Origin of the sequence: Pyxidicoccus trucidator, assembly GCF_010894435.1 — a bacterium.
GTDB classification, from domain to species: domain Bacteria; phylum Myxococcota; class Myxococcia; order Myxococcales; family Myxococcaceae; genus Myxococcus; species Myxococcus trucidator.
Genome location: NZ_JAAIXZ010000001.1, coordinates 55,922 through 103,905 on the forward strand (window position 1 = coordinate 55,922; position 47,984 = coordinate 103,905).

General features: G+C 70.7%; 44 protein-coding genes and 1 pseudogene (1 of these 45 cut by a window edge). 21 read left to right on the top strand and 24 right to left on the bottom strand.

Annotation, left to right across the window (positions count from 1 at the left end; all coding sequences use genetic code 11):
• Both G4D85_RS00270 and G4D85_RS00275 read right to left on the bottom strand, forming a co-directional pair.
• On the bottom strand, positions 1–389 hold the 5' portion of the coding sequence (locus G4D85_RS00270) for an outer membrane protein assembly factor BamD (protein ID WP_205525366.1). Its footprint begins 388 nt before the window's first position; only the first 389 of its 777 coding nucleotides appear in the window; its start codon is at positions 387–389; the stop codon falls past the left edge of the window.
• 10 nt (positions 390–399) lie between these two features.
• Positions 400–906: a regulatory protein RecX gene (locus G4D85_RS00275; protein ID WP_164006762.1), complete on the bottom strand. Its 507-nt coding sequence runs from the start codon at positions 904–906 to the stop codon at positions 400–402.
• A gap of 35 nt (positions 907–941) precedes the next feature.
• Here G4D85_RS00275 and G4D85_RS00280 point away from each other — a divergent pair, with 35 nt between their 5' ends.
• A complete protein-coding gene (locus tag G4D85_RS00280; protein WP_205525367.1) occupies positions 942–1,679 on the top strand; it encodes a hypothetical protein in 738 nt (245 codons plus the stop codon).
• A gap of 39 nt (positions 1,680–1,718) precedes the next feature.
• Here the strand turns inward: G4D85_RS00280 and G4D85_RS00285 are convergent, their stop codons facing one another.
• The 4 genes from G4D85_RS00285 to G4D85_RS00300 all read right to left on the bottom strand — a co-directional run bounded on the left by G4D85_RS00285 (position 1,719) and on the right by G4D85_RS00300 (position 6,418).
• Positions 1,719–3,107, bottom strand: coding sequence for a type IV pilus twitching motility protein PilT (locus tag G4D85_RS00285; protein WP_164006766.1), 1,389 nt, complete (start codon positions 3,105–3,107; stop codon positions 1,719–1,721).
• A 125-nt stretch (positions 3,108–3,232) separates the two neighbouring features.
• Entirely contained in the window at positions 3,233–3,634 is a 402-nt protein-coding gene (gene rpsI / locus G4D85_RS00290; RefSeq protein ID WP_164006768.1) for a 30S ribosomal protein S9, read from the bottom strand.
• 14 nt (positions 3,635–3,648) lie between these two features.
• Complete coding sequence (rplM, locus tag G4D85_RS00295) at positions 3,649–4,095, bottom strand: 50S ribosomal protein L13 (RefSeq protein WP_164006770.1); 447 nt, start codon at positions 4,093–4,095, stop codon at positions 3,649–3,651.
• Positions 4,096–4,357: 262 nt separating this feature from the next.
• Entirely contained in the window at positions 4,358–6,418 is a 2,061-nt protein-coding gene (locus G4D85_RS00300; RefSeq protein WP_164006772.1) for an ATP-dependent helicase, read from the bottom strand.
• Positions 6,419–6,542: 124 nt separating this feature from the next.
• Here G4D85_RS00300 and G4D85_RS00305 point away from each other — a divergent pair, with 124 nt between their 5' ends.
• Together G4D85_RS00305 and G4D85_RS00310 are read left to right on the top strand one after the other, a co-directional pair.
• Positions 6,543–7,013: a hypothetical protein gene (locus tag G4D85_RS00305; protein WP_164008976.1), complete on the top strand. Its 471-nt coding sequence runs from the start codon at positions 6,543–6,545 to the stop codon at positions 7,011–7,013.
• A gap of 30 nt (positions 7,014–7,043) precedes the next feature.
• Positions 7,044–7,541: a caib/baif family protein gene (locus G4D85_RS00310; RefSeq protein ID WP_205525368.1), complete on the top strand. Its 498-nt coding sequence runs from the start codon at positions 7,044–7,046 to the stop codon at positions 7,539–7,541.
• A 28-nt stretch (positions 7,542–7,569) separates the two neighbouring features.
• On the opposite strand, the gene G4D85_RS00315 is transcribed toward G4D85_RS00310, so the two are convergent.
• The 3 genes from G4D85_RS00315 to G4D85_RS00325 form a co-directional block, all read right to left on the bottom strand.
• Positions 7,570–8,757 carry a class I SAM-dependent rRNA methyltransferase gene (locus G4D85_RS00315; RefSeq protein ID WP_164006774.1) on the bottom strand — a complete coding sequence of 396 codons (1,188 nt, stop codon included), beginning with the start codon at positions 8,755–8,757 and terminating at the stop codon, positions 7,570–7,572.
• An 8-nt stretch (positions 8,758–8,765) separates the two neighbouring features.
• Positions 8,766–9,998, bottom strand: coding sequence for a metallopeptidase family protein (locus G4D85_RS00320; protein WP_164006776.1), 1,233 nt, complete (start codon positions 9,996–9,998; stop codon positions 8,766–8,768).
• Between the two features lie 134 nt (positions 9,999–10,132).
• On the bottom strand, positions 10,133–11,095 hold the full coding sequence (locus G4D85_RS00325; protein WP_164006778.1) for a DHH family phosphoesterase: 963 nt from the start codon (positions 11,093–11,095) through the stop codon (positions 10,133–10,135).
• Positions 11,096–11,484: 389 nt separating this feature from the next.
• Between G4D85_RS00325 and G4D85_RS00330 the strand changes: the two genes are divergently transcribed.
• Complete coding sequence (locus G4D85_RS00330; RefSeq protein WP_205525369.1) at positions 11,485–11,727, top strand: hypothetical protein; 243 nt, start codon at positions 11,485–11,487, stop codon at positions 11,725–11,727.
• Between the two features lie 74 nt (positions 11,728–11,801).
• Here the strand turns inward: G4D85_RS00330 and G4D85_RS00335 are convergent, their stop codons facing one another.
• Both G4D85_RS00335 and G4D85_RS00340 read right to left on the bottom strand, forming a co-directional pair.
• A complete protein-coding gene (locus tag G4D85_RS00335; protein WP_164006779.1) occupies positions 11,802–12,053 on the bottom strand; it encodes a hypothetical protein in 252 nt (83 codons plus the stop codon).
• Positions 12,054–12,220: 167 nt separating this feature from the next.
• The gene (locus G4D85_RS00340; protein WP_164006781.1) at positions 12,221–13,726 is read right to left on the bottom strand and encodes a TolB family protein; all 1,506 of its coding nucleotides are present in this window, start codon (positions 13,724–13,726) and stop codon (positions 12,221–12,223) included.
• Between the two features lie 121 nt (positions 13,727–13,847).
• Here G4D85_RS00340 and G4D85_RS00345 point away from each other — a divergent pair, with 121 nt between their 5' ends.
• Positions 13,848–14,645 (top strand): TatD family hydrolase, encoded by a 798-nt coding sequence (locus G4D85_RS00345; RefSeq protein ID WP_164006783.1) that lies wholly within the window; start codon positions 13,848–13,850, stop codon positions 14,643–14,645.
• Between the two features lie 27 nt (positions 14,646–14,672).
• The gene (locus G4D85_RS00350) at positions 14,673–15,566 is read left to right on the top strand and encodes a tRNA threonylcarbamoyladenosine dehydratase (RefSeq protein WP_164006784.1); all 894 of its coding nucleotides are present in this window, start codon (positions 14,673–14,675) and stop codon (positions 15,564–15,566) included.
• 69 nt (positions 15,567–15,635) lie between these two features.
• Here G4D85_RS00350 and G4D85_RS00355 read toward each other — a convergent pair whose 3' ends face one another.
• Complete coding sequence (locus G4D85_RS00355) at positions 15,636–16,607, bottom strand: PD-(D/E)XK nuclease family protein (protein ID WP_164006786.1); 972 nt, start codon at positions 16,605–16,607, stop codon at positions 15,636–15,638.
• Positions 16,608–16,730: 123 nt separating this feature from the next.
• Here G4D85_RS00355 and G4D85_RS00360 point away from each other — a divergent pair, with 123 nt between their 5' ends.
• The 3 genes from G4D85_RS00360 (at position 16,731) to G4D85_RS00370 (ending at position 19,147) form a co-directional block, all read left to right on the top strand.
• The gene (locus G4D85_RS00360; RefSeq protein WP_164006788.1) at positions 16,731–17,543 is read left to right on the top strand and encodes an SDR family oxidoreductase; all 813 of its coding nucleotides are present in this window, start codon (positions 16,731–16,733) and stop codon (positions 17,541–17,543) included.
• Positions 17,540–18,775, top strand: a complete 1,236-nt coding sequence (gene mutY / locus G4D85_RS00365) for an A/G-specific adenine glycosylase (protein ID WP_164006791.1) — start codon at positions 17,540–17,542, stop codon at positions 18,773–18,775. The genes G4D85_RS00360 and mutY overlap by 4 nt, the downstream gene beginning before the upstream one ends.
• A 147-nt stretch (positions 18,776–18,922) precedes the next feature.
• The gene (locus G4D85_RS00370) at positions 18,923–19,147 is read left to right on the top strand and encodes a DUF2934 domain-containing protein (protein ID WP_164006793.1); all 225 of its coding nucleotides are present in this window, start codon (positions 18,923–18,925) and stop codon (positions 19,145–19,147) included.
• Between the two features lie 8 nt (positions 19,148–19,155).
• Here the strand turns inward: G4D85_RS00370 and G4D85_RS00375 are convergent, their stop codons facing one another.
• Positions 19,156–20,250 carry a uroporphyrinogen decarboxylase/cobalamine-independent methonine synthase family protein gene (locus G4D85_RS00375; protein WP_164006795.1) on the bottom strand — a complete coding sequence of 365 codons (1,095 nt, stop codon included), beginning with the start codon at positions 20,248–20,250 and terminating at the stop codon, positions 19,156–19,158.
• Positions 20,251–20,391: 141 nt separating this feature from the next.
• Between G4D85_RS00375 and G4D85_RS00380 the strand changes: the two genes are divergently transcribed.
• Positions 20,392–20,946, top strand: a complete 555-nt coding sequence (locus G4D85_RS00380; RefSeq protein WP_164006797.1) for an outer membrane protein — start codon at positions 20,392–20,394, stop codon at positions 20,944–20,946.
• Positions 20,947–20,952: 6 nt separating this feature from the next.
• Here the strand turns inward: G4D85_RS00380 and G4D85_RS00385 are convergent, their stop codons facing one another.
• The 3 genes from G4D85_RS00385 to G4D85_RS00395 form a co-directional block, all read right to left on the bottom strand.
• Complete coding sequence (locus tag G4D85_RS00385; protein ID WP_164006799.1) at positions 20,953–21,645, bottom strand: hypothetical protein; 693 nt, start codon at positions 21,643–21,645, stop codon at positions 20,953–20,955.
• Between the two features lie 86 nt (positions 21,646–21,731).
• Complete coding sequence (gene metH, locus G4D85_RS00390) at positions 21,732–25,247, bottom strand: methionine synthase (protein WP_164006801.1); 3,516 nt, start codon at positions 25,245–25,247, stop codon at positions 21,732–21,734.
• Positions 25,244–26,140 carry an ArsR/SmtB family transcription factor gene (locus G4D85_RS00395; RefSeq protein WP_164006803.1) on the bottom strand — a complete coding sequence of 299 codons (897 nt, stop codon included), beginning with the start codon at positions 26,138–26,140 and terminating at the stop codon, positions 25,244–25,246. Before G4D85_RS00395 ends, metH begins: the two co-directional genes overlap by 4 nt.
• A 98-nt stretch (positions 26,141–26,238) precedes the next feature.
• Here G4D85_RS00395 and G4D85_RS00400 point away from each other — a divergent pair, with 98 nt between their 5' ends.
• Both G4D85_RS00400 and G4D85_RS00405 read left to right on the top strand, forming a co-directional pair.
• Positions 26,239–27,117, top strand: coding sequence for a patatin-like phospholipase family protein (locus tag G4D85_RS00400; protein ID WP_164006805.1), 879 nt, complete (start codon positions 26,239–26,241; stop codon positions 27,115–27,117).
• A gap of 208 nt (positions 27,118–27,325) precedes the next feature.
• Positions 27,326–28,933, top strand: coding sequence for a S8 family peptidase (locus tag G4D85_RS00405; RefSeq protein ID WP_164006807.1), 1,608 nt, complete (start codon positions 27,326–27,328; stop codon positions 28,931–28,933).
• 70 nt (positions 28,934–29,003) lie between these two features.
• On the opposite strand, the gene G4D85_RS00410 is transcribed toward G4D85_RS00405, so the two are convergent.
• The 5 genes from G4D85_RS00410 to G4D85_RS00430 all read right to left on the bottom strand — a co-directional run bounded on the left by G4D85_RS00410 (position 29,004) and on the right by G4D85_RS00430 (position 36,395).
• The gene (locus G4D85_RS00410; protein ID WP_164006809.1) at positions 29,004–29,732 is read right to left on the bottom strand and encodes a hypothetical protein; all 729 of its coding nucleotides are present in this window, start codon (positions 29,730–29,732) and stop codon (positions 29,004–29,006) included.
• A gap of 8 nt (positions 29,733–29,740) precedes the next feature.
• Complete coding sequence (locus G4D85_RS00415) at positions 29,741–34,465, bottom strand: hypothetical protein (RefSeq protein WP_164006811.1); 4,725 nt, start codon at positions 34,463–34,465, stop codon at positions 29,741–29,743.
• Positions 34,466–34,562: 97 nt separating this feature from the next.
• Positions 34,563–35,006: a CoA-binding protein gene (locus G4D85_RS00420; protein WP_164006813.1), complete on the bottom strand. Its 444-nt coding sequence runs from the start codon at positions 35,004–35,006 to the stop codon at positions 34,563–34,565.
• On the bottom strand, positions 35,003–36,010 hold the full coding sequence (locus G4D85_RS00425; RefSeq protein ID WP_164006815.1) for a hypothetical protein: 1,008 nt from the start codon (positions 36,008–36,010) through the stop codon (positions 35,003–35,005). The genes G4D85_RS00420 and G4D85_RS00425 overlap by 4 nt, the downstream gene beginning before the upstream one ends.
• 67 nt (positions 36,011–36,077) lie before the next feature.
• Positions 36,078–36,395 carry a DUF2795 domain-containing protein gene (locus G4D85_RS00430; RefSeq protein ID WP_164006817.1) on the bottom strand — a complete coding sequence of 106 codons (318 nt, stop codon included), beginning with the start codon at positions 36,393–36,395 and terminating at the stop codon, positions 36,078–36,080.
• 198 nt (positions 36,396–36,593) lie between these two features.
• On the opposite strand from G4D85_RS00430, the gene G4D85_RS00435 reads away from it, so the two are divergent.
• The 5 genes from G4D85_RS00435 (at position 36,594) to G4D85_RS00455 (ending at position 40,786) form a co-directional block, all read left to right on the top strand.
• Positions 36,594–38,189 carry a YiiX/YebB-like N1pC/P60 family cysteine hydrolase gene (locus G4D85_RS00435; protein ID WP_164006819.1) on the top strand — a complete coding sequence of 532 codons (1,596 nt, stop codon included), beginning with the start codon at positions 36,594–36,596 and terminating at the stop codon, positions 38,187–38,189.
• Positions 38,190–38,197: 8 nt separating this feature from the next.
• Positions 38,198–38,473 (top strand): hypothetical protein, encoded by a 276-nt coding sequence (locus G4D85_RS00440; RefSeq protein WP_164006822.1) that lies wholly within the window; start codon positions 38,198–38,200, stop codon positions 38,471–38,473.
• A gap of 84 nt (positions 38,474–38,557) precedes the next feature.
• Complete coding sequence (locus G4D85_RS00445; RefSeq protein WP_164008982.1) at positions 38,558–39,382, top strand: SirB1 family protein; 825 nt, start codon at positions 38,558–38,560, stop codon at positions 39,380–39,382.
• Positions 39,383–39,432: 50 nt separating this feature from the next.
• Positions 39,433–39,996, top strand: coding sequence for an NUDIX hydrolase (locus G4D85_RS00450; protein ID WP_164006824.1), 564 nt, complete (start codon positions 39,433–39,435; stop codon positions 39,994–39,996).
• A gap of 202 nt (positions 39,997–40,198) precedes the next feature.
• Complete coding sequence (locus tag G4D85_RS00455) at positions 40,199–40,786, top strand: DUF2378 family protein (RefSeq protein WP_164006826.1); 588 nt, start codon at positions 40,199–40,201, stop codon at positions 40,784–40,786.
• 436 nt (positions 40,787–41,222) lie between these two features.
• Here G4D85_RS00455 and moaC read toward each other — a convergent pair.
• The 3 genes and pseudogenes from moaC to trxB all read right to left on the bottom strand — a co-directional run.
• Positions 41,223–41,702, bottom strand: a pseudogene (gene moaC / locus G4D85_RS00460) (cyclic pyranopterin monophosphate synthase MoaC); the annotation flags it as partial.
• Positions 41,699–42,883, bottom strand: a complete 1,185-nt coding sequence (locus G4D85_RS00465) for a trans-sulfuration enzyme family protein (RefSeq protein WP_164006828.1) — start codon at positions 42,881–42,883, stop codon at positions 41,699–41,701. The gene G4D85_RS00465 and the pseudogene moaC, both read right to left, overlap by 4 nt.
• Positions 42,884–42,972: 89 nt before the next feature.
• Positions 42,973–43,935 carry a thioredoxin-disulfide reductase gene (gene trxB / locus G4D85_RS00470; protein ID WP_164006830.1) on the bottom strand — a complete coding sequence of 321 codons (963 nt, stop codon included), beginning with the start codon at positions 43,933–43,935 and terminating at the stop codon, positions 42,973–42,975.
• 72 nt (positions 43,936–44,007) lie between these two features.
• Here trxB and G4D85_RS00475 point away from each other — a divergent pair, with 72 nt between their 5' ends.
• The 4 genes from G4D85_RS00475 to G4D85_RS00490 all read left to right on the top strand — a co-directional run bounded on the left by G4D85_RS00475 (position 44,008) and on the right by G4D85_RS00490 (position 47,797).
• Positions 44,008–44,466: a Crp/Fnr family transcriptional regulator gene (locus G4D85_RS00475; RefSeq protein ID WP_164006832.1), complete on the top strand. Its 459-nt coding sequence runs from the start codon at positions 44,008–44,010 to the stop codon at positions 44,464–44,466.
• A 163-nt stretch (positions 44,467–44,629) separates the two neighbouring features.
• On the top strand, positions 44,630–45,409 hold the full coding sequence (gene radC, locus G4D85_RS00480; protein WP_164006834.1) for a RadC family protein: 780 nt from the start codon (positions 44,630–44,632) through the stop codon (positions 45,407–45,409).
• 2 nt (positions 45,410–45,411) lie between these two features.
• Positions 45,412–45,663: a DUF3006 domain-containing protein gene (locus G4D85_RS00485; protein WP_164008984.1), complete on the top strand. Its 252-nt coding sequence runs from the start codon at positions 45,412–45,414 to the stop codon at positions 45,661–45,663.
• 46 nt (positions 45,664–45,709) lie between these two features.
• Positions 45,710–47,797: a RecQ family ATP-dependent DNA helicase gene (locus tag G4D85_RS00490; RefSeq protein WP_164006836.1), complete on the top strand. Its 2,088-nt coding sequence runs from the start codon at positions 45,710–45,712 to the stop codon at positions 47,795–47,797.
• The last annotated feature ends 187 nt before the right edge of the window (positions 47,798–47,984 follow it).

Genomic DNA, 47,984 nt, shown 5'->3' on the forward strand with positions numbered 1-47,984 from the left:
AGGGCGAAGAAGTCCGAGGGGTAGTCCTCCACGTGCGTGAGGGCGGAGCGGTAGGCGGCGTAGTCCACCTTGGCGTGCGTGGGGTGGAGCTTGATGAAGGACTCGTACAGGTCGCGCGCCTCGGGCCAGGCCTCGCGGGCGAAGTCCACGTCGGCCAGCTTCAGCTCCGCCTCGCGGGCGGCCTCCTGGTAGGGGAACTTCGCGCGGACGTACTCGAAGTACTTCTGGGCGCGGAGGAAGTCCTTGTTGTCCAGGGCCTCCACACCGAGCCGGAGGTTCTCCTCGGCGGCGTTGGCGTACTCGGGCTCACCGGCCTGTCCCGAGGTGAGGGACGCACAGCCGGAGGCAAGCAACAGGACGGCGGTCAGGAAGGCGACGGCGGAACGCATCTCCACCACGCTATTCGTCCGGACCGGAGGGGTCCAGCGAAGGTTCACCCAGTAGCCGGTGGATGACGTCTTCGGAGAAGCCCCGGCTGTCGAGAAGCCTGCCCGCGCGCGCCCGCTCCTTCGCGTCGAGCGGCCGGCCAAGCAACCCCCGCCCCTCCAGCACCGCGCGGGCCGTGGCCAGCGCGTCGAACTCCTCCGCGCCGCTCGCCTGGGCCAGGGCCCGCCGGGCTGTCTCCTCCGGCAGCCCATGGGACTCCAGCCGCTGGAGCACGGCGCGCGGGCCCAGCCGGCCCTTGCGCAGCAGCGCGGCGGCGCGCTCCTGGGCGAAGCGCGCGTCGTCGAGGTAGCCCCAGCCCTGGACCCGCGCGAGCGCCTCCTCGCGCACCTTCTCCGAGAAGCCCTTGCGCTCCAGGGCGGCCTCCAATTCGTGGCGGCTGCGGGCGCGAACGGAGAGGAGCTTCACACAGGCGTCCGTGGCACGCCGGACAGCGTCGGGGCCTTCGTCCTCCGGATGCATGGCGGGATACGTAGCATGTGGTAACAGGCCCAACCATGCACCCCGTCCTCGCCCGCTTCCTTGCCGCCGATGCCGCCCGGGAGACGCTCCGCAAGCAGCAGTCCGGTGAAGCCCTGGCTCCCGACGAGCAGGCCTTCATCGACGCCGCCACCGCGCACCCCAAGCACCAGGGCGTGCTGCTCGGAGTCAGCGGCCGTGCCCTGTCCTCCGATGCCCAGGCGTCGCTGGTGCTGCTGGCCGCCCACGCCGCGGCCCGCTCCATGCGGGAGGACGCCGACCTGGCCGAGCCCACGCGCAAGGCCCGCGAGGCGCTCGCCGAGGAGGGCGCCAGCGAGGAGGAGGCGGACGCCTTCATCGCCTCCATCCTGCTGGAGGAGGCCTTCGGCTATGAGCAGGACGTGGACACCTTCGACGCCGAGTACGTGAAGGAGTCGCTGAACGAGGTGCCCGCGCTGGCCTCCCTCACCAAGGAGGCCGTGGACGCCCTCTTCCTCACCTTCGTGAAGGGCGCCGCCAACGACGCCGAGCGCAAGGTGCGCGAGGGCATGGCCCGCGCCCTCTTCGACATCGCGTGGTCGGAAGGGCCCGCCCCCATCAACCCCGAGCACATGGAAGCACTGCTCGACGCGGAGGTGGTGGACCGGCCCGAAGAGGAGCAGGAGGCCAAGGTGCACGCCACCGCGCAGCTGCTCCAGGCGCTCTCCAAGGAGGGACTGGTGGGCCCGCTGCGCCTGTCACGGCTGCGGGCGCTGCTGGGTGAGGAGGACGCGTAGCGGCGGAGCCAGCAACCCCGGCTCCACCGCGTCAGCGCCTCAGAAGCGTTCGATCTGGAAGTCGTCGTCACCACCGGCGGCCGGCGCGGGTGCCGGAGCGGGCGGAGGCGTCGGCGGACGCGCGGCGGGCGCGGGCGGACGCGCGGCCGCGGGAGGCGGGCCGGCGGGACGCGGCGCACCGGCGGGCGCCGGAGCTCCCGGGCGCATGGCCTGGGCCACCGGAGCCGGCGTGGGCGTCGCCGGGGCGGGAGCCTGAGCCGCCGCCGGGGCCCCCTTCTGCGCGAAGGACGCGGAGCCGGGGATGGGGCGGGCGTCGCCGGGCTTGGCGTCGAAGTTGTCCCACTTCGAGTCGGACGTACCGCTGATGCCGGAGAAGCGCAGCGCGAAGTCGTCCGGGTTCGTGGCCTGGCGGTGGGCCTCTTCGTAGGTGACGAGCCCCTGGCGCACCAGGCTCATCAGGGACTGGTCGAAGGTCTGCATCCCGTACGAGTCCGTGCCCTGGGCAATGGCATCGTGGATCTCCTTCGTGCGGTCCTTGTCCTCGATGAGCTCGCGCACGCGGGCGGTGACGCGCAGCACCTCCACCGCGGCCACACGGCCCTTGCCGTCCGCGCGGGGCACGAGACGCTGGCTGACCACGCCCTTGAGCACGCTCGCGAGCTGCAGGCGCACCTGCTTCTGCTGGTGCGGGGGGAAGGCGGAGACGATGCGGTTGATGGTCTCCGTGGCGTCCAGCGTGTGCAGCGTGGACATGACGAGGTGGCCCGTCTCGGCCGCGTGCAGCGCCGTCTCAATCGTCTCGTGGTCTCGCATTTCGCCCACGAGGATGACGTCCGGGTCCTGCCGCAGCGCGCTCTTGAGAGCCTGCGCGAAGCTCATCGTGTCCACGCCCACCTCGCGCTGGTTCACGATGGAGCGCTTGTCGCGAATGAGGAACTCGATGGGGTCCTCAATCGTCATGATGTGGCTGGTCTCGTTGGCGTTGATGTGGTCGATCATCGCCGCCAGCGTGGTGGACTTGCCGGAGCCCGTGGTGCCCGTCACCAGGACGAGGCCGCGCTCCTCGCCACAGATTTTCGCGAGCACCTGGGGCAGCAGCAGGTCCTGCATCGTCATCACCTTGAAGGGGATGACGCGGAGGACGGCGCCCACCGTGCCGCGCTGCTGGAAGACGTTGACGCGGAAGCGGCCCAGGCCGGGGACTCCGTAGGCCAGGTCCACCTCGTTGCTCGACTTGAACTTCTCCTTCTGGAACTCGTTCATGATGCCGAAGGCCATGCGCGCCACCTCCTCCGGAGGGAGGCGGCGACCGTCCTTGAGCGGCACCAGCGAGCCGTCCACGCGGAACATCGGCGGGAGGCCAGCCTTGAGATGAATGTCGGAGGCACCGCCGCGCAGGGCGATCTGCAGAATCTCGTTCAGTTCCATGAGCGAGGAGGATGGTAGCAGAGCCCCGCGGCCTCAGGCGATGGCCCGCCAACCCCGGAAACGACAACGGCGGAGGCCCCCGAGAGGACCTCCGCCGCGAAGACAACCAAGCAGCCGAGTTCGACTTAGCGCTTGGAGAACTGGAACCGGCGACGCGCGCCCGGCTGACCGTACTTCTTGCGCTCGACCGCGCGAGCATCGCGGGTGAGGAAGCCGGCCTTCTTCAGCGCCGGACGGAACTCCGGGTTGAAGGAGCACAGCGCACGGGCGATACCGTGACGGATGGCGCCGGCCTGGCCGGAGAGACCGCCGCCCTTCACGTTGACCGTGATGTCCAGCTTGCCCTTCTGCTCGAGGATGTCGAGGGGCTGGTTGAGCACCATCTTCGAGGTCTCACGACCGAAGTAGGCGTTGAGCTCGCGACCGTTGACGGTGACCTGGCCGGTGCCGGGACGAATCCAGACACGGGCGGTGGCCTCCTTGCGGCGGCCGGTGGCGTAGAAACCGAGTTCTTGATGGATGGCCATGGACGTTGTCTCCTTTACGCCTCAACCTCAAACGCGGACGGCTTCTGGGCCGCGTGAGGATGGGTGTCACCCACGTAGACCTTCAGCTTCGTCATCATCTGCCGACCGAGCGCGTTGCGGGGCAGCATGCGACGCACGGCGTTGATGACGATGTCCTCGGGGTGACGCTGGCGGAGCTTCTCCAGGTTGGTGATCTTCAAGCCGCCGGGAAAACCAGCACGTGAGTGCCGGTAGTACATCTTGTCCTGCTCCTTCGTCCCCGTCACCTTCACCTTTTCGGCGTTGATGACGACGACGTGGTCGCCGGTATCGATGGACGGCGTGTAGATGGCCTTGTGCTTACCCTTCAGCAGGGTGGCAATCTGGCTCGCCGCGCGGCCCAGCACCTTGTCGGACACGTCAATGACGTGCCACTGGCGCTTGATGTCCCCAGCCTTCGCGCTGTAGGTCTTCTGCGACATTTCTTTGCACTCCAGACTTCTCGCGGTCGCCGTGTGCATGCCAGGGACCGCTGCTCGTGCCAAACCAACCACGGGTCCGCCGTGAAAACTCCACGATGGCCCGGAAAGGCCGACCGTCCTAGTGGGTGCGGAGGATCAAGTCAAGGTCGCCGCGCACCTCCCGTCCGGATTACCCACCCCACGGGGCTGGCGGGCCTCTCCGGCCGGGCCTCGGGAGGGCCTCCGCGCCCCCTCCGGGGACGGCCTCGGGCGGAGCGCTCCCCTACCCGGCCGCTCCGCCTGACGGGCCGGCGCTGCCCGCCTGGGGCTTCTTGAAGCGCTCCTTCAGGTTGGCGAAGAAGTTCTTCTCCTCCGTGGTGGGAGGCCCCTGACGCGGCGCGTCCATGTCCACCACCTCCACCACCTCCGGGGGGAGGTCCTCCAGGAAGCGCGAGGGGGTGCGGGGCACCTCCTTGCCGCGCTTGGTCCGGACGTTGGAGCGGGTGAGGTACAGCAATTCCTTGGCGCGGGTGATGCCCACGTAGCAGAGGCGCCGCTCCTCCTCGAGGTTCTGCGGCTCGCCCTGCATGCCGCCGTGGGGCATCAGGTCCTCCTCCATGCCGATGAAGAAGACGAGCCGGTACTCCAGGCCCTTCGAGGCGTGCACGGTCATCAGCGTGACGCGCTTGTTGCCCCCGGGCACCTCCTCCTCTTCCTGGCGCGTGTCCAGGCTCAGGCGGTTGAGGTAGGTGAGGAGGCTGGCCTTGGGGCCCTCGCGCTTCTCGAAGTTCTCCAGCGAGTTGAGGACGCCGTCCACGCTCTTGAGCTTCTTGTCGGCGATGGTGGAGGAGGTGGCGAGCGCGCGCGTGGCCTCGCGGAAGCCAATCTCCTCCAGCAGCTTGCGCGTCGCCAGGGCCAGCTGGCCGTGCTCGTACGCGGCCCGGTAGCGCTCGATGAGGTCCACGAACTCCAGCACCTTGCCCCCGGCGCTCGGCGGCAGGTCCTCGTACGCATCGGCCTTGCGCATCGCCGTCCACAGCGTGACGCCCTCGCCCCGGGCGTGGACGTTCAGCCGCTCCATCGTCACGTCGCCGATGCCGCGCGACGGCACGTTGACGATGCGCATGAGCGAGATTTCGTCCAGCTTGTTCACGATGACCTTGAAGTACGCGATGACGTCCTTCACCTCGCGCCGGTCGAAGAACTCGCTGCCGCCCACCACCTCGTAGGGGATGCCCTTCTCGCGCAGCAGCTCCTCCACGGGGCGGGACTGGCCGTTGGTGCGGTAGAGCACGGCGATGTCGTCCGCGGGCACACCCAGGGAGATGTGCTTCTGGATTTCGTGCGCGACGAAGCGAGCCTCCTCCTCGTCGTTGGGGCAGCTGACCACCTTCACCTTCGGCCCCCCCGCGCGGTCGGTCCACATCTGCTTGGCCTTGCGCTCGGGGTTCTTCGCGATGACGGCGTTGGCCGCGTCCAGCACCGTCTGGACGGAGCGGTAGTTCTGCTCCAGCCGCACCTCCTTGCCTCCGGGGAAGAAGCGGTCGAAGTCGAGGATGTTGCGTACCTCGGCGCCGCGCCACGAGTAGATGCACTGGTCGTCGTCGCCCACCGCGCACACGTTGCGCGACTCGCCGGCCAGCAGCTTGAGCAGCTCCAGCTGGGCGGTGTTGGTGTCCTGGAACTCGTCCACCAGCAGGTAGCGGAAGCGCTTGGTGTACTTGGCGTACAGGTCCGGAAACTCGCGCAGCAGGCGCGCGGGCAGGAGCAGCAGGTCGTCGAAGTCCACCGAGCCCTGCGCCTTCAGCGCGAGCTGGTAGTCCGGGTAGACGAGGTGGGTGATGAGGTCGTAGTCGTCGCCAATGCCCTCCGGCTTGGGCTCGGGCGTCTTGCCCGAGTTCTTCGCCTTGGAGATGAGCGTGAGCACCTTGCGCGCGTCGAAGGCGCGGTCGTCGATTTTGTGCTCGCGCATGGCGCGGCGGATGTTGGCCAGCTGGTCGCCCATGTCGGCGATGGCGAACTTCTTCGGCCAGCCCAGGCGGTGGATGTCCTCGCGGAGCACCTCCGCGCCAAAGGCGTGGAAGGTGCACACCAGCACGCCCTGCGCGCGCGGCCCGGCCATGTGGACCAGGCGCTCCTTCATCTCCGTGGCCGCCTTGTTGGTGAAGGTGACGGCGAGCACGTTGCGGGCCATGAGGTGGCCCGGCCGCTCGTTCAGCAGGTGGACGATGCGGTGGGTGATGACGCGAGTCTTGCCGCTGCCAGCGCCCGCCAGCACGAGCAGCGGCCCCTGGAGGGTAACCACGGCCTCGCGCTGCGGAGGGTTGAGCTTCGAGAGGTCCATTGCGCGCGGGCCTTGGATACCCTTTGATTCGTCCGTGCGCGACTTCTTCCGCCGGCTCTCCGCCGTTTTCCTCGCGCTCGGCGCGGGCACGGGTTGCCTCGACAACGGTAGCGCCCCGTCGGAGGTGGCACCCTCCGTGCCAGCGGCGAGCGCGCCGTGCGTGTACTTCAAACAGCTGGCACCCTTCCTGCCGGAGCACCTGGACGGCTTCACCGTGGCGCGCACCGAGGGCTCCACCGGGAAGTACGGCGAGGTATCCGTCTCCGAGGCCGAGCGGCTCTTCACGCGAGGTGAGGGACGCGAGGTGAAGGTGCGCATCGTGGACACCACGATGGGGGACAAGATTGGCAAGGCCATCCGCGAGGCCGCCGACCGGGCCAAGGGCCGGGACTCGAGCGACCCCGCGGCCCCCATCCATTGGGGGGACACCGTGGGCTTCGTGAGGTACGACGCGGAGGAGTCGCTGGCCGAGGCCAACCTCCTGGTCGGGGACCGCTTCGTGGTGGCCGTCACCAGCCGGGGCTTCCCGGGTACCGTGGAGGTGCGGCGGGTGGCACGTGGCATCGACCTGGCCGGGCTCGCCCGGCTGCAGTGAGCCTGAGACAATGAGCAAGGAGCGTCCCTGGTGGTGAAGGAGAAAGGCACGCGGCCGGAACCGGTGGACCCGCTCGCGGAGGAGAAGGCCGCGCGCGCGGTGGTGGCCGTGCTGGGCAAGCGGGAGTTCCTGGAGCAGTTCCAGAAGCTGGCCAAGAGCTATGCGCAGGACCCGGGCAACCCCGGCTCCTACGCGTGCGAGGGCTGCCAGCGCTGCGCCAACTGCATGTTCTGCAAGGACTGCGACAGCTGCTTCCAGTGCACCCACTGCACCCGGTGCGAGCTGTGCAACAACTGCTCGCACTGCGTGGAGTGCAAGAGCTGCCACGCGTGCGCCTACTGCCTGCAGAGCGAGCACTGCACCAGCAGCGCGTACCTGGTGCTGTGCCGCAACCTGCAGGACTGCAACTACTGCTTCGGCTGCGTGGGCCTGGCCAAGAAGGACTTCCACATCCTCAACGTCCCCTTCCCGAGGACGGAGTACTTCAAGGTCGTGGGCCGGCTGAAGAAGGAGCTGGGGCTGCCGTAGTGCGCAGCCCCGCGTCACGCACCGGAGGCTACAGGGCCCGCACGTAGAGGGCCTTGAGGTACTCGGTCTCCAGCAGGCCCCCCAGCACCGGGTGGTCCAGGCCGGCGCCCCGGCGCTCCAGAATCTGCACCGGCCGCTTCGCGTCGATGGCGGCTCCGAGCACCATCTCCTCGAAGCCAGCGCGGTCCAGCTTGCCGGAGCAGGAGCAGGTGACCAGCAGCCCATCCGGCTTGAGGCAGCGCAGGGCGCGCAGGTTCAGCTCATGGTAGGCGCGCAGCGCGGTGGCCAGCCCCTCGCGGCGCTTGGCCAGGCCGGGCGGGTCCAGCACCACGGTGTCGAAGCGGCGCCCCTCGGTGTCGAAGCGCTTCAGCACGTCGAAGGCGTTGGCGTTCTCCACGGTGACGTTGGCGCGGCCGTTGGCCTCGGCGTTGGCCTTCGCGCGCGCGGCGGCCTTCGCGTCCTGCTCCACCGCGAGCACCGAGGTGCACTTGCGCGCGAGCGAGAGGGCGAAGCCGCCGTGGTAGCTGAAGAGGTCCAGCCCCTCGCCGCGCGCCAGCTCGCCGGCGCGCAGGTGGTTGTCCACCTGGTCCAGGAAGGCGCCCGTCTTCATGTCGCCGAGCAGGTCCACGTCGAAGCGGTTCTCACCCTCGTGGTAGGTGAAGCGCGCCTCGCCCTGGCCGTGCAGAAGGCGCGCCTCGCGCGGCAGGCCCTCGAAGTCACGGCCGGAGCCGTCGTCGCGGGCCACGACATGGGTGGCCCCGGTGAGCTCCACCAGCATGCGCGCCAGGGATTCCTTGCGCGCGTCCATGCCCTCGGAGAGCGTCTGCAGGGTGAGGCCCGCGCCGTAGCGGTCCACGAAGAGGCCGGGGAGCAGGTCCGACTCGCCATGCACCAGCCGCAGGCCGTCGCGGCCGGAGAGCGGGGCGCGGCGCGCCAGCGCGGCCTCCAGCCGGCGGCGGAAGAAGGCGTCGTCCACCGGCTCCTCGGCGGGCCCCTTGCGCGTCAGCAGGCGCAGCGCCAGCGGCGAGCGGCGGGCGTAGAGGGCCTGGCCGATGGGATTGCCCTGCGAATCCACCACCAGCACCACCGCGCCGGGGCCCTTCACGTCGGGCGGGGCGGCCAGCTCGGTGCGGTACAGCCAGGGGTTGCCGCTGCGAAGGGACTTCGCGCCCTTGGGGGTGGCGCGCGCGACGGGAAGGGCTGCATGGGGGGGCATCGGGCTTTTCACTCCAGGCCGCGGGCGGCCAGCTCTTCGTCGTCCTCGCCGCGAAGGTGCCCGATTTCGTGGAGCAGCGTCACACGAATCTGCTCGCGCAGCTCCTCGGGGGTGCGCACCGCGCGCGCGAGGTTGCGCCGGTAGAGCACCACGGAGCGGCACGGCGTCTCCGAGCCGTCACAGGGCTCTCCCAGCGGCGGCCCCCGGAAGAGGCCCAGAATCGTGGGCGACAGCGGGGGCTGGTTGGCCAGCAAATCTCCGTCCGCGGGCAGTTCCTCGGCGGTGACGGGCACGCCGGCCAGGTCTCCACGCATGTCGGCGGGCAGCGCGGCCACGGCGCGGGCCACCTCGTCGCGGAAGTCCTCCTCCGAGGGCAGGGGCGGCGCGGGGAAGTCCTCCGGCGCCAGCTTCCGGGCCTTCTCGAAGTGGGCCTGCGCCACCTTCCACTTGCCCTCGCGCTCCAGCAGCAGCCCCAGGTGCTGGTACGCGTGCGCGGCACGCTCCGAGTCGCCCACCAGCGAGGCGAAGGCCGTCCGGGCCTCCGCGAAGCGGCACAGCTCGAAGAGGGCCAGGGCGCGCTCGTAGAGGGCCTCCATGCTGCCCGGCTCGCGGGCGAGGACGATGGCGGCGCGGGCCAGGGCGTCCTCGGACTGGCCCAAATCATTGAAGGCCATGGCCGCCACCAGCGCCAGGTGGGGCACCAGCTCCGGCGGCGTGTTGGGCTGGGACAGCCCGCGCTCGGCGTAGAGGGCGCCCAGCTCGTCCCGCTCGCGCGTGGAGGACAGCTGCACGGCGTACAGGTGGGCCGAGCCCAGCAGCGCGTCCGGGTCTCCCGGGTCGATGGCGAGCGCGCGCGCGTAGGCCATCTGCGCCTCCGTCTCGCGCCCGAGGGCGGCCAGCGCCACCCCGCGCTCGGCGTGGGCGGCGGCGAGGTCCGGGTCCAGGGCCGCGGCCTGCGCGGCGCAGGACAGCGCCTCCTCGAAGCGGCCCTCGTCGAAGTAGCGACGGGCCGCGTCCAGCGGGGCCGTGCCCTCGGCGCGGCACACGGCCAGCGGCTGCACCCGGTGGGTGGCGTCGCCGGGCCTCATGACGGGAGCGTCCCCAGCGGACGGGCCCGGCGCGGCGGGAGCGCCCACCGCGGACAGGGAGGGAGCCCCCGCGTCCGGCGTCAACGAGGCCGGAGCGGTGCGCTTGCAGGAAGACAGAAGGAGGCAGAGGGCGAGCAGACCGCGCCGCGACATGGGCCGCCAGGGTACGGCATCACCCCGTGGGGCGGGAAGCGGGGACGTGCATGCCTGCCCGTCCTCCGACATCCCGCCCGGGCTTCCCTTTCTTCGAGCGCCGGTAGCGCGCGAGGGCCCGGAGCGTCCGGGCCTCAGCCGGCGGTGGACAGCTCCGCGAGGATTTCCGCGTACGCCGCGCGGGCCTTGTCGGCCTGGTCCGCCTTGAAGCTGGCGGCGGCGACGACGGGGTGCCCGCCCCCGCCGAATCGACCGGCGATGGCCGCCAGGTCGTGCTTTCGCAGCTCGGGCTTCCACGGGTTGGAGCCGAGCGACACCTTGGCGCGCGAGGCGCCCTTCCCCACCCACAGGGTGTAGCAGGCGTCCGGGTAGAGGGCGTAGGCGATGAACTTGTTGAGGCTGTCCACGCCCTCGTCCACCAGGTCGAAGAAGACGACGCCGCGCTCGTAGCGGGCCTTCGCGCGCACCAGGTCGATGTGGCCGCGGTGGCGCTCCAGCAGCGGGGTCAGCGGGGTGGCAATGAGGGGCGAGGCGGCGAGGTCCGCCAGCGACTCGGACTGCATGCGGCGGATGACCTCGGGGATGAGGGCCGGGTCCTTGGTGGTCTCCAGCACCGTCATGATGCGCAGCGCGGGCTCCTCCAGCGCGACCGCCATCTGCGGCGTGGGGAACTGGGCGCCGTCGATGATTTCCGCCCAGTGGATGAGGTCCGCCAGGGGCGAGGCGTCCCACCCGAAACGCTCGCGCGCCACGTCCGCGAGGTACTTCGTGCAGCTCTTGCGGTGCGCGTCGTGGAACTTCCTGCCGCTGGAGTCCGCGCGGAAGTGCGCCTCGTCACCGGGCTGCTGGAAGGCGGAGACGTGGTGGTCGAACCACCAGGTGAGCCGCGGGTCCTGGCTGTAGCGGAAGTCGACGATGACGTTCTCTTCGCCGGTGAAGACGGCCGGGTCGATGCCCTCCGCACCCGGCTTGTGCGCCAGCCCGAGGTACCGGAAGGCCGCGTCCGGGCGGATGCGCTCCCGATAGAAGCGGGAGAACACCGCCGCGCTGGCGGCGCCGTCGAAGCAGCTGTCGTGGAAGAGGACCTGGACGTTCATGGCGAGGCTCCCTTACCAGGGCACGACTCCGGCGTCAGGGGCCCTCGAATCCCACCTGGGAGCATGGCCCTCTGGGGCGAGACGGGCCCGCGACGCCGAGGTCACAGGGGACCTGCCCCACGACGCTTTTCGGCAGGCCACGAAACCTTGAGTGTTGAACGAAACGTCGAGATTGCGGCCCCGACTGAACGAAAAAACTCGACAGAACGGAACACCACCCCGGAGGGCATGGCCCGATTTCACGGTCCGTGTTTCGGAAACCCCCTACACGACTGGGGAAACGTGCGCCATGTCACACCGGGCAGGTAGCCGGCCCGCTGGCACCCCGCCTGCATGTGTCAGACCCTCGGTGTACTCACCCGTGCAGTGCGGCGCGGTGGGAGGAACACATGGCCAAGAGGACGACACGCAAGGGTGGCACGGTTCCGAGGCAGGGGCGGCGGGTGATGCCGTCGCTGCGGCGGACCGCCCAGCGGGCCCGGGCAGTGGCGGAGAAGGCCCACCTCACGGTGGGAGAGGTCATCGCGGCGGCCTTCGACACCTCCGGCGGAGAGCTGGGGGAGGTCCTGGCGCAGCTGACCTCGCCGCAAATGAGCCGGGCGCTGGGGCGCCGCATCATCCTGGAGGGCTGAACCCTCCCCTCCCCCTCCTGCCGCTCCCGGATGATGGGACGCGGGCGGGAGGGATGTCGCGTTCCAGACGGTCGTCAGTCGCCCGCCATCAGGATGCCGGCGCTGTAGCGCTGCTGGGTGGGCTCTCCCGCGAGCAGCTTCTCGAAATCATTGGCGTTGTTGGGGTGCACCAGGAAGGTGCCGGAGCGCGTCTCCAGGCGCACGGGCTCGGCCAGCTCGTGCGGCTCGGCGGCCACGGTGCCTCCGCTGCCCTCATCCAGGCGGCTGGCCGGGACGGTGGCGCAGCCGGAGAAGAACAAGAAGCCGAGCGCGACGTGGAGCCTCATGCGTGTCCTCCAGGGCGAGCCCCGGATGGGGCGAGCGAGGGCGCCTGAGTACGTCGCCTTTTCTGGAGAGGCAAGACTCCGCGCGTCAGTGTTGAACAGACGAAGGCCCGCGCCCTCCGGGATGGAGGGTCGCGGGCCCTGGACTTCAGGACGTCCGGTGCCCGGGACTACTTGGGCTGCCAGCGCGGGCGGTGGTCGTCGCCGGCGCCCGTCTGGACGGTGTACCCACCCTTCGGGTGGACGATGGCGGCCACGCCTGAAGCCGGCTGTCCCGTGGCCGGGTCAATCTGCTGGACGTAGACCTGCCCACCCTTGATGTAGGCCAGGAACCGGCCATCCGGGGAGTACGACGGGAGCGTGGCCCCTTCGACGAAGGAGAACTCGGGCTCCACGCCTTCCCCTGTCTCGGTGTTGATGCGACGGACGTAGAGGACGTTGCCGGACCGCGTCGGGCACAGCGTAGCCGCGGCGTTCCCACAAAGCTCCGGTGAGCCCCCGGTGGGGTTGGAGTAGTAGGCCCGCACGTAGGCGACCAGTGAGCCATCCGGCGACCAGATGGGATTGGCGACGTAGGAGTCGATTGAGCCGCCCGTCACGGACTCGGTGGTGAAGTCCGCAATCGTCTGCACGGTGCCCCCGGTGACGGGAATCAAGAAGAGCGAGGTGTCGAAGCCCTCGGGCTTCGCGTCATCCTTCCGGATGAAGAGCAGCTGGTTGTTGGCCCGGTTGTAGTGCGGCTGCTCCGCGGACTCACCGGAGCCGGCGATGGGCGAAGGCGTGCCCCCCACGGTGGAGGTCGACAGGCCCAGCGTGGCGGTGCTGAACGCGAAGGTCGTGCCGTCCGCCGACCAGTCCGGGAACGTGCCGCTCTCGGTGGCCTGCACCACCGCACCACCGTCCGTCGGAACGAGCGAGATGCCCGACGTGCTGGCGCCATTCCTCCGGACGTAGGCGAGGTGCGTGCCCGGCTCCCACTCCATGTACCGGAAGCTCTCGGTGTTGCCGGTGCCTCCGTCCGCGAGGACGGTGGCCTGCCCCTCGGCGAGCGGGATGTCGCGCAGGACCAGCTCGCCAGCGGCGCGACCGGCGGTCTCCTCCACCGCACCCTGCGCGAAGGCAATCCTGTTGCCCCCGGGCCCCCAGCGCGGATAGCGGCTGCTGGTGTCGTCTTCGGTCAGCGCGACCATGCCGGGGGTGTCGTAGCGCATGACCAGGGCCTTGAACGTCCCGCCCGTGTCCGCGGTGGCCGTGACGGCCACGTGCATGGCCTGGCACAGGGACGGCGTCCCCTCGCAGCGAAGGCCCGGCTGGCAGTCCGCCGACGAGATGCAGGCCCCATCCTTGGGCACGCTCATGCTGCCCGCGTCGGTGCCGGCGTCCGTGTCCGTGCCCGCGTCGGTGCCGGCGTCCGTGTCCGTGCCCGCGTCCACACCCGCGTCGGTGCCGGCATCCTCTTCTCCCGTGCCCGCGTCGGTCCCCGCATCCACCGGTGGAGGCGCCTCCACCGGGCGCTGCTCACACTCGTTGTTCGAGTTGCAGGTCCACTCCTGCCCCGACGCGGGCTGCCCGTTGTCGGCGCGGCAGTCGAACGCATCGGTACACTCATCCCCACACCCCGTCGTGAGCACCCACAGCGCGCAGCACATCGCGCTGACAACGACACGCTTGGTCATAAAGACCCTCCGAAGAACCGGGGTCCGCGTATAGCTTCCGGGCTCTCGGTCGGGCGTGGCTTGGCGCGCATAACCGGGGACCGTGTTCCTGATTGAACGGCGACCTACCGCTGCGTGCTCAATGATAGACACCCACTGCCACCTGGATGCGATGCGCTTCGACCCGGACCGACCCGAGGTGCTCGAGCGCGCGTGGGCCGCGGGGCTCCACGGCATCGTCATCCCCGGGGTCGGCCCCCACGACTGGGAGCCGCTGCTGGAGCTGTCCCGCCAGGACGCGCGCCTCCAGGTGGGCCTGGGCATCCACCCGCAGCTGCTGCCGGACATGCCCGCGGAAGAAGACGACGCGGTCCTCGAACACCTCGACGCGCTGCTCACGAAGGGCGGCGCGGCGGCGGTGGGCGAGTGCGGCCTGGACGGCCCTTCCCTCCCCGGTGCTCCGCTGGAGCGACAGGTGGCGGTGCTGCGGCGGCACCTGGCACTGGCGCGCAAGCACGGCCTGCCGGTGCTGATGCACTGCCACCGGCTGCACCCCGCGCTCATCGACCTGCTCAAGCAGGAGGAGATGCCCGAGGCGGGACTCCTCATGCACAGCTACAGCGGCGGAGTGGAGCTGGCGCGCTTCTACCTGCAGAAGGGCTGTCACTTCTCCTTCGCCGGCCCCGTGACATGGACGGAGGCCCGCAAGCCGCTGGATGCGCTGCGGGCCATCCCCCTGGACCGACTGATGGCGGAGACGGACGCACCGGACCAGGCGCCCACGCCCCACCGGGGACAGCGCTCGGAGCCAGGCTACCTGCCCCACATCATCGAGGGCATGGCCCGCGTCCGGGGAGAGCCCGTCGAGGTGGTCGCCCAGCAGACGACCGAGAACGCGCGTAGGCTGTTCCGGGAAGCTTTCCCCCTGCCTTCGCGGTAGGCGAGCGTCGCGTTATAGAGGACCGCCATGAACCCGCAGCCGACCCCGTCCACCACCCCTGAGTTCGAGACCCCGCCCGCCTCCCCGTCCGTACAGGTGAAGGCCGAGAACTCGCTCGCCCGCCCCTTCAAGCTCTCCCGGCGCTTCGACAGGACGGGCCGGCTGCTGGGTGACTCCGCGATGGAGCGGCTGGCCAACGCGCGCGTGGTGGTGTTCGGCCTGGGCGGCGTGGGCAGCTACGCGGCCGAGGGACTGGTGCGCAGCGGCATCGGCCACCTGACGCTGGTGGACCATGACGACGTGTGCGTCACCAACACCAACCGCCAGCTCCACGCCACGGTGAAGGCAGTAGGCAAGCCCAAGGCGGAGCTGATGGGCCAGCGCTGCCAGGAAATCAACCCGGCGGCGAAGGTGGAGGCGGTGCGCGAGTTCTACCGCGAGGAGGTGGCCGAGCAGATGCTGCAGGCCGGCCAGTACGACTTCGTGGTGGATGCCATCGACAACGTGAAGGCGAAGCTACACCTGCTGCACCGCTGCGTGACGCTGGGCATCCCGGTGGTCAGCTCCATGGGCGCCGCGGGCCGGCTGGACCCCACGGCCATCCGCGTGGAGGACCTGTCCGAGACGCACATGGACCCGTTCGCCAAGGACATCCGCAAGCTGCTCAAGCGCAAGTACGCCGTGGAGACGGACAAGCACACCGGCATCACCGCCGTGTACTCCATCGAAGCGCGGCGGATGCCGGTGACGCTCCAGTACGACGACGCCACCGACGGCTTCCTGTGTGTGTGCCCGCAGGACAACGAGTTCCATACCTGCGACCACCGCACCCAGATTGACGGCAGCGTGGCCTTCGTCACGTCCTGCTTCGGGATGAACGCGGCCGGCGTGGTGGTGCGGCGGCTGGCTTCGGCGCGATAGACGCGGCCCTCACGGGCCGCAATCGCAGACACCGCCGGCGCCGGGCCACACGCCCGAAGGCCCGGCGGCTCAGGCCACCTGCTGCTGTCGCTGCACCTCGGCCACGGCGGACTCGCGACCGCAGGGGCGCCGGAAGACGCAGCGCGCGCAGGAGGTCAGCGTCTCCGTGAGCGGGAAGGCGGACGCGTCCAGCGGCGTGTTCGTGGCGGAGTCCTTCAACAACCCCCGCATCTTCGTCACGCTGCCCTCGAAGTGCCGGCGGAAGGACTCCAGCGCCGACGGGTCCACCGTCACCTCCTGCTCCTTCCCCTCGTTGAGATACACGAGGGAGGCGCGCACCTTCTCCACCGGGACGCGGTAGCGCTGAGAGATGTAGAGCGCGTAGCCGAGCACCTGCTCGTCGTACCCGTCACGCGACTTGCCCGTCTTCCAGTCCACCACCACCGTCGTGCCGTCCGCGTCCACGAAGGCGAAGTCCGGAATGGCGAAGACCTTCACCCCGTCCAGGGTGAAGTGGGCGAAGTCGTAGCCGGCGTCCACCTCCAGCCACTGCTCGGGCTTCAGGCTCCGCGCCAATTGCGGCCAGCGCGACTCGAAGAACCACGCCAGCGCGCTGCGCACCGTCTCCCAGTTCTGCTTCCAGGCCTCGTCCGGCACCACGTCGCCGTACTCGTGCTCCACCAGCCCGGTGAACTGCTTGCGGTACTTCTGCGTCCAGTACGCCTTCCCGCGCGAGTGCCGGTAGTCGTCCTGCATCAGCTTGCGCGCCCGCGCCTCCACCGCCGCCGGGTCCACCACGCGCCCCGCACGCCAGTCCAGCAGCACGTCCTTGATGCACTCGTGCACCATGCTGCCCGCCCAACTGAAGCGGTTGGCCAGCTTCTTCAGCACGTACAGCTCCCGCACGTCCTTCGCCGCGTCCGCCTCCCACCCGCCCCAGGAGCGGTAGTAGTAGAGGTAATACGCACGAAGGCACTCGGAGAACTTCTCGTGGCGGCTCTTGGACCAGGAGAAGTCGTTGCTGAGGGTGGGGCGCCGCATGGAGGCGGCGCATCCTAGGCGTTCGCCTGCCCCGCCAGAAGGGGAACGAGCAAGGAAACGAGCGCCCGCCTCAGGTTGAAAGACACTTGGGCCACGCTACCGGGAGGGTATGGTGCGCGCCGCATGAAGACCCAACCCTACAAGGGCCGGGTGGTCCTGATCACAGGAGCTTCCGGAGGCATCGGGCGGGCGGCGGCGAAGCAGTATGCGGCGGCCGGCGCGGACGTGGTGCTCGCCGCCCGGCGGCTGGCCCAGGTGGAGGACGCGGCCCGGGAAGTGACGTCGCTCGGCGTGAGGGCACTGCCGGTGCGGTGTGATGTGACTCGCGGCGAGGACGTGGAGCACCTGATGCGCGAGACGGAGGCCGCCTTCGGAGGGCTGGACGTGCTCGTCAACAATGCCGGCCAGGGGCTCTACGGACCGCTGGAGGCGATCAGCGAGGCGCAGCTCCGGCAGGTCTTCGAGCTGAACGTGTTCGGCCTGTGGCGGGTGACGCGTGCCGCGATGCCGCTGCTGCGCAAGCGGCGGGGTGCGCAGGTGGTCAACGTCAGCTCGGTGCTGGGCCACCGGGGTCTGCCGCTGCTCGGCGGCTACTGCGCGTCCAAGGCCGCGGTCAATGCGATGACGGAGTCGCTCCGCGCGGAGCTGGCCGCCGAGGGCATCCGCGTGCTGCTCGTCTCCCCCGGCCTCACCGAGAGCGAGTTCCGCGAGAACCGCCTCCACGCGGAGGGCTGGAGGCAGGACGCCATTCCGCTCAAGGCCATGTCCGCCGAGGAGGTCGCCACCGCCATGGTGCGCGCGAGCCTTCGCGGGAGCCGCGACACCGTGCTCACCCTCCCCGGCCGCATCATGGTGCTGGCCAACCGGTGGGTGCCCGGACTGTTCGACCGCGTCGCCCGTCGCATGGCGGCCACGCCGAAGAAGAAGGACGCATGAGTCCCCGGAAGAAGCAGGACGGGTCCTCGCCGGCCCCACGCTCGAAGCGCGTCGGCGCCGCAGCAGCCGAGGCCCCACCGGACACCGTCGCTCCAGCGCGCCGCGCGAAGCGCTCCGCCTCGGCCGCACCTCCCACCGTGTCCCCGGCACCCGAACACCTGGCCGCCGTGCGCGCTCCGCTGCTGGGCTGGTACGACCGCAACAAGCGGGACCTGCCGTGGCGTCGCACCAGGGACCCGTACGCCATCTGGCTGAGCGAGGTGATGCTTCAGCAGACGCAGGTGTCGACGGTGATTCCCTACTGGGAGCGCTTCCTCGCGCGCTTCCCCACGGCGCTCGCGTTGGCCGCCGCGCCGCTCGATGACGTGCTCGCCGGGTGGAAAGGCCTGGGCTACTACACCCGCGCTCGCAACCTGCACCGCGCCGCGCAGGAGGTGGTGTCCCGCTTCGGAGGCCGGCTGCCCTCCACCGCCGCGGAGCTCCTCACCCTCCCTGGCTTCGGCCGCTACACGGCGGGCGCGGTGGCCTCCATCGCCTTCAGTGAAGAAGCGCCCCTGGTGGACGGCAACGTGGCGCGCGTGCTGTCGCGCCTCTTCGAGGTGGAGGGCCTCCCTGGAGACCGTGAACGCGAGGCCACGCTGTGGGCCCTGGCCTCCGCGCTGGTGAAGGGCGAGCGCCCCGGGGACTTCAATCAAGCCCTCATGGAGCACGGCGCCACGACGTGCCGGCCGGAGAGCCCGCTGTGCCTGCTGTGCCCCGTGCGCGGCGCCTGCGTCGCCTTCCGCAAGGGCCGCGTGGACGAGCTGCCGCCCGCCAAGGTGCGCGCCGCACCCAAGAAGCTGACGCTGGCGCTCGCGGTGTGGCCCCACGCGGGCACCCTCCTCTTCGCCCGTCGCGCGGACTCCGGCCTCTTCGGTGGCCTCTGGGAGCTGCCCGCCGCCGAGGTGGACGAGGCCCTCCCCGAAGCCGAGGCCGCCACACGACTCGCGTCCGCCCTGGGCACGGAGGTGAAGCTCGAGGCCGCGCTCGGCACGGTGAAGCGACAGCTCACCCACCGCGACCTCACGCTGCGCCTGCTCCGAGTGTCCGGCCCTCAGCGCCCCACCCGCTCCTCCGCCTTCCAGGAGCTGCGCTGGTGCACTCCCGCCGAGGCCGCCGCGCTCGGCATGAGCACCGCCATGCAGCGTGCGCTGGACGCCGCGCTCGCCTCGGATGTGCTGCTCGGGGGTTGAGCCCGACGTCACAGCGGGGCCGCCGTCCACCCGCTGACAGTGCCGCTCTCTTCCTGTTGCTCCGAGAACCCCTGACCCTGGGGGTCGCTTTCGCGCGCGCCCACCCGAGCCCCAGACTCCGCGCGTCAACCCTATGGAGGAGGCTCCATGGCACGCAACACCGCCAACAAGCAGACCCCACACACGCCGACGGGCATGTCGGCGCGGCCCACGAACACGGAGCCCGTGAATTCGGCGCCGCGCAATAGCCCCACGCACGAGCAGGTGGCCCGGCGGGCCTATGAAATCTTCCTCGCCCGGGGCAGCACACCCGGCAACTCCGAGCAGGACTGGTTCCAGGCCGAGCGCGAGCTACGGCTCGGACGCCAGTAGCCTTCCCCTCAGTGAGGATTCGGCGACTGGCGCGCTGCGGGACGCTCGGCCTCGAGCGCCCCACGGAGCCTCCGCTGCGCCGCCTTCAGCTCCTCCAGGATGCGCTCGGCGTCCACCACCGAGCGCATCGCCAGGCCGCACGCCGGCGTCAGCACCACCGTGGACACCACCTGCGGGAAGGTGAAGCCAGCGGGCAGCGCCGCCTTCAGCGACGCCTCCACCGAGTCCACCAGTTCCGTCACCTCGTAGGCGGACGCCAGGTCCGTGGGGACGATACCCAGGCTGAGCGTCGCGCCTGACGCGAGGAAGCGCTCCAGCGCCTCGCGCTCCTCCACCATCGCATCCAGTGACAACCGCACATCCAGGGACAGCAAGTCGGGCTGCACGTCCAGCAGCGCGCCCCAGTCCGTGTTGCCGCAGCAGTGCACGCCCACCAGCGCACCCTCGCGCTGCAGGGCCACCACCAGCAGCTTCAGCTCCTGCAGCGCCAGCAGGTGCTGCGGCTGCGTGCGCTGGAAGGCGTAGAGCCCCGGCTCGTCCAGGAAGAACAGCGGCGTGGTGCCCGCGCGCCGGAGCGCCTTCACCATGGCCAGCGAACGCGTCAGCACCAGCCGGAACATGGCCTGCTCCAACCCCGGTACCTCCAGCGCCGGCTGGCCCGCCGAGGTGCGCGCCACCGAGCGCACCGTGAACGGCCCCGCGAGCTGCGCCTTGGCGAAGGCCAGCTTGCGCGTCTCCACCTCCCAGAGGAAGGGGCGCCAGGCGCGGCACGCCTCCGGCGAGGGCTCGTACGCTTCCAGCGTCCCGGCGGACAGCGCCGCCTCCAGCCGCGCCTCGAAGTCGGCACGGCCCGCCTCCCAGGCCGGCAGGTCCACCGTGCACAGGCCCTCGTCGTCGAAGGCCAAGCCCGGCAGTCCCTCCAGGGCCGCGGGAATCATCAGCTCGGAGGGGTGCCCCACGGGCAGCTGCGGCAGGAAGGGAATGTCCTGGGCCAGCGCGGCCTGGAGCCCCAGCTCGACCTGTGTGTGCGGCAGGCTCCCGATTCCGGTGGTGGCGCAGGCAGGCAGCAGCTGGACGGCTCGGCGGATGTTCGGCGCGCTCATGTTCCCGAGTCTACCCGCTCCCTCCTCTCCCGGGGCGCCTCACCGACCCAGGTCCGCTGGCTACCCGACCTTCCCTCCCGCCCCCATGGTTCCCACGGGTACCCCGGGGGGCAGCCCATGGAGCAGTGGAGGAACGCATCAATGTTCCGGCAATCATGGTGTGCAGGCATCCTGGCGATGGCGCTGCTGGCCGCTCCCGCGCCAGCACAGGACCAGGAGCTGACGGTACGCAGCGGCTTGTCCGCCTTCACGGGGGACCTGGGGGGAGAAACCAACGTGGGCGCCTTCCTGGGCATCCAGGGAGAGGCCCAGCTCTTCCCGGCCATCGGCCTGGAGCTGGGCTACGAGGGCTCGGCCAACGGCTTCGAGGGGACCGGCAGCGGCACGCTCTGGCGACACAACATGGGAGCGATGGCGAAGGTGGGCCCCGTCCTGGACGACCGCTGGGTGCCCTTCGTGGGCGCGGGTCTGGGCGTCAGCTACGTCGACCCGACAGGCGCGGCCGACGCCGGCATCTACGATGAAGACATCATCATGGAGGTGCCGCTGTCGGCCGGACTCGAGTACCGCTTCAGCGGCGTGACGGCGGGCGCTCGAGCCACCTACCGCGTCCTCGCGGGAGAGGACTTCGCCCCCGGCAACGTCGACGAGGGCGACCTCTTCACCGCGGGCCTCAGCCTGGGCGGAAGCTTCTAGCCGCGCTCAGAAACGTCCCGTGAGCCCCAGCGAGCCACCGCTCGGGGACAGGCCCACGGTGGGCGTCCACCACGCGCCAGTGGCGCGCGAGGCCGCGAGCGTCTTCGCCCGTGGAGGACCCGAGGCCGCGGTCACCTCATACGTCACGATGGAGGTGACCAGCGGCAGCAGAAGCATCAGGGGCACGGTCTCATCCCCGACGGCCCTCGACATGTAGAGGGCCGCCGACGCGCCTCCCGCCAGCAACCCCAGCCCCAGCGTGGGCAGGAACCGCCCCCGCCCGCCCAGCAGCGCGCCCGAGCCATACACGCCGATGGCTGTTCCGAGCGACCAGCCGACCACCGCTCCGGCCACCATCGGGCGGCCATCGCAGGCATCCCCGGAGCAGCCCATCGCGAGGTCTCCAAGCGGGAGCATGGCCAGCAAACCCGCGAGCCCGCCCCCCACGCCCCCGAGCGTTCCGCCCAGGGACTCGAGGAGCACCCGGCCCATCACCCGCTCCGGCGGGTCCTGCTTCCACTCCACCGCCGGAGCCACCCGGGAGGGCAGCGCCTCGTCAACCGCGGGTGTCTCCGCCGCGGCTTCCGGCCCCACTTCCTCCGCATCAATAAGGGGCGGAGGCGCCAGGTCCACGGACTGGGCGAACCCGAGCCCAGGGGCCAGTGCGAGCACGAGCAACACGACACGGATGTCAGACACGGGATTCTCCAGCGGGGCGTGGGCCCTCTCGACAAGCGGGCGCACGCGGGCATGGTGCAGGTTCCGAGCCATGCCCGCCGTGCCGCTCACGTCACGGAGAAGTACGAGGCCTGCGGGTGGTGGAAGACGATGGCGGACACCGAGGCCTCCGGCTCCATCATGCAGCCGTCGGTGAGCTGCACGCCGATGTCCTCCGGCCGCAGCGCGGTGAACAGCTTCGACTGGTCCTCCAGGCGCGGGCACGCGGGGTAGCCGAAGGAGTAGCGCTTGCCCGAGTACTCCGCGCGGAAGCGCTCCAACATCGTCATGTCGGGCCGGTCCGGCGTGCCCCACATGCTGCGCAGCTGCGTGTGCAGCAGCTCCGCGTAGCCCTCCGCCGTCTCCAGCGCGAGCGCCTGCACGGCGTGCATCTTCAGGAACTCACCCTTCGCCTTCAGCTCCTCCGCCAGCTCGCGGATGCCCGAGCCGGCGGTGACGACGAACATGGCCACGTTGTCGCTCGGCTTGCCGCCCTGCAACGGACGCAGGTAGTCCGCGAGGCACAGCCCGCCGTCGCGGTCCTGGCGCGGGAAGTCGAAGGACGCGGCCTCGCGGCCCGTGCCCCCGTCGAAGAGCACCACGCGGTTGCCGTCGCTGCCCGCCTGGAAGAACTGGAAGACGGCGCGCGCCTGCATGACGCCGCCGCGAAGCGTGCCCTTCAGCTCCTCCACCGCCGCCTTCAGCGCCAGCGCCTTGCGGCCCTCCTCCGTCTTCGCGAGGTCCGCCTCGGCCGGCGTGCCCAGCGCGCGCGACGAGGAGCGCAGGCCCAGGTGCCGCCCGTACAGCATCACCGGGTTGATGAACCGCCAGATGTGGTCCAGCGGCGTGTTGGACAGCACGTGCCGCTCCCAGTCAGGCGCGGGCGGCACGGCGTCCAGCACCTTCACCTCCGCGCTGCGCGAGCGAGACACCGGCGCCGTCACGGCGGGGCGCTCCTTCACCTCCTGCGCCAGCTTCTCCCGGCGGGTGGCCAGCTCGCCGCGCAGCTTCTCGTGCGAGCCCGCGTCCACAATCTGCTTCGCCAGGTCCAGGCCGCTCATCGCGTCCTGCGCGTAGGCCACCGTGCCGCCGCCGTAGGCCGGGGCGATGTTGCGGTCCACGAAGTTGCGGCTGAGCGCCGCGCCGCCCACCAGAATCGGCACGTCCACGCCGGCCCGCTTCAGGTCCTCCGCCGTCGCCACCATCTGGTGCGCGCTCTTCACCAGCAGGCCCGACAGCCCGAGGATGTCCGGCCGGTGCTCGCGCACCGCCTTCACCAGCTGCTCGGGCGGCACCTTGATGCCCAGATTCACGACGTGGAAGCCGTTGTTGGCGAGGATGATTTCCACCAGGTTCTTCCCGATGTCGTGCACGTCGCCCTTCACCGTGGCCAGCACGATTTTGCCGCGCATCGCCGCCTGGGCCTTGCTCATGTGCGGCTCCAGGTGGTTCACTGCGGCCTTCATCGACTCGGCGCTCTGGAGCACCTCCGCCACAATCAGCTCGTTGGCGGCGAAGAGGCGGCCCACCTCGTCCATGCCCTTCATCAGCGGGCCGTTGATGATTTCCAGCGGCGCGTACTTCTTCATCGCCTCATCCAGGTCCGCGGTGAGGCCGTCGCGCGTGCCCTCGATGATGTAGCGCTGCAGCCGCTCTTCCAGGGGCAGGCTGCTCACCGCCGCCCGGGCCGGCTTGCGCTCGCGGAAGTGCGCGGCGAAGGGCGTCACCGGGTCCGTGCCCCGGTTGTAGAGCAGGTCCTCGGCCAGCTTGCGCTCCTCCTCCGGCAGCGAGGCGTAGCGCTCCAGCTTCTCGGAGTTGACCAGCGCCATGTCCAGGCCCGCCTGGACGCAGTGGTACAGGAAGACGGAGTTGAGCACCTCGCGGCCCGCGGTGGGCAGGCCGAAGGACACGTTGGAGATGCCCAGCACCGTCTTGCAGCGCGGGAAGCGCTGCTTGATGAGGCGCACGCCCTCAATCGTCTCCACGCCGCTGCCCGTGTACTGCGCGTCGCCCGAGGCGCACGGGAAGACGAGCGGGTCGAAGTACAGGTCCTCCGGCTTCATCCCGTACTTCTTCGTCAGCAGCTCGAACGAGCGCTCCGCCACCTCCAGCTTGCGCTGGCGCGGCACCGCCATGCCCACCTCGTCGATGCAGCCCACCACCAGCGCCGCGCCGAAGCGGCGCGCCAGCGGCACCACCTTCTCGAAGCGCTCCTCGCCGTCCTCCAGGTTGACCGAGTTGATGATGGCCTTGCCCTGGCTGTACGTGAGCGACATCTCGATGACGCGCTCGTCCGTGGAGTCAATCATCAGGGGCACGCGCACCTTCTTGACGACCACGTCCAGGAAGCGGCGCATGTCGTCCAGCTCGTCCCGGTCCGGGTTGGCGAGGCAGATGTCGATGACCTGCGCCCCCCGCTTCACCTGCGCGCGGGCAATCTCCGAGGCGTCGTCGAACTGGCCGGCGACGATGAGCTCCTTGAACTTCTTGCTGCCGATGACGTTGGTGCGCTCGCCGACGATGAGCGGGCGCTGCTCGTCCGTCACCTCCAGGTAGTCCACGCCGGACAGCGTGGCGCGGGGCCGGGGCGTGGCGCTCCGGGGCTTCAGCCCCTTCACCGCCTGCGCCAGCGTCTCGATGTGGCCCGCGTGCGTGCCACAACAGCCACCCACCACGTTGAGCCAGCCCTCCTCACAGAAGCGCCGCAGCGAGCGCGCAATCATGTCCGGCGTCTCGAGGTAGACGCCGTTCTCGTCCGGCAGGCCCGCGTTGGGCACGCACGACACGGGGAACGTGCTCATCGCGGACAGCGAGCGCAGGTGGTCCGTCATGAAGTCCGGGCCCGTGGCGCAGTTGAGCCCGAGGTACAGGAGGTCCGCGTGCTCCAGCGACGCGGCCAGGCTCTCCACGCTCTGGCCCGCGAGCATGGTGCCCATGGGCTCAATCGTGCCGGACACCGCCACCGGCAGCGAGTAGCCCAGCTTGCGGAAGGCCTGTTCGATTCCCAGCAGCGCCGCCTTCACGTTGCGCGTGTCCTGCGCCGTCTCCACCAGCAGGTAGTCCGAGCCGCCGCGCGCGAGCCCCTCCGCCTGCACGGCGAAGTTCTCCACCAGCTCCTCGAAGGTGATGCCGCCGGTGACGCTGATGGCCTTGGTGGTGGGGCCGATGGAGCCCGCCACCCAGCGCATGCGCCCGTCCTTCGCCTCGGCGGCGGCGGCGGCGTTGCGCGCCAGCCGCGCGGAGGCCTCGTTGATTTCGAGCGCCTTGTGCCCCAGGCCGAACTCGTTGAGCACCAGCGGCGTGCCGCCGAAGCTGTCCGTCTCCGTCACGTCCGCGCCGGCCGCGAAGTAGCGCGCGTGGACGCTCTCGATGAGCTCCGGCCGGGTGAGGACGAGGTTCTCGTTGCAGCCCTCGTACTCGGCGCCGCCGAAGTCCGCCGCCTTGAGGTCGGCCCCCTGGAGCAGCGTGCCCATGGCGCCGTCCAGCACCAGCACGCGCTCGCGCATGGCGGCGCGCAGGGCCTCCACTCGGCGGCCGTTCTCACCAGGCGGGGGCGGCAGGGCGGCGGGCAGGTGGCTCGTCATGATGGCTTGACTCCGGTCAGCAGGAAGACGCGGAAGGGACTGACCCCGTCACGCGCGTGCGTCTCGCGGGTGAGGGACGTGAAGCCGACCTCGCGCAGGGCGGCTTCGAGGGATTCGGGCGCGAAGCCCAGGTGCCGGTGGCCCAGCCGCTCCAGCACCCAACGCTCGTCGTGCGGCATCAACTCCAGCAACACCAGCCGGCCGCCCGGCTTGAGCAGACGGGCGGCCTCGGCCAGCACCGCCTGGGGGGACTCCACATGGTGGAGGCTCTGCGAAATCACCACGAGGTCCATCCGCCCCGCCTTCAGCGACAGGCGGTGCAGGTCCTCGCGGAGGAAGGTGATGTTGGAGCGCTCCTCGCGGCCAGCGCGCTCCCGGGCCTGCACCAGCGCGTCCGCGTTCTGGTCGATGGCCCACACGTGCCGCGCCCAGCGCGCAATCGCCACGCTCAGCACGCCGGTGCCACAGCCGAAGTCCGCCACGTCCAGCGGCGGCAGCAGGGACGCCAGCGCCCCGGCCCACAGGAACCAGGACTGGCCCGGCTCCAGCAGCCGCTCGTTGAGCGCCTGCCGGTCCTCGCGCGCACGCAGCAGGTCCTTCAGCCGCGCCGAGTCCCCCGCCTCGTCCTCCGCCTCCCTCGCCAGCCGGATGAGCGGCCAGCGGGCGTCACCCTGCTCCAGCGACAGCGAGTAGTAGCTGAAGCCCGCCTGCCGCTCCTCGCGCAGCAGCCCCAGGCCCTTGAGCTTGCCCAGGTGGTGGGACACCGACGACTGCGCCACGCCCACCAGGGACACCAGCTCCGTCACGTTCAACGGGGCCTCGGCCACCAGGCGGAGGATTCGCAACCGCGTCGGGTCTCCGAGAGCCCGGAATGACTGGGACAGCTCCTCCATATCGCCGCATCAACATACATCGATGCGCTGACACTGGCCAGCCCGACGTTCGACGCGTCGCGTTGCCTGTTTCCGGACAGTGACGTAGATGATGCGACATGGCCTCTCCCTCCTTGCACCAGCTCCTCGACGGAAAGCGGTTCGGCCTGGTCCTCTCCGCGGGCTACTTCGGCTTCTACGGGCACGCCGGCTTCCTCAAGGGACTGGCGACCACGGGCCTCAAGCCCCGCGCGTACGCGGGCACGTCCGCGGGCGGCATGGTGGCGGCGTACGCGGCGGCGGGGATTCCGGTGCACGCCATTGAAGAGCTGGTGCTGCGACAGACGCGCGCCAACTTCTGGGACCCGGACCCGATTGGCGCGGTGCTGAACGCGGATGCCACGGGGCACGGGCTGACGGGGCTGCTCAAGGGAGAGCGCTTCCGCCGGCTGCTGGAGGACACGCTGCCGGTGCGCACCTTCGAGGAATTGCCGCACCCGCTGCTGCTCGTGGGCTCCAACCTCACGCTGGGCCGGCACGAGGTCTTCACCTCGGGCGAGCTGGCGCCGCGCGTCCACGCCACGTGCGCGTACCCAGGCCTGTTCCGCGCGGTGCCGCTGGAGGGCAACCTCTACTGGGACGGCGGACTGGTGGACAAGGCGCCCGCGCTGTCGCTGAACGAGAGCGCGGTGGGCAAGGACCTGGACGCCATCCTCGTGCACTTCCTGCCCAGCCGGACGCGCAAGGTGGTGGGCGGGCCCATGGCGTACGCGCAGGGGCTGGCCTCGGGCTCGGCGGCGCTCCGCCGCGACCACTTCCGCCTCCAGCTCACCGTGCTGGAGCAGCGCCAGGTGCCCGTCTACGTCGTCGTCTCCAACCTGCCGCCGGTGACGCCCACCACCATGGAGCGCGGCTTCGACGCCCTGGACCAGGCGCGCCTGTCCGCCGAGCGCTCCCTGGCGCGGCCTCCGGTGCCCTTCGCGCAAGCGGAGTGGTGAGGCACCGCCGCACACGCCTCCCCCGGCGACGCCCGGCCCTTCCCGGCGGACCGCAGGACTTTGTTCAGCCCTGAACAGCGTCCCGAGAATGACCGGGATTCGATGACAGACCGGAATTGCATGCTGCCCGCGTGATTCGTGCATCTCCCGGCATGGGCCTGGAGGGGCGCGCATCACGGCCGTCCCCTTCCCGAAGTGGAGGCAGTCCATGCCGACGTCGTTCCTCCTGTCGATGCGTCCCCTGCGTGGCGCGCTGCTGTCCCTGTCCCTGTTGGCGGTGGCCCCCGCCGCCGAAGCCGCACCGAAGTCCCTGGAGCCGCGTGGCCTCGCGGCGAAGCACACCGGCCGCGAGCTCGCCGGTGACACGTACGTGGAGCGCATCGTGGTGAAGTTCCACGAGGGCAGCCGCGTGCGCCTGCGTGACAACCGCCTGATGCCGCTGGCCTCCGAGCGGGGCGAGGCGGAGCGCTCGCTGCTGACCGAGCGTCGCCTGAGCGATGAGCGCCTGAAGTCCGACACCGCCGCGGTGGAGTCCCTGCTCGCGCGCGCGCCTCGCATCGGCGTGCCCGCGCGCCTCTTCGACGAGGCCGAGCCCGTGCTGGAGGCGCGCAAGGCCACGGGTGAGGAGAAGAGCGGCCTGCAGCTGGCCGACCTCAACCTCTACTTCGAGGTGCCGCTGCTGCCGGGCACCACCGCCGGGAGCGTGGCGGACCTGGTGGGCGAGCTGAACCGCCTGGACGGCGTGGAGGTGGCCTACGCCGAGCCTCCGCCCGAGCCGGCCATGGTGAACTTCGGCATGGACGCGGCGGTGCGCAGCCTGCTGGCCGCGGCGGACATCCCCCCCACCACGCCGCAGTACCAGGGCAACCAGGGCTACCTGAACGTGGCGCCCGGTGGCGTGGACGCCAACTACGCGTGGACGGTGACGGGCGGCCGCGGCACCAACGTGAAGGTGGTGGACATCGAGGGCGGCTGGCGCACCACGCACGAGGACATGCCGGCGCTCTTCTACCAGGGCGGCACGCAGTACAACGACCTGGGCTGGCGCAACCACGGCACGGCCGTGCTGGGTGAGATTGTCGGCGTCGCCAACGCGTACGGCGTGACGGGCATCGCCAACGCGGCGCGGGCCGGCATCGAGGGCATCGGCAGCCAGAGCACCGCGAGCGCCATCTCCAGGGCGGCCACGGCCGCGGGCCTGGGCGGCATCGTCCTCATCGAGCTGCACGCGGGCGGCCCGTCGGACGGCTCGGCGTGCACGTGCAACACCAGCCAGTGCAACTACATCGCGATGGAGTACTGGACGGCGAACTACGACGCCATCCGCACGGCGACCGCCAACGGCGTCATCGTGGTGGAGGCCGCGGGCAACGGCAGCGCCAACCTGGACGCGGCGGCGTATGGCAATGCCTTCAACCGCAGCGTGCGTGACTCGGGCGCCATCGTCGTGGGCGGCAGCACCGCCACCACGCGCGCGCCCATGTGCTGGACGAACTACGGCAGCCGCGTGGACGTGCACGGCTGGGGTGAGCGCGTCTACTCCATGGGCTACGGCAACGTGTTCGGCTCCGCCAACGGCGAGGACCAGTTCTACACGTCCTCGTTCAGCGGCACGTCGAGCGCCTCGCCCATCGTCGTGGGCGCCGCCGCCAGCGCGCAGGGCGTGGCCCTGGCCAACGGCCGCCGCCTGACGAGCGTGCAGATGCGCGGCCTGCTCCGCAACAACGGCACCGCGCAGGCCGCCAGCTCGCAGCAGATTGGGCCCCTGCCTGACCTGCGCAAGGCGCTGCCCAAGGTCATCGCCGGCCAGTACTGAGTCAGCACCCGTGTGACTCCGGCCCCCACCCTGTTCTCCACGAGGGAACGGGGTGGGCGGCCTCCACGACTCACATCTGCGGGTCGCGTTCCCATCCTCGCGTCAGCAGGTGGGTGATGGCCGCATCGAGGGCCGCCTTGCCCGGAGAGCCCTCCTGCGTCCACAAGGACCAGTGAGGGTTGACGCTCACCTCGAAGCCTCCATCGGGCCGGGAGAGACTGAGCCGGATGGGAGGCTGGTCCGCGAGCCGCTCCACCGGGCCGGAGACCCACGGTCCTCGCGCGTCCCGCTCGAGTGGGACTTCCACCGGCCCCACTTCCGAACCCAACACGAGGGTGTCCCTCCCCGCGAAGCGCTCCGGCTCGAACACCCGCACCCGGGTGGCCCGGAAGGTCAGCTCGCTCCAGGCCAGGTGGTCCGCGCCGCCAACAGGCGGCTGCCGCAGGGCCTCCTCCATCCACGCCCGCAGCACGTCCCGCGTCAGTGCGGGCACCTCACGCTCCAGGTACCGGGAGGAGCCGAGAGAGACCTTCACTCCAGGCGGCAGCACGGTCCGCAGCAGCCAACCCGGAGGCTCGGGCGTGACGGAGGGATGAAGCGCATAACCCCAGTCATCGACACCCACCAGGTCCAGCGTCACGACCCGGGGTTCCAGGATGGCGGGCCAGAACGCGTCGACCACCTCCAAGGCGAGCTCCAGCATGCGGCTCTCGCGGATGGGCTGCTCGCCCTGGTCCGGCCACGTATAGAGAAGATGCTCGGTGTGCCCTGGGTAGAAATGGATGACGGCGTCTTCCATGCACTCCCTCAACGGATGCGAGCCCATGCCCCGGCTGACGTCTTCTGGAACTCGGCGACGATACTGCCGGTCTTGTCCACATAGCGGATGATGTCGAGCGTGGCCGTGTTCGGCCACTTCCCACTGTTGAGCTCCGTCAGCAGGTCATCGAGGAGATTGGTCTTCACCTCCGGCTTGTTCGCCTTCAACGGGAACGTCCTCGTGGAGTTGCCCAGCGCATCAATCTGGACGGAACCGCCTCCACCCAGCTGCTTGGAGTTCCGGAACTCGAACCGGACCGTGGCCTGCAGCTTGCCCGGAATGGGAAGTCCCTCGGCGGTCCTGCCCAGGACCTTGTCGATGGCATGGTCCAGGCCCTTCCTCAAATCGACGACGGTGGAAACCGGCTCGTCGATGGTACCCACCTCCACGCTGCGCTCGACCATGGGCCTTCCTCCGGGAGTGGGCCGCTCCACGGTGATGTCGAACGACTGCGCCGTCTCGGTCGGCTTGCTTGGACGCAGCGGCGCATTCGCATCCCCTCCCACGCGGATGACCTTCCCGGGGTTCTCGGCCACGAGATGCTTCGCCTCGCGCAGCTCGCCCAGGGTGCGTCCGATGTCGTCGGACGCGCGGCCGGCCTGGGTGGGGAGCCCCGTGGAGAAGTTGACCCAGTCCCCCAGGTCCACCACGCGGCCCTGGGCTTGAAGCTCCAGTGCCTCGTGGAGGAGGTTGACGCCTTCGGTCCCCACCGGCTTGCTGGCCACCTGCGCCCTGAAGATTCGGACGAGCTGGACGGGCTGCGCCACCCTCGCCGCCACCAGCTCGCCCAGCTTCTTGCTGCCCACGTCCCGCAGGACCTCCAGCAACTGCCCGGTCGTGAGCGTGACGTTGCCCGTCACCCGCGCCAGGTCCGTGAGCACGCCCGGACGAGAGCCCGAGAGGGCGGAGGCGAGCTGCGTCGCCTCGTCGGCGGTCGCCTTCGTCGCATCCAGCAGCAGGTCCAGGTCCCCGCGGTGGAGGAGGTCCTTGACGAGCTGCTCGTTGCCCCGGCCGAGCTCGTCGAGGAGCGTCCCGGCGCGCGCCGCGTCCGCCTCCATGAGCTTGCGCACCGCCGCCAGCTTCGTCGCGTCGACTCCCGCACCCAGCCGCCGCAACCCCGTGGCCAGCTCCGGAGTGAGCGGCAGCTTCGTCTGGACGGCCCAGGCGATGAGCTCCGGCGCGAGCTTCGGCTCGTGCGCCAGCATGGCCAAGGCCGCGCGCCGCTCCACCCCCGCCGCCGTCTGGCTCGCCAGCGCTTCCAGCACCTTCTTGTCCATGGCGGCCAGCGTCTTCATCGCGTCCGCGGACAGCCCCTCCATGCCCTCCAGCGTCGCGCGCTCCAGCGCCGCCAGCCGGGTCAGTATCGCGTCGTCGAGCTTGCCCAGGAGCTCCCGCTCCAGCGCGCCCAGCCGCCACAGCGCCTCGGCCTGGCCACGCAGGGCTGGCGGCAGCGTGGTGCCATGCGTACGCAGCACGTCGAGCACCACCGCCTGAACGTCGGGCGCGAGCGTCTCCAGGTCCTTCAGCAGCCCCTCCAGCTTCACCGCCGAGCTGTCGAAGGAGTCCAGCAACAGCTTCCACCCCGCCTCGCCCCGCTCCGCCACGAAGCCCCGCACCCGGTCCGAGCCGATGATGCGCTCCAGCTCCCCGCTCTCCAGCAGCCGCTTCAGGGCATTCTCGTCGAAGCCGCGCAGCGAGGTGATGAACCGCTCCGCGTTCTTGTGCCGCAGCAGCGTGCGCACCGTCGCGTAGACGTCGCGCGTGCCGGCCGCGGCCAGGAGCCGCTCGAAGCCCTCCAGCGCCGGGCCCTTGAGCTCTATCTTCGCCAGGTCGAAGAGGTCGTTGAAGAAGGCGACCTGGTACTCGCGCTTCACGGCGCCGCCCGCCCGCTTCGCGGTGGCGGGAAGGGCCTTCATCGCCTCGGGCAGGGCGTCCAGCAGCTCGCGGGACTTGCCTCGAAGCGCCTCGCCCATCTCCTGGAGGAACTTCGGGTTGTCCAGCACCTCGCGCAGCGAAAACTCCACCCGCTCCATGGCCGTGCGCAGCCACAGCGCCGCCTGCTCCGGGGTGAGTTCCTTCAGCAGTAGCTTCGCCACCTCCAGCTTGCCCGGCGTCGCCCGAATCACCGGAATGAGCCGCTCCAGGACGGGCTTCGCCACCGCCCCCAGGAAGGGCAGGGCCAGCTCGAAGCCCAGCCCCACCACGAAGCCGAACGCGAGCTGCTCGACGTACTTCTTCGCGGAGCCCTGCCACGTGCCGCACCGCACGAGGACGATGACGTCGGTGATGAACTGCTCCACCACGAAGGACACGCCCACGCCCAGCGCGCGGGTGAGGATGCGCACCGCGGCGCCCGTCATCAGCAGGCGCACGCCGCCCGCCGTCACCAGCCGGCCCAGCACCGAGCCACCCAGCGAGCCGAAGCGGAACCCCACCGCGTCCAGCCAGCCCTTGAAGGCATTGAGCAGGAAGCCGCTGAGCGAGAACTCCTCCTGCCCCGTGGCCACCCTGTACAGGTAGATGGCCTCGCGCGCGGCGATGCCCAGCAGCACCGGGACGCGGCCTCCGCCCAGCCGCACCATGAAGCCCACCGCCCCGGCTTCCGCCAGGAGGAAGCCCCCCATCACCAGCAGGGTGACGGCGGCTATCAGGTGGACGCCCCGCTCCATGTTCTTGATTTCGTAGGCCGCCAGGTACAGGCCGAACTTCTCCACCTCGTCGACATGGACCTCGGAGACGTCCTCCCACGGGCCGTCATTGAGTTTGCGTACGCGCTTGTAGTGGACGCGGATGGTGGTCGGGTCATGGGGGTCCGACTGCTCCAGCCGCACCAGGCGGTAGCTGGTCCAGACGGACACCTCCTCGAAGTCGCTCCTGCCCAGGGGCGGGTCGAGCGCATCCGCGGCCTCCTGCATGGCCTGGGCGAGGAGCTCCTCCTGCGTGCGCTCCTTGCCCTCGCAGAGAACCTGGCCCATCAGCTCCCCGACGCGCTTCTTCATCGGGCCGGCCAGTCGCTCCAGCGTCTTCGCCGTGGGCCGGAGCGCGTCGAACTGTTCCTGGAAGATGTAGGCGTGCTGCGCGAGGACGTCGTTCGGCCGCACCACCCGGTCCGGGTTCTGCCACAGGCGAATCTGCTGCCCTGCCACATCGAAGTCGTGGCGCCGGAACCGCCGGGTGGACTTCGAGAGGGCCTCCACCACCCCCAGTCGCTGGGACAGCTCCGCGTAGCGCGTCTGCTCCAGCAGCCGCACCAGCGAGCGGCTATTGAAGACGAAGAAGGACGCCTCGTCGCGCAGCAGCTTGAGGAAGGCCTCGTGCGCGCCCAGCCGCTCCAGCTCCTGGAGCAGCAGCTCCAGCAGCGCATACCGGACCGTGCCGGGCCAATCTCTCAGCAGCCAGCGGAAGACGTTGTCCCGTCGGTCGTATCGCCCCAGCTTCAGATACCCGCTGAGCAGGGCCGCGTGCTTCACCGCCCAGGGGTGCCACGACGCGACTTCCAGGCGCTCGCGGGAGATGTTGAAGGTGGGGGTGACGCTGACGCCACGCCAACCCGGCTGCCAGGTGTGCCCTTCCGGCGGCGGCGCGGGCACCGCCTGCGTGGTGACGTCTCCCAGCGGGCGCAGCAGGGCCTGGACGGAGGGGGTGAGAGGCGCGAGGGAGGCCTGGTTGAGCAGGAGCGTCCTGCCCACCCAGCGGACATCCGAGGTCAGTCGCCGCCGGGCCTCGAAGAGGGCGCCCAGGCTGCGCTCGGGAATCGGCCGCTCCACGACAAAGGGCTCCAGCTGCAGCGACACCGGGTCATCCCCGTAGGCCGCGCGGGCATGCTCCCACTCCGCCTGGAATACCAACTTGAAGTCGAAGGCGCCCACCAGGGCTTCCAGCTCGCGCAGCGGCAGCGTTGCCTGGAGCACCGGCTCCATGCGGACCGTCGCCAGCAGGTTGATCGCCGGCAGCGGCATGAAGGCGAAGAGCAGCTGGCCGCCGCGCTTGAGGTACGCCACCTTGTCGGCGTCCTCCGTGCGGACCTCCATGCGCTTCTCGCGGGTCTTCTGGAGGCTGGGGAAGGCGCCGCGGACGACGCCGTCCTGGTCGAGGTCCTCGAGCAGCTTCTTCACCCGGTCCGACCAGGTGTAGGCCCCGTAGACGGTCTTCTTCGGGGCCAGCTTCTCCAGCGTGGAGAAGCGCTGGAACACCTCATCGCCCAGCGGCTTGATGGGAAGTTCCTGGTTCACCTGCACCAGCCACGCGACGGCCCGGGTACGCGTGTCCAGCAGGTGGGCGTAGAGCTCCACCGGGTCCACCACATCCACCCGCGTCTTCACCTCCGCGCGGTACTTGAAGAGCTGGCGCGGGGTGGTGTGGAAGTACACCGCCTTCACCACGAACCAGGGGCGGACCGGCCGCGCGGGAGCCGGCGCGGGAGGCTGGGGCCGGTGCTTCGCCACCTGGGCTTCGATGGCGGCGCGGATGCGCGCCTCGAGGTCCGAGCGCGCCTGCTGCGTTGCCTCGTGGAGCGCGGGCCCGCCCCACTGCACGTCCGGAGGGTGGAAGACGCGCTCGCCCTGGCGTCCATCCTTCGCCAACGCGGCGGCGGCCCGGGCCAGCACCTTCTCCACCGCGGTGGAGACAAGCTGCTCGATGAGCGGCCCATCCACGCGCAGCGCCTCGGCATCCACGCGGAGCCGGATGGGAATGTTGATGAGGGTCTTCACCCGTGGGCTCCCCTCGCTGCTTGCCGGGGCCCCCTGCCCCGCCGCGCCCGGCATGATAGCCCGGGGTGCGCGGCGGATTCACTCCAGGTGAAGACGCCTACCGCTTTCCGTAGCGCCGATGGTCCACCATCAAGCAGCGGTCCTGCACCACCTGGATGCCCGCCTTCGCCAGCTTCTCGGCCGCGGCGTCGTTGCGGATGCCGGACTGGAACCACACCGCCTTCGGCTTCTTGGCGATGATGTCGTCCACGTGCGCGTCGATGTCCTGCGGCCGGCGGAACACGTCCACCAGGTCCACCTCGCCGGGCACGTCCGCCAGCCGCCGGAACACCGGCTTGCCGAGGATGTGCGTCACGTCCGGGTAGTAGACAGGCACCGGCACCACGTCCACGCCGGCCCGGGCCAGGTAGTCCGGCACGTAGAAGGCCGGCTGCCCCGACTGCTGCTCCGTCTTGATGCCCAGCACCGCCACCCGCCGCGCGCCCTGCACCACGCGCTCCACGCCCGCTTCGTCCTCCACGAGGTTCTGTTCCCAGCTCATCGCGCCTCCTCCTGAAGTGCCTGCGCTTTCGAGGTGGTGGTGAGGGTCCACGCCTCCCCCGCCACCGTCGCCTTCACCGTCAGCTCCCGGCTCACCGGGACGAAGCGTCCCCGCGCCACCAATTGCTCGCCCTGGCACGTCACGCCCGGCGTGAGCGGGGGCCGGCCCGCCGTCGCCCACGCCTCGGTCAGCTCGTCCGGCGCGTCCGCCGGCAGCGCGTCCAGGCACCGCAGGCTGAGCACCAGCGCATCGCCGTACTGCGTGTCACGCGTGCCCTGCACCGTGCGCTCCAGCACGTACGCCACCTGCGCGTCCCCCACCGGCAGCACGTCCACCGCCCAGATGTGCTGGCCCTCCGTGAGGTTGCGCTGGAACAGGCCCGAGTAGCGCGCCTCCCACTCGCGGCGCGTCCTGAGTTCCAGCGACTCTGGCGAGAAGAAGCGCTCCAGCGCCGCCGCGTCGGTGCCCGCGGGCACCACGTGCCGCAGCGCCTCCAGCGCGGACTCGGGGGACACCAGCTTCACGAAGGTGCCGTCCGCCGCCAGCCGCACCCGCAGCGTGAAGCGCGCCAGCACGTCGTCCACCCACGTGTCCACCTCGGTGCCCGACTCCGAGCCTGACGCCGAGCCCGGCTCCGAGCCCGCCGTGGCGCCCGACTCGGAGCCCGGCTTCGAGTCCGCCGTGGCGCCTCCGTCCGCACCACCCGCCGGGCCTCCGCGCACCAGGCGCGAGCGGGGCACCACCTGCGCCAGCAGCCAGCCGCCCTCGGCGGGAGTGAAGCGCGTCTCGGTGGTCAGCTCCGCCTCCTCGCGCACGGGCACGCCCGCGCGCTCCACCACGCGGATGGCGCGCACGGACTCGGTGAGGACCCGGTCCACCGGAGGCTGGAAGTCGAGCCGCACCGGCGGCGGCCGCGCGGCCGTGGGGACCATCGGCGGCGGCGCCCTTCGACAGGCGGCGGTCAGGGACAGCATGAGACAGCTCAGCAGGAGGCCTGGACGCATGCGCCCGCGCACGCTGGCAGAAAGCGCCAGCGCCCGCGAGCGCTTCCTCATCCAAGGGCCCGGTACTTCACGGGTGCCGCGTGTGGCCGTCGGGCGCGTTCTCCACCAGGTCGCGTCCGATGTTGCGCCGGTCCCGGGCCACCCCATCGTCGTCCTTGAGCCAGGGCGCTCCGAACCGCCGCGCCGCCTCGGCCAGGTCGCGCATCACATGCTCGCGCGAGGCGTACTCCGACTGGGGCAGCGACTTGAGGACGTTGATGATGTCGACGGGCGCGCCGTTGTCCTCCGCCGCCCGGACGATCTGCTCTCGCTCCGCGGGGTAGTCCACCGAGTCGAGGTGCGCAGGGATGGAGAGCCCGGGGTCCTCCGCGAGTCCGTATGCCATCGTGACTCTGCCTTTCTGCCCGGACGTCAAGGCCCGGGCGCAGTGCTTGGGTAGGAACAAAATGGGGATGCCCCGTGCCCGGGACCACCCGGCACCGACACGTCCCCGCCCCTGCCCGGCCAGGGGGCCAGCCGCCTTTGCCCCTTCCCGAGGTAGAGTGCTGCCCGCAGCCCCTGTTCCCGTCGGAGCCCCACACCCATGCCCGCCGCGCCGCTATTGCTTGTCTGGCTCACGCTCGCCAGCACGCCCGCCGTCCCGCCAGCCGCCCCCACTGCCACGCCCTCGCCCGCCGGGGACGTCTACTCGCTGGACGACGCCGCCTTCGTCGCCCAGGCCCAGCGGGACCTCGCCCAGTTGGAGCGCTACGCCACGGGCCTGCGGGGCCTGCAGGAGTCGGTGAAGAAGTCGCGCGGCGTGTACCTCCAGAAGCAGAGCGAGCCGTACACGCCGGACCAGAAGCAGCTGCTGCTCACCACCTGGGCGGCGTTCTTCGACTACTTCGTGTCCACGGAGGTCATCCGCCAGCGCTACTGGGACTTCGTGAAGGTGCCGGCCCTCACCCAGCCGAAGAAGCACGCCTGGGGCTTCCTCCTCACCCACGGCGCGCTCACCACGGAGCTGGCCCACGGCCTCACCTACGCGGAGCTCACCGGCGGCCGCAAGCAGCTGGAGGTGATGCTGGACGAGGCCACGCCCGAGTACGGCCTGCCCCCGCGCGCCTTCGCCCGCTTCAAGGAGAAGGTCATCCACGTGGCCACCACCACCCAGCTGATTACCGGTGACGGCTACAAGGAGCAGCTGCGCCCCCTGCTGTCGCGCGCCGGCGCGCTGGACGCCCCTCGCGTGCCCTGGGTGATGCAGGAGATGAAGGAGAACAGCAAGGTGGCCAAGGGGCTGCTGGTGAAGCGCGGCGCCACGCTCTTCGCCAAGGCTGCGGCGGACCTCACCTCGGACTCCGCGCAGCGCGCCTTCTTCCCCGTGCAGCGCGCCGTGGCCGAGTGGATGGGCGACACGCGCGTGCACCGCATCGGCCAGCCGCTCATCGCCCGTGAGCAGGTGCTGGCGGTGCTCAAGCGCATGGAGCCCGGCGACATCATGGTGGCCCGGCAGAACTGGTACCTCTCCAACATCGGCCTGCCGGGCTTCTGGCCGCACGCGGAGCTCTTCGTCGGCACGCCGGAGGAGCTCTCCGCCTACTTCGACGCGGACCCGGAGGTGAAGGCCTGGGCCGCCACCCTGCCCGGCAAGCCCGAGTCCTTCACCCAGCACCTGGCGCGCGCCTTCCCCGCGAAGTGGGCCGAGTACGCCGGCAAGGACGCCCACGGGGACCCCCTCCGCATCATCGAATCCATCAGCGAGGGCGTGTCCTTCACCGGCCCGGAGCACGGCATGCGCGTGGACTACCTGGGCGTCATGCGCCCGCGGCTGTCGAAGCTGCAGAAGGCCCGCGCCGTGCTGCGCGCCTTCACCTTCCAGGGCCGCCCCTATGACTTCAACTTCGACTTCTTCTCCGACCAGACGCTCGTGTGCACGGAGCTGGTGTGGAAGGCCTACGCGCCGTCCACGGAGATGAAGGGCCTGAGCGTCCCCCTGGTGAACGTGGCCGGCCGCCGCACCCTCCCCGCCAACGAATTGGTGCGCCTCTTCGACGCCGAGTACGGCCGGGAGGACCGGCAGCTGGACTTCGTGGCCTTCCTGGACGGCCGGGAGGCCGAGGGCGACGCAAAGGAGGCGGACGCGTCCGCCTTCCGTTACAGCTACCGCCGGGCGAAGTGGGACATCGCCCAGGAGTAGGCACCGACATGACGGAGCAGGTGGCCCTGGAGATGCTGGAGCTTTCCTCCCAGCTCTTCGACCGGATGATTTCTCAACAACAGGCCAAGGTGCTGCGGCTGGCCCGCGAGGCCGTGCCCAACATGAGCCCCGAGGAGCTGCGCAACCCCCACGACTTCCCGGAACTCAAGGAACACCCTACATTTGAGTTCGAGGATGGAATCCTGTCCGGGCTGATTTCGGCCCAGGTGGCGTTGCGTGCTGAAATCAAGGGACGGCTCCCGCTTGCTCCGCCTGCAATCTGACGGTCGGCTGCCTGCCTTTGCCGTCCGGCCCGCCGTGGGTTACTGGTTCCGGCCGTGAGCATCCCCTCTGGATTCAGCCCGCCCCTGGCGCGGGAGCGGTTGGTGTCGGCCCTGGCCGCCGAACCGCCCCGGCTGGACCTGGCCGCGCTCGCCATCGCCACGCTGGACCACCCCATGCTGGACGCGCCCGGCTGCCTGCACATGCTGGACGTGCTGGCGTGCCGGGTGCAGGTGGAGACGGAGCGGCTCAAGGAGAAGGGCGAGGCCCTGGCGCCCCTGCGCGCGCTGCGCCACGTGCTGGCGGACATCGAGGGCTTTCGCGGCAACGAGGACGACTACCACTCCCCCGAGAACAGCTTCCTGGACCAGGTGCTGGAGCGGAAGGTGGGCCTGCCGATAACGCTGTCGGTCGTCTACCTGGAGGTGGCGCGGCGGGCGGGAATCTCCCTGTACGGCGTGCCCTTTCCCGGGCACTTCCTCGTCGCGCACGACGCGGGGGACCACAAGCTGGTCATGGACCCGTTCCACCATGGGGACATCCTCACCGAGCATGGCTGTGAGGAGCTGCTCAAGCGCGTGGCGCCGCAGCTCAAGTTCGACCGGGCCATGCTGGCACCGGCGCCGGTGGAGCTGATTACGTACCGCATGCTGTCCAACCTGCGGCGCGTGTACCTGGGCCGCGAGGACTGCGAGCGCGGGCTGGCGGTGGTGGACCTGCTGCTGCTGCTGGCGCCGGACCACCCGGGTGAGCTGCGCACGCGCGCGGCGCTGCTGGCCAACCTGGGGGCCTACCGCGCGGCGCTGAAGGACGTGGAGCGGTGCCTGGAGCTGTCTCCCGAGGCGCCGGACCGCGACAGGCTGGAGCTGACGGCCCGCGAGCTGCGTGAGCGCGCCTCGCTGCTCAACTGACGAAAGCGACACCGGGCCCGCTCTTTTCCGCGCCCAGGAGGGGAAGCCACGTGTCCCAGACGGTGAAGCCCTGGCTGCGCCTGCGCCGAGGGCTGGAGCACGACTACCGCGTCCTCAAGGTGCGCGAGGACCGGTGGGCCGACCCGCGCACGGGCCGGGAGCAGCCTCGCGTGCTGGTGGACTGCGCGGACTGGGTGAATGTCATCGCCGTCACGCCGGACGAGCAGTTGGTGCTGGTGCGACAGTTCCGCTTCGGCACCCAGGCGGCCACGCTGGAGGTTCCCGGCGGAATGGTGGACCCGGGAGAAGACCCGGCCGCGGCGGCGGCGCGCGAGCTGGAGGAGGAGACGGGCTACGTGCCGGGCCGGGTGGTGCCGCTCGGCGCCGTGCACCCCAACCCCGCGCTCCAGCCCAACCGGTGCTTCAGCTACCTCGCGCTGGACTGCGTGAAGCGCCATGCGGGGCGGCAGGACGAGGGCGAGGACATCGTCGTCGAGCTGCACCCGCGCGCGGACGTGCCCCGGCTCATCCTGGAGGGACACATCACCCACTCGCTCGTGGTGGTGGCCTTCTTCCTGGAGCGGCTGCGCGCCGAGGGCGGCGGCGCGCGGTAGCCCGTCCCGCTCACCCGTGAACAGGGCCTGGAACGGGGCCTGTCCCCGGGCCCGGGTCCGCCGTCGCGTGATGAACAGGCCCGAGACACCGACGTCCTGGAGTCACCGTGAGTCGGGGTGGCCAGGCTGTGTCGTCAGAGTGCTTCTCTATGCTTTGGCTCCGGCGCAGGCCACCGGCCGGGCCTTACCCAGGAGACGCACCATGCAGGCGAGGGGGGAACAGGTCCGGGCCGAGCCCGCGCCAAGGCAGCGCGTCATCTTCGAGCACACGGTGGACTGGCTGCTCCAGCCGGCGGTGCGCCTGCGCCTGTCGCCCGCGGCGTACACCGCGCTGAGAGAGGCGGGGCTGGACGTGACGGAGCGGCTGCGGCCCGCGTACACCTTCGACACGTGGAAGCGGAGCCTGGCCATCATCGTCGCGGACCTCTACCCGGCCGTCTCCACGGACGAGGGGTACCGGCTGCTGGGACAGCTGCTGGCGCGCGGAGTGGAGCGCACGACGCTGGGACGCGCCATGGTGAGCATGGGCAGACTGCTGGGGCCGCTGCGCTCCATGCGGCGAATCAACGAGACGTTCCGCAGCGCGGACAACTACGTGGAGTCCCGCTTCACGGAGCGCACGCAGACGTCCTGCGAGCTGTGGATCAACGAGGTGATGGACCAGCCCGCCTACTACCAGGGCATCCTCGAGGCCTGCCTCGAGCTGGCGGGAGCCCGCGACGCGCACGTGGAGGTGCTCGCGCGCGATGGGGCCGGCGCCACCTTCGCGCTGTCCTGGCGGCTGCGGTAGCAAGCCCCCGCCAGGGCCGCCCCCGGCTGTCCGGAGAGCTTCCGGTGCACGGGGGCTTCGCGTCCCGGCCCGTGACGCTTTCAGCGGCGCGCAGGGGGCTCGCGCGTGCCTACCGTGAGGCGCCCCCGCCGCGCTTCGCTCGCTTCCCGGTGCGTACGACAGTCTCCAGGGCCACGCGCAGCCCTTCCCCTTCGCCCCTCGCCTTCGCGCGCTTCCCGCCACGGGCAGCGACGGCTGGAGCCTCACGAGAGGCCACTGCGCCACCCCCGCGCTTCGCGCCGCGCGCCAGGGCGAGCGGAACCTGACGCGGGGCTGTCGCGCTACCGCTCCGTGACTCGGGGGCCGGAGCCGGGCGTGCGCCTTCCACGACACTGCGCCGCTTTCCGCCGCGTGCCTTGCCGGCAGGAGCCTTGCGCGGGCCCGCCGCATCAGCGCTTCGTGTCCGGGCCTCCGTGGCCGAAGCGTCGCTGGCATCCCCCTCCGCGTCCCGGTGCCACGTGCCGGAGCGACCGCCCGCCTTGTGCTCCAGCTGCACGGCCTCCAGCACCATGCCCCGGTCCACGCTCTTGCACATGTCATAGACGGTGAGCGCCGCCGCGCACGCCGCGGTGAGGGCCTCCATCTCCACGCCGGTGCGGTCCACCGTCTTCACCTGCACGCGGACGGACAACCCCGCCTCCTCCGGCGTGAGCGTCACCTCCACGCCGGACAGGGCAATCGGGTGGCAGAGCGGGACGAAGTCCGGCGTGCGCTTGGCGGCCATGATGCCGGCCAGTCGCGCCGCGGCGAGCACGTCCCCCTTCTCCACCTTCCCCGCGAGGATGCGCTCACGGGTGGCGGGGAGCATGCGCAGGCGCGCGGTGGCCACCGCCACGCGGTCCGTCTTCGGCTTCTCGCCCACGTCCACCATTTTCACCGGCGCACCACCTGCGCCACCGCGCCCAGCAGGTCCTCAACGATGTCGTCCGGATCCTCCAGCCCCACGGACACGCGGATGAGGTTCTCCTGGATGCCAGCCGTCGCGCGCTCCTCCGGCGTCATGCGGCGCGCGCTGGCGCTGGCCGCGTGCATCACCAGCGTGCACACATCTCCCAGCGACGGGCCCGGCCTGCAGACCTTGAGGCCCTCCAGGAAGCGCATGCCCTCCGGCCGGCCGGCGCCCTTGATTTCGAAGGCCACCATGGGGCCGCCGCCCAGCAGCAACTCCTTCGCCACGGCGTGGTCCGGGTGCGAGGGCAGGCCCGGGTAGATGACGCGCTCGAGCAGCGGCGACTCCGCCAGCCGCCGCGCCACGTGCGCCGCGTGCTCGCCATGGGCCTTCATCCGCACCGGCAGGGTGCGCAGGCCGCGCAGTGTGAGCCACGCCTCGAAGGGGCCCAGCACGTCGCCGGCCAGGATGCGCGCGGAGCGCAGCGGAGCAATGCGCGCCTGCGAGCCGCTCACCGTGCCGCCCAGCGCGTCGCTGTGGCCGTTGAGCCACTTGCTGGTGGACTGCACCGCGTAGTCCGCGCCCAGCTCCAGCGCGCGCTGGCCCGCGGGCGACGGGAAGGTGGCGTCCACCACGAACGTCGCACCCACGTCGTGGGACACCTTCGCCAGCATGCGCAGGTCCGGCACGCGCAAGAGCGGGTTGGTGATGCTCTCAGCCAGCACCATGCGGGGCCGCAGCTCGCGGATGCGCTCGAGCGTGCGGGGGTCCGTCATCAGCAGCGCGTGCAGCTCCACGCCCAGGGTGGCGCACAGGTTCTTGTAGAGCAGGCGCGTGACGCCGTAGCCGTCGCCCGGCATCACCAGCTTGTCGCCGGGCCTGAAGCCCTGCGCCTCGAAGACGGAGCGGAGCGCGGCCATGCCGCTGGCGTACGCCACGCAGCCGTCGGCGCCCTCCAGCGCGGCCACCGCCTCCTCCAGCAGCGTCGTGTTGGGGGCGCTGATGCGGGCGTAGGCGTAGTCCTTCCCATCCAGCGCGCCGTCCAGGTCGTCACTGCTGTCGAACCAGTTCACCGCCGCCGGGTAGATGGGCGGAGACACCGGCACCGCCTTGCTGCCCGTCAGCCGGCTTCCGGCGTGCACCGCCACCGTCTTCTGCTTCGTGCTCATGGGATGGGTTGGTCCTTGCGGGAATGACAAGGCCGGCCCGGGAAGGGGCCGGCCTCGAAGTGCTCGCCGGGCGCGCGCGGCGCGCGGGGTTACTCGCCGTGCTCGATGAGCCAGCGCTCGGCGTCGATGGCCGCCATGCAGCCGGTGCCGGCGGCGGTGATGGCCTGACGGTAGTAGCTGTCCTGCACGTCGCCGCAGGCGAACACGCCCTCGATGTTGGTGCGCGTGCTGCCCGGCACCGTCTTGAGGTAACCGCCCTGGTGCGTCTCCAGGATGCCCTGGAACAGCTCCGTGTTCGGCGTGTGGCCGATGGCCACGAACAGGCCGGTGACGTTGAGCAGCTGGCTGTCGCCCGTCTTGAGGTTGCGCACCACCGCGCCCGACATGCCCTTGGGGCCGCCCACCACCTCCTCCACTGCGGAGTTCCACAGGAAGGAAATCTTGGGGTTCTGGAGTGCGCGCTCCTGCATCACCTTGGAGGCGCGCAGCGTGTCGCGACGGTGGACGACGGTGACGTGCTTGACGATCTTCGCCAGGTACGTGGCCTCCTCCATCGCCGTGTCGCCGCCGCCAACCACAATGACGTCCTGGTTCTTGAAGAAGGCGCCGTCACAGGTGGCGCACGCGGACACGCCCCGATTCTTGTAGGCGTCCTCACCCTTCACGTCGAGCCACTTGGCCGTGGCGCCCGTGGAGATGATGACCGTCTCCGAACGGTAGCTCACGCTCTCTCCCTGGAGGAGGAAGGGGCGCTGGGAGAAGTCGACCTTCACGACGTTCTCCATGTGGATGACGGTGCCGAAGCGCTCCGCCTGCTTCTGGAACCGGTCCATCAGCTCCGGGCCGGTGATGGCCTCCGGGAAGCCGGGATAGTTCTCCACGTCCGTGGTCACCATCAGCTGTCCACCGGGGACGCGCTGCGGGTGGTCCAGCGTGGGGCCACCGGCGAACACGACGGGCTGCAGGTTGGCACGCGCGGCGTAGATGGCCGCGGTGTAGCCCGCCGGCCCCGAGCCGATAATGGTCACCTTGTTGATCTTCTCCTCCGCCACCTGGTCCTCCCTGTCCTGTTGGAGCCTCGAAGGTACCAGAGGCCCTCGGGCGCGTGATACGAAGCTGGCCTCATGGATGCCGGTGTCCTCAAGAAGGTTGCGCTGTTCGAGGGTTTGACCCAGGGCCAGCTCGCCAAGGTGGCTCAAATCGGCCACTCCCGGGACTACCCGGCGGGCGCCTTCCTCTTCCGCGAGGGAGAGGCCGGCCAGGAGATGTTCGTAATCGAGAAGGGCAAGGTCCGCATCTCCAAGACAGTGCCCGGCATCGGCGAGGAGGCCCTCGCCATCCTGGAGACGGGGCAGTATTTCGGAGAGATGGCGGTAATCGAGGACTCGCCCCGCTCGGCGGACGCCATCGCCCATATCAGCTGCACGGTGTGGGTCATCGAGCGGTCCAAGCTGGACCAGCTCATGTTCACCGACAAGGACCTGGCGTACGTGCTGCTGTGGACGTTCGTCCGCACGCTGAGTGAGCGGCTCCGCGAGACGAACGACAAGATCAAGTCGTTCTTCGCCATCTCCCGCTTCTGAAGGCGGCCTCCCCTCTCACGCCCTGAGAGGTGGGGTGGTGCGTGCGTGTCCGTCCGGAAAGCGGACGGGTGCGCGCGAGTCGGGACGGGTAGGAGGGCAACTCCCCAGGTAGAGCAGGCAGGCACGCGTGTTGCTCTGTCCCCCGTCCGTGGAGGTGGGCGGGATGGAGCAGGCAGCGGAGGCGGCGTGGGCGGGCGGTGAAGCCGCGGGCGGCGGGTCGGTGAGGGCGCGTGGGACCGGAGGCGTGGAGGAGTCGCGAGAGCGGCTCTTCCGGTTGGGGGCGGAAGCCCTGACCGACCCGGAGCTGCTGTGCGTGGTGTGGGGCCCGGGGGCGCGCGTGCCCGGGCCCCTGGAGCTGGCGGGCACGCTGCTGGCGCGGGGCGGAGGACTCAAGGCGCTGGTGCAGGAGGAGCCGCTGGCGCTGAGCCTGCTGCCGGGAGTGGGGCCGGCGCGGGCCGCGCAGGTGCTGGCGGCGCTGGAATTGGGCCGCCGGGCGCAGCGCGCGGTGGAGCGGCGACCGAAGCTGCGCACCCCGAAGGAGATTCACGCGTACCTGGCGCCCAAGCTGGCGGTGCTGCGGCGCGAGGTCTTCCACGTGCTGTGCTTCAACGCGCGCAACGTGCTGGTGCATGACGCGCGCGTGGCGGAGGGCACGATGAACGCGTGCCCGGTGGACCCACGAGAGGTGTTCGCCGCGGCGCTCACGGCGCGCGCCACCGCCATCGTCCTCGCGCACAACCACCCGTCTGGCGACCCTGAGCCCAGCGTCCAGGACATGGGCCTGACGCGGCACCTCATCGCCGCGGCGCAGCTCCTGAACATCAAGGTGCTGGACCACGTGGTGGTGGGGGACGGCGGCTACGTGTCGATGATGGAGCGGGGACTGCTGCCCGACGGAGAGCGGGAAGCGAGGCGCGGATGGTCCGCGAATGGAGGCGGCTGATGATGGTGGGCGCGGTGGGGCCGTGGGGCGCGGTGCAGGTGGAGCTGCTGGAGGACTCGCGGGCACAGGTGGTGCGGCTGGACACCGGGCAGGCATGCACGGTGGAGCGCGCCACGCTGCCGGAGGGAGTGCGCGAGGGGGACGTGGTGGTTGACGGCCGGCTGGAGCCGGAGCGGACGGCGCAACGGGTGCAGGAGGTGGCGCGCAAGCGGGCGCTGCTGGCTGTTCCCGTCCCACCGGGGCTCGACCTGTGAGGTGGGGTGGCGCGCCAGCGACGTTTCCGTTGACGAGCCGACCAGGATGGTGAACATGCGCGCGATGCCGGTGGCCCTGCCCTACTTCGAGGAAGCCCAGCAGGGACTGGTTCGCCACTTCGCCCTGACTCAGTTCCGGCCGGGGCAGGCCCAGGTCATCTCCTCGGTGATGAGCGGGCGCAACACGGTGGTGGTGATGCCCACCGGCGCGGGCAAGAGCCTGTGCTACCAGCTGCCCGCCACGCTGCTGCCGGGGCTGACGCTGGTGGTGTCACCGCTGATTGCCCTGATGAAGGACCAGGTGGAGGGGCTCACCGCGCGCGGGATTCCGGCCACCTTCATCAACTCGTCCCTGTCGGACCTGGAGCGCGCGGAGCGGATGCGCCGGCTGCGCGCGCGCGAGTACAAGCTCCTGTACGTGGCGCCCGAGCGCTTCCGGAGCCAGAGCTTCCTGGAGACGGTGTCCGAGGTGGGCGTGGACCTGCTCGCCGTGGACGAGGCGCACTGCATCTCCCAGTGGGGCCACGACTTCCGGCCGGACTACGCGCTGCTGGGACAGGTGCGCAAGCGCCTGCGGCCGCCGCGCACGGTGGCGCTGACGGCCACGGCCACGCCCGAGGTGCGAGCGGACATCGTCCGTGTCCTGCTGATGAAGGACCCGGCGCAGTTCGCCATGGGGTTCGACCGCCCCAACCTCTTCCTCGGCAAGCAGGAGGTGGGAGGAGACTCGGACCGGCACGAGGCGTGCGCGCGGCTGGCGGCGCTGGGGGGCAGCGGCATCATCTACTGCTCCACGCGGCGTGCGGCGGAGGGCATCTTCTCCGAGCTGCACCGCCAGGGGCTGAAGGCGATGCTGTACCACGCGGGCATGGAGGACGACGCGCGCCGCCAGGCCCAGGACACGTTCATGTCCACGAAGGACGCGGTGGTGGTGGCCACCAATGCCTTCGGCATGGGCATCGACAAGCCGGACATCCGCTTCGTGGCCCACGCCAACATCCCCCGGGCGGTGGAGGCGTACTACCAGGAGATTGGCCGCGCGGGCCGCGACGGCGGGGACGCGCGGGCGGTGCTGCTCTTCAACCACGCGGACGTGTACACGCAGGAGCGCCTCATCCAGAGCAGCCACCCCTCGGAGGCGGTGTTCGCGGACGTGTGGAACGTGCTCCAGTCGGTGGAGGAGTTCGAGCGAGGCGTGTACGCGCTGGCGGGCACGGTGAATGCCAGCGAGTTCGAGGTGTCCGCGGCGCTGCGCATCCTCGAGCGTGAGGGAAGAATCGAGCGCGGTGGACGGGGCGAGGGCGAGCACGGAATCACGCTGACGGAGAAGGCCCTGGCCGCGCACCCGCATGCGGCGGACGCGCAGCGGCTCTTGAAGTCCCTGCTGGAGACGTTCCCCGTGGGGCGGCAGGCCACCACGGAGCTGCCGATTCTTGCCCGGCGCACGGGGCTGTCGGTGGACGAGGTGCGGCACGCGCTGGGCCTGCTGGAGAAGTCCGGCGCGGCGCGGGTACGGCGGCCATTCTCCGGGCGCTCCATCCGCGCGCTGGAGCGGGTGCCCTTCCGCGAGCTGGGCATGGACCTGAGCCGCGTGCGCGAGCAGGAGCGGCAGAACCTCGCGCTGCTGCGGCGGATGACGGAGTACGCGTACACGGACCGGGACCAGAAGTGCCGGCGCTCGGCGATTCTCCGGTACTTCGGCCAGCAGGACGCGGGGGATGCGTGTGGCAACTGCGACGTGTGCGCGCCGGAGAAGATGCCGCAGCTGCTCGCCGCCCCCCCGGCCGCGTCCCGGCCGCGCGGGGCCTCCTCGTCGGCGGCTCCGCCGGTGATGAACTACAGCGAGCTGGCCTCCACGGAGCTGCGCCGCTGGCGCAAGGATTTGTCGAAGGACTTGGGGGTGGCGCCCTTCATCATCTTCAACGACGCCACGCTGCTGGGGCTGTCGGCGGCGCTGCCCATCGACCGGGAGGCGTTCCTCTCGGTGAAGGGCACCGGGGAGAGCCGCTGGGAGCGCTTCGGGCCCAAGGTGGTGGAAATCTGCCTCATGGCACGCGCGGCGGGCCATGAGCCGCAGGCGGTGCCCGCGACTCCGCCCCGGGTGAGGAAGGCCCGCGTCCCGCGCCTGGGCTGAGCCGGGGCCTCGCGGACGCACCATCCGCGAGGGACTTCAGCGTCCTACAGCCGGCGGCCGCCGCCCGCGCGGCGCCACGCCCGGCGCGCCACGAACAACCGCACCCCGCCCATGAGGGTGCCCACCACCAACGCGAGCATGAAGATGACCGCCACGGTGGTGATGCCGAAGACGACGCGCACGCCGA

What these genes read in the sequence shown, in the direction of transcription:
- mutY (WP_164006791.1), top strand. Translation starts at nt 17,540, where the DNA reads ATGAGTCCCCGGAAGAAGCAGGACGGGTCCTCGCCGGCCCCACGCTCG.
- G4D85_RS00465 (WP_164006828.1), bottom strand. Translation starts at nt 42,883, where the DNA reads ATGAGCACGAAGCAGAAGACGGTGGCGGTGCACGCCGGAAGCCGGCTG.
- G4D85_RS00285 (WP_164006766.1), bottom strand. Translation starts at nt 3,107, where the DNA reads ATGGAACTGAACGAGATTCTGCAGATCGCCCTGCGCGGCGGTGCCTCC.
- G4D85_RS00300 (WP_164006772.1), bottom strand. Translation starts at nt 6,418, where the DNA reads ATGGACCTCTCGAAGCTCAACCCTCCGCAGCGCGAGGCCGTGGTTACC.
- G4D85_RS00430 (WP_164006817.1), bottom strand. Translation starts at nt 36,395, where the DNA reads ATGGCATACGGACTCGCGGAGGACCCCGGGCTCTCCATCCCTGCGCAC.
- rpsI (WP_164006768.1), bottom strand. Translation starts at nt 3,634, where the DNA reads ATGGCCATCCATCAAGAACTCGGTTTCTACGCCACCGGCCGCCGCAAG.
- G4D85_RS00320 (WP_164006776.1), bottom strand. Translation starts at nt 9,998, where the DNA reads ATGTCGCGGCGCGGTCTGCTCGCCCTCTGCCTCCTTCTGTCTTCCTGC.
- G4D85_RS00425 (WP_164006815.1), bottom strand. Translation starts at nt 36,010, where the DNA reads ATGCGTCCAGGCCTCCTGCTGAGCTGTCTCATGCTGTCCCTGACCGCC.
- metH (WP_164006801.1), bottom strand. Translation starts at nt 25,247, where the DNA reads ATGACGAGCCACCTGCCCGCCGCCCTGCCGCCCCCGCCTGGTGAGAAC.
- G4D85_RS00395 (WP_164006803.1), bottom strand. Translation starts at nt 26,140, where the DNA reads ATGGAGGAGCTGTCCCAGTCATTCCGGGCTCTCGGAGACCCGACGCGG.
- G4D85_RS00475 (WP_164006832.1), top strand. Translation starts at nt 44,008, where the DNA reads ATGGATGCCGGTGTCCTCAAGAAGGTTGCGCTGTTCGAGGGTTTGACC.
- G4D85_RS00490 (WP_164006836.1), top strand. Translation starts at nt 45,710, where the DNA reads ATGGTGAACATGCGCGCGATGCCGGTGGCCCTGCCCTACTTCGAGGAA.
- rplM (WP_164006770.1), bottom strand. Translation starts at nt 4,095, where the DNA reads ATGTCGCAGAAGACCTACAGCGCGAAGGCTGGGGACATCAAGCGCCAG.
- G4D85_RS00340 (WP_164006781.1), bottom strand. Translation starts at nt 13,726, where the DNA reads ATGACCAAGCGTGTCGTTGTCAGCGCGATGTGCTGCGCGCTGTGGGTG.
- G4D85_RS00440 (WP_164006822.1), top strand. Translation starts at nt 38,198, where the DNA reads ATGACGGAGCAGGTGGCCCTGGAGATGCTGGAGCTTTCCTCCCAGCTC.
- G4D85_RS00410 (WP_164006809.1), bottom strand. Translation starts at nt 29,732, where the DNA reads ATGGAAGACGCCGTCATCCATTTCTACCCAGGGCACACCGAGCATCTT.
- G4D85_RS00405 (WP_164006807.1), top strand. Translation starts at nt 27,326, where the DNA reads ATGCCGACGTCGTTCCTCCTGTCGATGCGTCCCCTGCGTGGCGCGCTG.
- G4D85_RS00330 (WP_205525369.1), top strand. Translation starts at nt 11,485, where the DNA reads ATGGCCAAGAGGACGACACGCAAGGGTGGCACGGTTCCGAGGCAGGGG.
- G4D85_RS00280 (WP_205525367.1), top strand. Translation starts at nt 942, where the DNA reads ATGCACCCCGTCCTCGCCCGCTTCCTTGCCGCCGATGCCGCCCGGGAG.
- G4D85_RS00435 (WP_164006819.1), top strand. Translation starts at nt 36,594, where the DNA reads ATGCCCGCCGCGCCGCTATTGCTTGTCTGGCTCACGCTCGCCAGCACG.
- G4D85_RS00420 (WP_164006813.1), bottom strand. Translation starts at nt 35,006, where the DNA reads ATGAGCTGGGAACAGAACCTCGTGGAGGACGAAGCGGGCGTGGAGCGC.
- G4D85_RS00380 (WP_164006797.1), top strand. Translation starts at nt 20,392, where the DNA reads ATGTTCCGGCAATCATGGTGTGCAGGCATCCTGGCGATGGCGCTGCTG.
- G4D85_RS00455 (WP_164006826.1), top strand. Translation starts at nt 40,199, where the DNA reads ATGCAGGCGAGGGGGGAACAGGTCCGGGCCGAGCCCGCGCCAAGGCAG.
- G4D85_RS00350 (WP_164006784.1), top strand. Translation starts at nt 14,673, where the DNA reads ATGAACCCGCAGCCGACCCCGTCCACCACCCCTGAGTTCGAGACCCCG.
- G4D85_RS00355 (WP_164006786.1), bottom strand. Translation starts at nt 16,607, where the DNA reads ATGCGGCGCCCCACCCTCAGCAACGACTTCTCCTGGTCCAAGAGCCGC.
- G4D85_RS00335 (WP_164006779.1), bottom strand. Translation starts at nt 12,053, where the DNA reads ATGAGGCTCCACGTCGCGCTCGGCTTCTTGTTCTTCTCCGGCTGCGCC.
- G4D85_RS00325 (WP_164006778.1), bottom strand. Translation starts at nt 11,095, where the DNA reads ATGAACGTCCAGGTCCTCTTCCACGACAGCTGCTTCGACGGCGCCGCC.
- G4D85_RS00315 (WP_164006774.1), bottom strand. Translation starts at nt 8,757, where the DNA reads ATGCCCCCCCATGCAGCCCTTCCCGTCGCGCGCGCCACCCCCAAGGGC.
- G4D85_RS00370 (WP_164006793.1), top strand. Translation starts at nt 18,923, where the DNA reads ATGGCACGCAACACCGCCAACAAGCAGACCCCACACACGCCGACGGGC.
- G4D85_RS00375 (WP_164006795.1), bottom strand. Translation starts at nt 20,250, where the DNA reads ATGAGCGCGCCGAACATCCGCCGAGCCGTCCAGCTGCTGCCTGCCTGC.
- G4D85_RS00345 (WP_164006783.1), top strand. Translation starts at nt 13,848, where the DNA reads ATGATAGACACCCACTGCCACCTGGATGCGATGCGCTTCGACCCGGAC.
- radC (WP_164006834.1), top strand. Translation starts at nt 44,630, where the DNA reads ATGGAGCAGGCAGCGGAGGCGGCGTGGGCGGGCGGTGAAGCCGCGGGC.
- G4D85_RS00275 (WP_164006762.1), bottom strand. Translation starts at nt 906, where the DNA reads ATGCATCCGGAGGACGAAGGCCCCGACGCTGTCCGGCGTGCCACGGAC.
- G4D85_RS00360 (WP_164006788.1), top strand. Translation starts at nt 16,731, where the DNA reads ATGAAGACCCAACCCTACAAGGGCCGGGTGGTCCTGATCACAGGAGCT.
- G4D85_RS00485 (WP_164008984.1), top strand. Translation starts at nt 45,412, where the DNA reads ATGGTGGGCGCGGTGGGGCCGTGGGGCGCGGTGCAGGTGGAGCTGCTG.
- G4D85_RS00400 (WP_164006805.1), top strand. Translation starts at nt 26,239, where the DNA reads ATGGCCTCTCCCTCCTTGCACCAGCTCCTCGACGGAAAGCGGTTCGGC.